This is a genomic window from Variovorax sp. J31P207, assembly GCF_030316965.1.
GTDB lineage: Bacteria > Pseudomonadota > Gammaproteobacteria > Burkholderiales > Burkholderiaceae_C > Variovorax > Variovorax ginsengisoli_B.
Map to the genome: position 1 here is coordinate 1 of NZ_JASZYN010000025.1, position 52,616 is coordinate 52,616.

The following is a 52,616-nucleotide window of genomic DNA, read 5'->3' on the forward strand; positions in this document are numbered from 1 at the left end:
GGAGATGAAGGGGCACAGCTCCCGCCGCCGCGCGGGGTGGCCGGCGCGCCGGCAACGCAGCGCAACGACAACTACTCAATGATCTTGCTCGACCGCACCGCACAAGATAATTGACGCCCGGCGCTCAGAATAGTTGACGCCGGGCAACAGCGCGCTGTTTCTGTGTTGTGGGTATTGTGCTGGAATCGTTTCGGTGCAGGTCACGCTTCTCTACGCAGTCGGATCCGGGCCTTTCGGCCCGGCGCTGCACGCATCGGTCAGACGGAGCGGAGAGCCACGCTTTTGGACGCGCTTAGATGCGCAGCAGACATTTGCGGCTTCATCCGGACCATCGTCTACACCTCAACGAATCACTTCACAACAACCACTAGCTATGGTCGGGGCTTGGTTTGGCTGGTCATGCGGCAGCCTCCTGCGCTCCCCAACGGAACGCCGTGCCATCGACCCACATGCGATGCAGGATGACCGCCAGCTTGCGTGCCACGGCAATCACCGCGCGTCGATGCAGCGACGACCACTGCTCGTTGCGGGTGAGCAGCGAGTGCACCGGCGCCACCGGGCCCCAAGCGGAAGCTCGAATTTATACATAGCAGCCGTTCACCCGCAGTTCTCTTACAGTGCTCCGGCCTTCCCAGTCGCCGAACCTGAAGAGGGCGTCATCGAGACCCTTCCTCGCCTTGAGCGACAGGGCCATCGGAGGCGTTGCATTCCCCAGCGCGCGCAGAGCGCATGATATGAACTGATGGCTGGACCTCGCCGACGTGCGGGGACGCCGGATTTTCCCAACTGAGGGCTTCGACTTCGTCGAAGCCGGGGTTACTCATGGAGGACCACATGCATAGATTCCTCTACAACCATCGCGAAGAGCTCATTGAACGGTGCAAGGCCAAGGTTGCTCAGCGGCCCAGGCGAGAAGCCACGGCTGCGCAACTCGCCAACGGCGTTCCGATTTTTCTGGACCAGTTGATGAGAACACTGGAAGCGCAAGAGAACGGTGAAGTCGACGAGAGCTTCAGGATTTCAGGTGCCGCTGGCGGTGGCGCCGCAAACTTGTCGGAAATGGGCCTGAGCGCTGCTGCGCACGGCAAGGAGCTCTTGAAGCTTGGCTTTTCTGTCGACCAGGTGGTGCACGACTACGGCGACCTCTGCCAGGCCATCACAGACTTGGCCGTTGAACTCGATGCCCCGTTCTCCGTCGATGAGTTTCGCACGTTGAACCGTTGCCTCGACAACGCTATTGCCGACGCGGTCACCGAGTTCGGCATCTGGCGGGACGCCAGCTTCGCGCGTCAGTACACCGCCGAGGAGAACGAGCGCCTGGGCGTGCTAGTACATGAGCTGCGGAACTACTTGCACACCGCGACGCTTGCATTCACGGCCCTGGAATCGGGACGGGTTCCAATCGGGGGTGCGACCGGCGCCGTGTTGAGAAGGAGTCTGACTTCGTTGGCGGCCCTGCTCAACCTGTCGCTGTCTCAGGTCAGGGGCACGGCCGAAGCGCCTCATGAGGCGACCTTTTCGGTCGAGTCGTTCGTTGCGGAGGCCAAGAATGCCGCCTCGCTCGACGCGAACGCCAAGGGCTGCACGTTCGCGGTCCACGACGTTGACGGCAGGTTGGGCATCTCCGGAAATCGGGAGCGGCTCCTGGCGGCATTGGTGAACTTGCTGCAGAACGCCTTGAAGTTCACCCACGCTCACACAGAGGTCACACTAAGCGCCCATGCCGAAGGCGACTATGTCCTGGTCGACGTCGAGGACCACTGCGGGGGACTTCCTCCAGGAGCTGCCTCACGCATCTTCCAGCCCTTCGTTCAAGTCGGTGAGGACAAGAGCGGGTTGGGACTCGGTCTTTCCATCGCGCGACGAAGCGTTGAGTGAAGGAGGCGTTTTGACCGTTCGGGACATACCTGGCACGGGGTGCATCTTCACCATCAAGCTTCCGCGAAGGACGCTTGACTAACAAGGAGGAGACGTTGCGCTGGCGAAGTCCTGCCTTTCGGTTGGGTGAACCACAGTCGAAAGTCCGTTCGTGGTCGACACCCGCTGTCGACGCTAGGAGAGCGTCGGACCCAAAGCGGCTGTTCGTCGCGCCCTACTGCCATGAAACCGGGGCCTGGCCGGCACGAAACTACCGTCTGCCAAGCCATGGGGCGCAGAGCAAACCTAGTCACGCATAGACTGTTAACCGAAGGGGCGAATCATGTCAAAGAAGATTCAGCTGAATGATGAACAGTGGACGAAGCTGGTCGCCCTGGCCGGTCTCGCGGGAACGGTGGCCAACGTCGAATCGAGGCACCTTTCCAGTCGCCTCAGCTCACATGGACTGGTGTCGCTAGACCACACAGGTCGCGAGTATCTGACCGAGCGAGGAAGGTATCGACTGAGTCAGGGTCGCTAGCCTGTCAACCCTCGATGGGCAGCGGCTTCCGGCTGCATTCTGCGCGACGGGCTCGAGGCTTCACGGCGCCTCGTGCTGCGGGTTTGGCGTTCTCACTAGGAACCGGTAACTAAGTCTGTGGCCCCTGTGATAGTCGGATGCGCTTGGGGACTACCCGATTGAATCGCATGGTCACCTGAGCGGCCGGTCCTGGCCGACTGTGGCCTGTTGCGGCCATCGCCTCTGGCGACAGGTCGAGCTCGGAATAGCTCCGCTCAATGGCGCGCATCAAGATTCGCGAACCCGCGAAGCCGCGCCCGATGGCACCATACACTCATGAAGCTACAAAAATTCATCGGCCTTGCAATCAGCGCCTCAGGCCTCGCCATCTTCGTGACCGGCATCCTCCAGTAGGCGAGCGTCAATGGCGTGGTGGCGTTCAAGCCGAGTAGCCCTGCGCGTGCCGCGAACGTCCGCTATCCCGCGAATTCTGAGGCGCCGGTGACCGTCCGGTATTGGCCGAACTGAGTCTTCGGCCGTCGCCGAGCGAAAGACGGCAACCGCTGCTGCGTACCAGCCGTTGCAGGAAGTAATTGCCGGGACCCCGATGAAACGATATCGGCCAGCGCGTCGACTACATGGTCGACTTCGTCGAAGGTGTTGTAGAAGTAGAAGCTCAGGCGGCAACTGGCGCGAACGCCGAGCGCCTGATGCGCGAGCGTCGCGCAATGGCAACCCGCGCGTGCTTCGATCCCGGCGTCGTTGAATGCACGCGCCAGATAGAACGGATCGTGCCCGTCCACGTTGAAGGCAACGAGCGCGCTGCGGCGTGCCGCCTCGCGAGGGCCATGGATCGTGATGCCCTCGATGGCGCCGAGCCGCTCGAGCGCTTTCGCAGTCAGTCGTCGGCACCATGTCGACACCCGCCGCATGGCGAACTCGACGTCCCGGCGCTCGATGGGCCTGTCGCTGTCGAAGTAGCAGGCTTGCCCCGACGGCAAAGCCAGATCGAGCAGCAGGCGCAGCGCTTGCGCCGAAACGATGGAGCCCAGGATGTTCGGCGTGCCCGCCGCGTACTTCCAGGGCAGCGTGTTGTAGCTCACGCTGCCTTCGAACACCTTCCCTTCGGCAACCATGTCGCCCCCGTAGAGGAATGGCAAGGACGCCTCCAGCAGGTGCTCCTTGGCGACCAGCACACCCACGCCGAAGGGCGCCAGCATCTTGTGAAAAGAGAACGACAGGTAGTCGACATCGAGCGCCTGCACGTCGACGAAGCTGCCCGGCACCAGTTGCGCTCCGTCGATCAACAGATATGAACGGCGCTCGCCGTTCGGCTGCACGTAGCCGCTCGAATCCGCGATGGCGCGCACCGCTGCAAGCGGATTGAGGGTTCCCAGAAAGTTTGACGCACCGGTGCAGCACACGAGTTTGGTACGCGCGTCGACCAGCGCCGCGAGATGGTCCAGGTCGAGCGTCCCGCTTGCCAGATCGAAGCGCGCCAACCGCAACGCCACGTGGCGCCCGAATTTCGGCAGGATGTCGTGGCACATCGCGTACCAGGGCACGAAGTTCGAGTTGTGCTCCATCTGCGTCGCGACGACGTTGTCACCATCGCGAAACTCGGTGAGCAGCGAGTACATGACGGTGTTGTGCGCCTCGGTTACGTTGCGCACTAGCACGATGTTGTCGCGGCCGCGCGCCCCGACGAAGCGCGCAATGTCGTCGTAGGCCGCTTCGAATTGCCTGGTTGTGTGTTGCGATGCGCTGGACTGTCCACGATGCACGTTCTCGTACTGCGGCGCCAGCGCGGTGTAGAGCGCGAGCAGTTCGCGCGGCGGCTGGGTGCTGGCGGCGTTGTTGGTTGCGATGCGACCCGCCTGGGGAAACAGGAAATGCTGTCGGATCGACTCGACGTCCCACGCGTCGAGCGACACGGCATCGATGCTGCGCAAGGCGGGGCTCATCGCGTGGCTCATGACATCCCCACGCTTTCCATGCGTTCGGCATCGCGCGCCCGCAGTACGCGGCGCAGCGGCTTGCCCGCAGGGTTCCTGGGGATCGCATCCACCGGCACCACATCGGCCAGCCGCTTGTGCGACGCCACGCGCTCGGCAAACCAGACAATGAGCGCCTCCGCGTCGAGCTCGCTGCGCGGCACGACCCAGGCCACGGGTAACTCGCCCGTGCGTTCGTCGGGTCGGCCGATGACGGCCGCATCGGCGATCGCGGGGTGCGTCATCAGCAACGCTTCCAGCTCGGCGGGCGCCACCGATTCGCCGTTTACCTTGATGAGTTCCTTGAGCCGGTCGGTGATGAAGACGAAGCCGTCCGCGTCGATCCGGCCGAGGTCGCCGGTGCGGATCCAGCCGTCGGCCGTGAGCGTTGCCGCCGTGGATTGCGGGTTGCCGAGGTAGCCCGCAAAAAGTTGCGGGCCTCGAAACCACAGTTCGCCGGCTTCTCCGCGCGGCAGGTCGCGACCCGTGGCCGGGTCGACCACGCGCGCCTGCGTGCCCGGCACCACCTGTCCGACCGAGCCGGGACGCAGTGCGCCGCGCGTATCCACCAGCGTCAGCACCGCCCCCACTTCGGTCATGCCGTAGCCCTGTACCGCCGGGCATTTCAGGCGTGCGCAGACGCGCTCTTCGAGCGCAGCGCCCATGGGGGCGCCGCCCGAACCGACGAGTTGCAGCGAGGACAGATCGAAGGTGCCGACCATGGGGTGTCCGGCCAGGAACTGCATGACGGGCGGTACGGCGATGAGGTGCGTGACGCGCTGGCTGGCAATGGCGGAAAGAAAGGCCTCGGGCTCGAAGCGCGGCAGCGTCACGAGCGTGCCGCCCGCGGCCAGGCCGGAAAGCGTGGTCAGCACGAAACCCATTGCATGGAACATCGGCAGGAAGGCTAGCGACACCATGCCCTGCGGCCACTCGCTGCCCTGCACGATCTGGCAGACGTTGGCCACGATGGCTCGGTGCGTGAGCATCACGCCCTTGGGAAGGCCGGTCGTGCCCGAGGAAAAGGGCAGGAGTGCCAGAGTGTCGGGATCGGCTGGCGCGAGCGGCTCGGGCCCGGAGCTTGCCAGCAGGCCCGACAGCGAGAGCGCGTCTCCCGCCTCGGCAATGCCCGCGACGATGAAGTGCTCGCAGCTTGTTTGCTCCGCGGCTCGGCGTACCGTGTCGAGCAGCGGCGGCACGGTAAAGGCGAAGCGCGCCTGCGAATCGCGCAGCTGTTGCGCCAGTTCGGCCACGGTGTAGCCTGGATTGGCACCGCTCACGCGCCCGCCCGCCGCCATGGCGCCGAGCGCGACGACGACCCATTCCGGGCTGTTTGGGCTGCAAATCAGCAGCGTGTCGCCGGGCCTGAATCCTTGCGCAGCCAGCCCCGCGGCCGCGCGACCGATCTGCTGGTCCAGCGCCGCGCAGGTGATGGTGCCCCCATGGGGGCCGTCGATCATGGCCAGGGCGTCCGGCCGGTGCCGGATGGCCTCGCGAATGAACTGGGGAACGGTCGTGGAGGGCAAGGCGCGGGCCAATGCGGGGCCCTCGACTATGGGGGAGGCGGTGTTCAACATACTTTCACTCCTGCAGGTGGACGGACGCTACGCAGACTTGCGGGCTTAGCATCGAACCCTGGCGTGTTTGCCGCGTGTTTGCAGCGTGTCTTCTGCGTGGCAAGGGGCAGATCGAGAGGCGAAAAGTGCAGGGATTGCGCGTACTGCTGTTGGGTCAGGGGCGGCTCGAACTGGACGGCCAGGCGCTGACGCGCCTGCTCGCGCCCAAGCAACAGGCGCTGCTCTTTTACCTTGCGGCGGTGGGCGGCTCGGTCGCCCGCAAGAAGCTCGCCTCGATGCTCTGGAGCGAACTGGACGAAGCATCGGCCCGGTCGAACCTTCGTGGTGCGCTCTCGCGCTTGCGCCGCTGGCTGCCCGAGCTGTTGCTGGTCGATGCTCAACATATCGGCCTTGCGCCCGGCGCGGCATTGGAAGTGGACCTGCACGCCTTGACCCGGGCCATGTCCTCGCCCGAAATGTCAGCTGCCGGGCGCTGCGCCGCGGCGGACGCCTGGCGTGGCCCGCTGCTCGATGGCTTCGAAGTCGGGAGCGCGGAGGGCTTCGAGGAATGGCTCGCACAAGCGCGTCCTCGCGCCCAGCGCGAGCTTCAGTTGCTACGCCACGACCTGCTTCGACGCAGCGAAGCCGCAGGCGCACTCGACGACGCGGCCTCGCAAGCTCGCAGCCTGCTCGACGTTGACGACGCCGACGAGGCGGCGCACATGGCTCTGATGCGCCTGCTGGCGGCAACCGGCCGTCGCACGGCCGCCATCGCCCAATACGAAGCCTGCCGCGCCGCGCTCCTCCAACGACTGGGCGCCAGGCCGTCGGCCGAGTGTTACGCGCTCTACACACACATTCATTCGGACGCCGGTGGGCCGAAGCCTGCGCGCGTGTCGCCAGAGGCGATGATGGCGCCATTGCTTGACCCGTCCGCCGAAAATGTCGCAAACACGCCGCCATCGATAGTTTCCGCCACGCCCGATCTGATCGGCCGCGAAGCCGAATTCGACCTCGCGTGCGAGCGATTGGGCGACCCGGCCTGCCGCTGGCTCACGATCACGGGCCCGGGCGGAGTTGGCAAGACACGGCTGGCCCAGTCCGCCGCCGAAGCGTGGGGGCCGCATTGCCGTCATGGCGTGCTCTGGCTGAGCGGCCGTGTTGACGGCGGTGGCGCGCTGCAGGACGCCGAAAGCCTGATCCAGCAGACCGTCGCGCGCACCGGGGCCGACCGTCACGCCGCCGGGGCGCTGTTGCTGGTGCTGGACAACCTTGAGAAAGTCCCCGCGGCGCGCGCCTTCGAACCGATGTTGCGCGAGCGCGCGCCGGGCGTGAAGGTGCTGGCCACCTCGCGCGTGCGGGTGGGCGGAGGCCAGGAATGGTTGTTGGAACTGGGTGGGCTGGGCATGGTGCCGGCGGTGCGGCTGTTCAGCGCGGCCGCGCGGCGGCTCGCACCGGGCTTCGATGCCGACGCGCAGGCCGAGTCCGTGCATCGCATTTGTCGTCTCGTCGGCGGCCTGCCTCTTGCACTGCAAATGGCGGCCCGAAGCGTCCACACCGCTGGCGTGGCACCCGTGCTCGAGCACCTCGACAAGGGCGATCCGCTGGTCGACGACGACCGCGACGAGACCGATCAGCACCGCAGCCTCGACACCGTGCTCGACGACTCATGGGCGCTGCTCGATGGGGACGCGCGCGACACGGCGCTGCGCCTGTCGCAGCTGCCGGGCGACTTCGATGCCGAACTGGCGCGCGTCATTGGCGCCAGCGACACCGCGCTGGCGACCTTGCGCGCGCATTCCTGGCTGATGCGCAGCGGCGATGCGAAGGGCGATGGGCGCCTCGGTTTTCATCCCTTGCTGCTGGCCTGGTTGCGGCGGCAGGTCGGCGCGTCCACGGCGCAGCCGATGGTGATCGAGCGGGTCGTGCAATGGCTGGACGAGCGCATGCCATCGGTTTTGCCTTTTTCCGACCTGCCCACGGACGATGAAGAGGCGGCCGCCCGAGCGATGACCCTGGCCGACAGCGCTTGCGGCTCGGCGCCGACGTTGATGGCTGCAGCGCGCCTCGTTGCCGGCCGCATGCAGCCCTCGCGTGCGGCGGATTGGACCGACCGCGCCGTAGCCATGCTGCTGCACGCCGATCGGCAAGCCGAATCCGCGACCTTGCTGGCGCAGGCGCTGGTACATGAAGAGCTGCCGCGATGGCAGAGGGTCGGCTGGGGGCTGCGGCGCGCCGAATTGCTCAACGGTTGTGGCGCATCGAGGGCCGCATTGCGCGGCTATATCCATGCGCTGGCCGAACTCGGGCTGTGCAGTGCCGATCTCGAACAGACGCCCTGGGCCGAGCTGATGCCGGCGACCCGCCGCTTGCTCGCCTTGGCGGAATGGCCGACGCACGAACCATCCCGTTCCGCCTTCTCGGCCCTGGTCTTGCGCAGCCTCTACTGCACCATGGGCTTGTTGGTGTTCTCGCCCGACCAGCGCCCCTTGATGCGCATCTCGGTGGAGGCCGACGTTCTGTTTCGGCGCTTGCGCCTGCATGGAGGCCTTCGCGTGGGATCGAGCGCGCTTGCTTTCTCGACCGCGGGGCACCCGGTCATCGCGCGACGGCTGGTCGCGCGGGCTCAGAAACTGCAGGCGAGCCTGCCCGCCAATGACCCGCGCGTGAGCGCCCTGTTTAGCGAAAGCCGCTGTGTCGTGCTTGCCGGCCTGGGCGACTGGGACGGCCTGGCGCAGGAACTGGAGGCGTCGGCGCAGCAATTTGCCCGCCTGCGCTGTGGCCGGCAGGAAATGAACATGCGCGCGCTTTCCGCGAAGCTGGCTTTCTTTCAGGGGCGGCTCGACGAGTCCTTGCGGCGCTTCCACGAACTCGATGAACTGGCCCTGCGCCGCCCCGGCGAATCGTGGCGCGCGTGGGGCCCGATCGGGCTGGTCGAAGTGGGGCTCTGCCTGGAACCGATCGATGACGACATGCTGCGCAGCCACTACGAACGCGCCGTGCTCGCCATGACGGAAATGGAAAACATCGACGCCGCCTACACCTTGCGTCGCCTCGGCCTGGCCGCGCGACTTGCTTGGCGCAGCGGAGACGTCCCGGGAGCACGGGCGGCGGTGTACGCCGGCGTGGCAGCTGCCCGCCGCATGCAAAGTGCGTGGTGGGCGCATGAGGGGTACGCGGGACTGGGCGACACTTTGCTGGCGCTGTACGCGCATGAACCGTCCAGCAGCACCGTGCAACGGCCCCTGGAAGAGGCGTGGCGGGCGTTTGAGCCTGCGCTGGCGATGCATGTGCGGCGCTTTCCGCCGGCAGCGATCCTGCAGTGGCGGCTTCAAGGCGCCCGAGCCCAGGCACAGGGCCGCACTGACGAGGGCCAGGCGCTATTGAAGCGTGCGATAGCGTATGCCGAACGGCAGCGTATGCACGTTGAACTGGCACGCGCTTGCCACGCCTTGGGTGCCCAAGGCTTGCAGTGCACAGTGTCGGAGCGAAAGCCCAATTTGTCCGACATTTAGATTTCGCCCCCGCATTGCCCTCGCAGCCGCAGCGTTGCAGGGGCAGGTTTCACGCTGCCAGCGCTCGATTGCTTGATCTTCCGCATCAGACTGACTGGTTGCGGCTGTACGTGTTTTCGAACTGAATGGCAGCGACTTCTGAAAGCTGACGTTGACGCTCTTGCCGGTGCATGACCGGTGTACCTCGGAACCTGACCCCCGATAGGAGGTGGCGGCCGACGAGATCGAGTTGAATGGCCGCTTCGACATCCAGCGAACTGGCGTTGGGGGCCCTGAGCGGACCTAGGCGGGCCGCGAAAGCGGACGTTGAAAACGCATGACGGCCTCGTGCCCGAAGCAGAAGCAGCGTCCTTGCGAAAACAGACGTTCAGGCACTTGGAGTCTCGCGCCCATTCCAGATGTGGCGTCCCAACGAGAGTCGACGTTCGAGAGTCCCCTAAACATTTGACCTAGCGAGGGTCGTCGTTGCCCTCGGCCGGGGAGTGCCGTCTAGCAACCGTCGCAATCGAACTGCGCCGCCAATCGGCGGTGGCGCATCAGCTACTTCGAGAACCGAATGCCCCCCACACGGCTGTCGTCATCGTTCGCCGCCTGAAATCTCGGAAAGAGCGGGCCTTGGCCGCATGGCGAGTTCAAGTGCAGAGTCGGCGTCGATACCGGTCATCCCGAGCAGTCGAACAATCACCTGGTCAGTCGAATCTGCGGGTACCGCGCCCGAAGTGATGGCCAGCGCGACACCAACTATCGCGTGACTCGTCAAGCGCCACACAAGTTCGGCATTGGGAATTTTGAATCGCCCGGCATCGGCAGCCCTTCGCAGGTCGCGAATCGCGAACGGACCCATTCGACGAAAGAGCGCATCCGCAATCACTTCTGAGCGGTTGAGCAACTGCTTCCAACGCACATCGTTGGTAGCCGTTTCCAAGACGGTGCGAATGCCGAAAGCGTAGACCTGCGCGGGGTCCGTAAAACCCTTGGTCGTCGCCTCAATGCGCAGCGCGAGGCTGTGCATCATGTCCTCGAGTACCGCTATCGCGAGTTCGTCTTTTGACTTGAAGTAGTTGTAAACGGTGCCCGCGCCGACATCAGCCAACTCGGCGATTTCCAGCATGGTCGCGCCGTCCAGTCCCTTCCTACTCATCACGGTGCTGGCTGCACGGAGCAGGGCCTGTCGATTCTTCTGCTGGCGACGGGCCACCCGACCCTGTACCTCTTGATGCGCCTTCACGGTGGCGTTCGGATTGGCTTCATTCATGAACGTCAGTCTATTCCGAATCCCTGCTTTTCTATGAAGGGGCGTCGGCTGCGCTGTGCAACACCCGGACACAGATGAACGTCCCGATATGAGGGTAAACCATATCTGAACGTCATTCACTTTCGACGTACATTCATTTCCACGTTGGGAGGAGATGTAGCCAGGTTGCTCCCAGCAGCCGCGTAACCGCCTAGCTCTTTTACTGCTTGCTGTCAGCGAAGCAAGCGAACGCTCACTTTTCAAGGAATTTTCATGACCAATTCCAAAGCCACTTCTGCCGCCGAATCCTTCGACGCGGACGTCGCCATCGTCGGCGGCGGTCCCGTCGGCACCTTGCTTGCCATCCTCCTTGGTAAGCGTGGCAAGCGTGTCACGCTTGTTGAGCGATGGAGCAAGTCCTATGGCCGGCCGCGGGCCGTCACCTACGACCACGAGATTGCCCGCATCCTCGCGACTCTTGGCATCGATTCCGAGAACGACCCTGCCATCAGCTTCCACGACGAGCTGTACTACTGGAAGGATGCCGAGGGCGAGAACCTGCAAATCGTCGACTGGAAAAGCACATCTGCATCCGGCTGGCGGGTGCGCTACTGGTTCAACCAGCCGGACCTCGAAGAGCGCCTCACCGGTATCGCGAGCGAATTGACGACGGTGACCCAGGTCCGCGGCTGGCAGGGTGTCGCACTTGCTCAAGATGCGGAGGGCGTCACCCTCACGCTCAAGCGCAATCCTGAAGAAGTCGGCGTGGATGGACCGACGCAAACGCTGCGCGCGAAGTTCGTCATCGGCGCGGACGGTGCAAACAGCTTCGTCCGTGAAAGCCTGGCGATTGAAAACGAGGACAAGGGCTACTTCTTCGACTGGCTCATCCTCGACATGATTCCCAATGGGCCTTACCAGGTACAGCCTGCCCAATGGCAGCTCTGCGACCCGAAGCGCCCTACGACCATCGTGCCAGGCGGCCCGGGCCGTCGTCGCTGGGAATACATGGTGCTTCCCGGCGAATCTGTCGAAGAAATGCAGAAGCCCGAACGCGCCTGGGAGCTGCTCAAGCCTTGGGGCCTGACGCCAGAAAACGCCGCCCTCGAGCGCAGTGCTGTCTACCGATTCCAGGCGCGCTGGGCCAAACAGTGGACCAAAGGCCGCTGCGCTATAGCCGGCGATGCCGCCCATCTGATGCCTCCGTTTGCCGGCGAGGGCATGTGCGCCGGAGTGCGAGATGCAGTCGCCCTGGGCTGGCGGCTCAATGCAATCCTTGAAGGAAAGCTGGGTCTCGAAGTACTCGAGAGCTACACGACCGAACGCCTGGAGCACGCAAAGCACTACATCGATTTCAGCCAGGAGCTGGGAAAAATCATCTGCATCCACGACGAGAAGGAAGCGGCCGAGCGCGATACGCGCATGAAGGCCGAGCTCGCCGAGCGCAACAACAAGCCCGTTCCGACGGACATCTGCCGCTTGGGCGAAGGCGCGTGGTGCAAGGACGCAGCGCATGCCGGGGAGCTTTCCGTCCAGGGCTTCGTCGAAGCCCATGGCAAGCACGACCGCTTCGACCAAGCGGTAAGTCAAGGCTGGATGCTGATTGCCCTGGACAACGACCCTGCCGAGGCGCTGACACCCCTCCAACACATGCAACTCGCACACCTTGGCGGCGTCACCGTCAAGGTCGGCAGGCCAGGTACACCCTGCGACGCCGTGGACATCAACGGAACGTACGCCACGTGGCTCCGCGACATCGAGGCGCGCTACGTGCTGCTTCGCCCCGACTTCTACGTAGCAGCCACAGCAAGCACTCCCGAGCAGATGCGCCAGCGATTCCAGGAAGTGATGTCGCGCCTGCATCTGACGCTTCTCGATGAAGCGGCAAACGAAGACCGCAACCCACGCCAGGCCGCCCTCGCTTGACCCGCACGCTTCCCTTTCACATAGGAGACAAGTCATGAGCCTCAATCGCCGACAGTTCACTCAAGGACTCGCCGCCATCGCCACGACGGGGACAGCCTCACTCGCAAGCGCTGCTGATGTCATCAAGGTCGGCTACGTGTCGCCCCAGACCGGCGCCTTGGCAAGTTTCGGGGAGACCGACAAGTGGGTCATCGAACAGATGAAGAACGCCTTCAAGGATGGCCTGTCGGTTGGGGGCAAGAAGTACGAGGTTCAGGTCCTGCTCAAGGACAGTCAATCGAATCCCAACCGCGCCGGCGAAGTGGCCAACGACTTGATTCTCAAAGACAAGGTGGCGCTGCTTCTGACCGCGGGCACGCCTGAAACGGCGAATCCGGTAAGTGATGCTGCCGAGCTCAACGAGGTGCCATGCATCAGCTCGGTCGTGCCATGGCAGCCCTGGTTCTTCGGCCGCAAAGGTAACCCGGAAACTGGCTTCGACTGGACTTACCACTTCTTCTGGGGTTTGGAGGACGTCATCTCGACATTCACCAACGGCTGGAAGAGCGTCGAGACCAACAAGAAGGTTGGCGCGCTCTTCCCGAACGATGGGGATGGCAACGCATGGGGCGACAAGAACCTTGGGTTTCCGAAGCCTCTGGCTCAAATGGGCTTTGGCCTCACCGACCCCGGTCGCTTCCAGAGTGGCACACAGGATTTCTCGGCCCAAATCGCAGCGTTCAAGCGCGACGGAGTCGAAATCGTCACAGGCGTCATCATTCCGCCAGACGCCAAGACCTTCCTGACACAGGCTCGGCAGCAAGGCTTCAGGCCCAAGGTTGTCTCGTTGGGCAAAGCGCTCATGCACCCCTTGGCCATCGAGGCACTGGGTGACCTCGGAGAAGGCTTGACCACCGAGGTCTGGTGGAGCCCTTCCCATCCCTTCAGCTCCAGCCTGACCGGCCAAAGCTCCAGAGCACTGGCAGACGCCTATGAGGCGAGCACGAAGAAGCAGTGGACGCAACCGCTGGCGTTCTCCCACGCTCTCTTCGAGGTCATGGCCGATGTCCTCAAGCGAAGCAAGTCCCTCAAGCCGCGCGATGTTCGCGACGCGGTCGCCGCAACCCAACTGAAGACCGTTGTTGGCGTCATCAGCTGGAACGGCAAGGGACCGTTCCGCAACGTGAGCAAGACGCCGCTCGTTCTGGGTCAGTGGACAAAGGGCAAGCGATTCAAGTACGAGCTGGCCATCGTGAACAACGAATCGGCCAAAGCAATTCCCACCAGCGGCGCCCTGCAGCTGATGTGACGGCGAGCGAACAATGCCGATACTTGAACTGAGAGCGGTCAGCAAGTCCTTCGGGGCGGTCAAGGTCACCGATGGGATTTCTCTTGCCGTGGAGAAGGGCGAGACCCTCGGCATCCTCGGGCCCAATGGCGCCGGGAAGACGACCTTGTTCAACCTGATTTCCGGTGACGTCAAGGTTGACGCCGGTGAAGTGCGCTATCGCGAGGACGACATCACCGTCCTTCCATCCCACCTTAGATGTCGCCGGGGAATCGGCCGCAGCTACCAAGTGCCGCAGCCTTTCGGAAACATGACGGTGTTCGAGAACCTGGTCACTGCAGCAAGCTTTGGCGCCGAGCTTTCAGAGCGCCAGGCATGGGACGCTGCCATCAGCGTCCTGGAGCAAACCGGACTGATGCCCTATGCGAACAAGCCTGCCGGCTCGTTGACGCTGCTCAACCGCAAGCGTCTGGAGTTGGCAAGAGCGCTCGCGACAGCTCCAGACCTGCTTCTCCTCGATGAAATTGCAGGCGGGTTAACGGAGCACGAAGCGCAAGAGCTGGTCGAAGAACTCAAGCGAATCAAGGCTGCCGGCGTCACTATGATTTGGATTGAGCACGTGGTGCACGCGTTGCTCTCCGTTGCCGACCGTCTCTTTGTCATCAATTTCGGGCAACGCCTGGCGGAGGGCCTGCCAGTCGACGTCATGCAGGACCCCGAGGTCCGGCGCGTCTACATGGGTATGGAGGCATAGATGCATACGTCCTTGCTCGAGACTCATGGCCTGACAGCGTTCTATGGAGATGCCCAGGCGCTCTTCGGCATCGACTTTCGCCTCGAAGCGGGAGAGCTCGTAGCCATCATCGGTGCGAACGGTGCCGGCAAATCCACGTTCCTCAAATGCCTGACAGGCCTGCTCAAGACGGCTCGCGAATCCATCGCCTTGAAGGGCACGCCGATTGGCGGCACCTCACCCGCGTCAATCGTGCGCCAAGGACTGGCAATGGTGCCGGAAGGCCGCCGTCTGTTTGCTTCTCTTTCGGTTGAAGAGAACCTGCTCATGGGCGCCAACGCAGCTCGCAAGGGTCCCTGGGACCTGGCACGCATCTACAGGCTATTTCCCATCTTGCTGGAGAGGCGCCGGCAGCCAGGAACGGCGCTATCAGGAGGCCAACAGCAAATGGTCGCCATCGGCCGTGCGTTGATGAGCAACCCCGAAGTTCTGCTGTGCGACGAGCTCTCGTTGGGCTTGGCACCCGTGGTCATCCGCGAAATCTACGAGGCCATGCCCACAATTACTGGAGAAGGCATGACTGTGGTCATCGTTGAACAGGACGTGTCAGTAGCTCAGCGCGTGTCCAAACGTCTCTATTGCTTCCAGGAAGGCAAAGTGTCCCTGCAGGGCGAGTCTTCCAGGCTGACGCGCGAGCAAGTCAGCCTCGCCTACTTCGGAGTCTGAACATGGACACCCTCGTTCAAGGTCTGCTTCTGGGTGGCCTCTATGCGCTGTTTGCACAGGGCCAGTCGCTCATTTTCGGCGTAATGCGCCTGACCAACACTGCCCACGGCGACTTCGTCATATTGGGCGCATTCTCGACGGTCGTCTTGGTCATGTTCGGCATGCCGCCATGGCTTGCGCTGTTGGTGACCTTGCCCGTGGCTGCGCTCGCCGGCTTTGCGCTGCAGTTCGTAGTTCTCAATCGAACCCTTGGCAGGGACCCGCTGCCATCGCTGGTGGTGACGTTCGGACTATCCATCGTCATCCAGAATCTGCTCCTGGAAACGTTCTCCGCCGACCCTCGCTCCATCGACACCGATGGCTTCAACACGCAGAGCTGGGCCCTCACGAGCGACCTGTCAGTAGGCACGCTCCCGCTGCTGATTCTTCTACTGGCAGTCCTCGTCACGGTTGCTCTCCAGTGGCTGTTCGGACGTACCGCGCTTGGCCGCGCCTTCCGGGCCGTCTCCGATGACCGGGAAATCGCAGAACTCATGGGCCTGAACGCCAGCAAGGTCTGCGCGTTCGCGACCGCCATCGCCTTTGTATTGATAGGTCTGGCAGGCACTCTTCAGGCGATGCGCACGACGGTGTCACCGTCCGATGGACCGATGCTGCTGCTGTTCGCTTTCGAAGCCGTAATCATCGGCGGAATGGGTAGCTTCTGGGGAACGTTTGCAGGCGCGATGTTGCTTGGCATCACCCAACAAGTCGGCTTTCGGCTGGACCCTGGCTGGGGCATTTGGGCCGGTCACCTGGTTTTTCTGGTCCTGCTCGTCTTCAGACCGCAAGGCCTCATGCCGAAGACGCGCGGTTAAGGAGATTCAAACGTGCAAGCAAATCACCCAATTCACGGCTACAGAATTGCTCGCGGAACGCGCGCAAGTACTTCGCTTCTCTGGCTGGGCCTGACCATCGTCATGGTCCTCGCGAGCCTTCCATGGTGGGGCGAATCCAGTTGGATGCGTGAGTTCGTCGAGATTTCGTGCTACTTCATCTTCGCGATGATGTGGAATCTGCTCGCCGGGTACGGCGGCATGGTGTCAATTGGCCAACAGGCATTCTTCGGACTCGGTGGCTATGCCATGCTCGCCCTGGGTAACTTCTGGGGCGTCAATCCGTTCGTCGGCGTCTTGCTCGGTGCCGTTCTGGCCGGCCTGATTTCGATTCCGGTGTCCCGTATCGCCTTTCGCTTGCAAGGGGGCTACTTCGCCATCGCGACTTGGGTCATCTCTGAGGTTTTTCGCCTGACGGTCGCTAACATCTCTGCCGTCGGTGGTGGCTCGGGAACCACGCTCACTGCGCTACGAGGCATCGACAAGGCAACCCGAGAATCCGTGACCTACTGGATGGCGCTGGCTTGCGTGGTGGCATCGGTTGCCCTGGTGTACCTGTTCCTGCGTAGCAAGCGAGGACTGGCGCTTCTAGCCATCCGTGACAACGAAGTTGCTGCGCGCTCCCAAGGCATCGCCGTGGACCGCATGAAGCTGGCTGTCTACGCGGTAAGCGCCTTCGGCGCTGGACTGGCCGGAGCTTTGTACTTCGTCGGAAATCTGCGCATCAGCCCCGATGCAGCGTTCAGCGTGAATTGGACCGCGTTCGCCATCTTCATGGTAGTGATTGGTGGCATCGGGCGCATCGAAGGCCCGCTCGTCGGAGCCCTGGTCTTCTGGGCACTGAACAAGGTATTCAGCGACTACGGCAGCTGGTACCTCATCGGACTCGGCCTCATCGCTATCGTCACAACCATCTTCTTCAAACAAGGACTCTGGGGCTTCGTACAACAACGCTGGGGTTGGTGCTTGTTTCCCACCTCGAGACGCCTCGTGCCTTCTGAACGCCCAGCATTCAATGCCGCACCCGCGGCAAGTGCAGCGCTTGCGTTCAACGCACACCCTGAGTGAAGAACGCCGCGTCGGAAGGGCCGACAAGGCAAGTGACAAGCATCATCAAAATCTGGAGAGCCTATGCGCAACTTGAACCAAAACACTATCACGGAAGCCGTGCTGGCACGGCATGCCGAATGCACAAGCCCGCGGCTGAAGCAAGTCATGACAAGCCTCGTGAAACACCTGCACGCGTTCGCACGCGAGGTTGAACTGACTGAAGAGGAGTGGTTCAAGGGCATTGAGTTCTTGACGCGATGCGGCCACATCACCGACGACAAGCGACAGGAATTCATTCTCCTGTCGGACGTGCTCGGTCTCTCGATGCTCACCGTTGCTCAGAACAACGACAAGCCAACGGGTTGTACTGAAGCGACCGTCTTTGGCCCATTCCACGTCGAAGGAGCTCCCGAGTACGAGCTCGGCGTGGACATCTCCAACGGCGCTCGCGGCATCCCCTGTCTTGTTCGCGGTACCGTGCGCGGCCTTGACGGTCACCCCGTCGCCAATGCTCTCATCGACGTCTGGCAGTCCGACGAGGATGGGCTCTACGACGTGCAACATGCCGAGATTGACGGCGCCCAGGCCCGGGGCATCCTGCACTCCGACTACAAGGGGCGCTACCACTTCCTCTCCATCCTCGCAGTGCCCTACGCAATCCCGCACGATGGTCCGGTTGGCGACTTGCTGGAATCGCTCGGCCGCCATCCCTGGCGCCCCGCACACCTTCATTTCCTTATCAAGGCCGAGGGCTACGAGACGTTGATTACGCACGTATTCCGCAGTGACGATGCCTACCTCGACTCAGATGCCGTATTCGGCGTTCGGCAGTCGTTGATTGCGGACTGGAAGAAGCAGTCCGATGGAACCTACCTCGTCGAGTACGACTTCGTGCTCAACCCAAACTCAAAGTAGTCGCGCAATGGTCAAGCACATTGTTATGTGGAGTGTCGTTGGCACCATCGCGGTGGAGAAGCAGCGCAACATCCAGTTGGTTCGGGACTGCTTCCTGGGACTGAAGAACAGTATCCCCGGGCTGATATCCCTGGAGATTGGCGTTGATTTGAGCAAGGTCGACTATGCATGCGACGTAGTGTTGAACAGCGAGTTCGAGTCGTGGGAAGCACTGGAAGGCTACTCGACCCATCCTGCACACCTGCGTGTGCGCGACGAACTATCTGGAATCAGGATTGCCAGGCACCAGGTTGACTACGAGGTGCTAGACGCGCGTGACGCTATGGCCGGAGCGGCGACGACATGAAGGAATTTGTCTACAACGGTCAACCGTCGCGAGTCGTGTTTGGACCCGGCTCAATCGCACACCTTGAACGGGAGATTGACCTTCTAGGGGCGCATCGAGCGCTCGTGCTGTCGACGCCGGAGCAGAAGCACCAGGCGCAGATGGTGGCCAACCGCCTGGGAAGCCGCGTTGCGGGCATCTTTCCGCGCGCAGTGATGCACGTGCCGATTGAATCAGCACGAGAAGCACGCGAGGAGGCTCGCAGAATCGGCGCCGATTGCGCCATCGCAATCGGTGGTGGTTCGACGACGGGACTCGGCAAGGCCATCGCCATGGAATCCGGGATGCCCATCCTTGCGATTCCTACGACCTACGCGGGCAGTGAGATGACGCCCATCTATGGCATAACCGAGGGCGGTCTCAAGAAGACCGGCCGCGATTCTCGCGTGCTGCCGCGGACGGTCATCTACGACCCTGAACTGACCCTGACGCTTCCCGTCTCGTTGTCGGTCACGAGCGGCATGAACGCAATCGCGCATGCAGCCGAGGGCCTCTACGCTCGCGACAGCAATCCAGTCATGGGCCTGATGGCAGAGGAAGGTATCCGCGCCATTGCCCGCGCGCTCCCGGCCCTGCGTGAGCGCGCTGACGATGTCGATGCACGCGGTGATGCGCTATATGGCGCGTGGCTGTGTGGAAGCGTCCTGGGGAACGTTGGCATGGCGCTGCATCACAAGCTGTGCCACACGTTGGGAGGAAGCTTCAATCTTTCACATGCGGAGGTGCACACGGTTATTCTGCCGCACGCCATTCGCTTCAACGCACAGGCCGCACCGGATGCGATGGCGCGCATTGAACGGGCGCTCGGTAGGGACGGCGTAGCCGCCGCGAGCGGCCTCTATGACCTCGCCCGCGCCAACGGAGCCCCGTTCTCATTGCGCGACATTGGCATGAAGGAGGCAGACCTGGACCGAGCTGCGGACGTAGTCGTGGCTGCCCCCTATTGGAATCCACGTCCCTTCGGACCTGCTGAACGGCCAGCGATTCGGCAGTTGCTCCAGGACGCCTATGACGGAGCTCGGCCGGCGCAATGACGAATCCCTTCTGAGCTCACTACTAGGTGGCGACGCATGGGCCACCCGCAGAGAACAACAAATGAGGAGACAGAACCTTGAATCAGAGCACTGTGACCATTGCGCGCGATACCAGGGTGATTGGCGCTCCACCGTCGGGACAACGAACGACTGCTATCGCACGAACTCTGCAGCGCGCGTGACTGGCTGCTTTTGGCCGCATCCTGCCCGTCCCAGCACGCTTCACAAGGGGGCTCCTCGCTCCGCGGGCGGAGCCTAGAAGTTCGCCGATGTTGTGGTGTGATATCCGGTGAGATTGCCGCCTTGAGTCGCCTCAGCGCCTTGAGCTTTCCTGGTCGATAGCAACAGCGTCGCGACTCCTGCTCCGAACAGCACGAGCAAGCTCCACGCGCCGAACGCGTAGACCAAGCCAATCGGCATGAAGACAGCAAGAATGAGAAAGAGAACCCTGAGCATGGGGCTCAGTTTGCGCCCGTAGGACCATCTTGCGTCGTGAAGAAGTGGACGCGTGGCAGAGAAAGTGGCCGAACTGATGAGGGAGTGGGCCGGACGCTGGGTCTTGGATGACTGTTGCCCGTCACCGCCCCGGAGGTCGGGCCCTGAGCGGGTCAGTCTGGACCTACCGCTCGCGGGCTCAAGCGGCCTGACGTTCCGCTCCAATGGGTCTCGTGCTGGACTTTCCTACGGTGTCTTCCGGTCGTTGACGTTCTCAGAGGAGGTGCCAGAATAGGTCTTGTCGATGTTCCGTACGGAGGCGCATGTGCCGACTCTGCAGTGCCCCAAGTGCGACTTCAAATTCCCAGATGGGGGTAGCGGCGACAACTGGGCCAAGGTCGCTGTTTCAACACTCATGGCTGCCCCTGCAATCCCCGACATGGCGACGCAGGTGAGGTGCCCGAACTGCCAGCACCTGTTTACTGAAAACGAGGTCCGGTATCTTCGCTCGGCGTGGCCTCGGCGCGTCAGTCCTTGGCTCGCAATCATTGGCCTAGCGCTCATCGCCTGGCTCGTCACGGCATGACCGCACGGCGAACGTCAGCTATCTGACGAATTCTGAGGTACGGCCGACCGTCCGGTCTTGGCCGCGAGCACCAGTTCGCGGCGGTGCTTGGCAGCGGACCTTCGGCGTGCCCGCTCGTTTGCCAGGGACCGCTATCAGCGAGCTTGGCGAACGGGCAGTCCCGGCCATAGCCAGACATTGACGACTGTCGGCTTTACGGCAGGCCAGTGCGGCTCGGATCTGGCGTCAATCCGGCCCCATCGAATCCATCGGGCTGCGCACCGCGCCGCCGCCGACCTTCATCACATGGGTGTAAATCATGGTCGTGACCACATCCGCATGCCCGAGAAGGTCCTGCACAGTCCGGATGTCGTAGCCGGGGAGGCCGCTCGGCAGGATCATCGACGAGCCTGCGCCGTACTTCATCAACGAGGAAGCAGTGCCACGCGCCGGCGCGGTCGTCGTGCGTACGTTCCAACGAACGCGCTGGGTCGACGGGCGTGTCGTGCTGTGGTTGGAACGCCGGGTGATGACCGCGCGAGGAGAGGGGTCGAGTGGGTCGGTGTTCGATGGGCTGGAAGAGATGGTGTCCAAGGAGTGACGGGACGACTGCGCCTTCAGCCAACTCCAGGCCATGAAGGGCTGCGCCAGTTGGTCATCGGCGCGGAGGCGTCTTGTCGGGCACCAGCTTTTGCTCGATGGCGCCGAGCACGTACCAAGTGGCGAGAAACGCGGCACATTCGAGCGTGAAGCTGTGGAACTTGTAGAACAACTCGGCAATGACGAACGCCACCAGGAATACGGGCAACTGGCGTTTGAAGAGCTGGCTGGCGGTCAGGTTGTGGATGAGCGTGTACATGTCATCTTCCTCCGGGGAATTCGGGATGAGTCGAAGTGCGAACAAGGGCGGTCAAGCCCGAAAGGTTCTGGCGGGTCTGTGGCGATTCTGTTCCTCGAGTACCGCCGGCCGCTTCACTGCCCGTGCCGGCTTCGTGCCCGGTTTCGGCTGAAGCTCGACCCGGACATCCAACCCACCCTGCACGTTTCGACCCTCGGCGTCTTGCTGCGCGATGGTGAGTTCGAAAGCCTCGCCGATGCGTCCGTTAGCGGGCCGGTCGAGCATCAGAAACAGCGTTTGATGAGTGCCGGGCTTGAGTTGGATGCGTCGCAGCGCGACATTCTTGAGGCCGCCCGCGACGAACATCACGCCATGCTCCACGGCCTTGGTGATGTCGGCCAGACGCTGCTTCGACCAGACCTTGTGGTAGCCCTTCTTGCTTTTCATGCTCTTCGCAATGGCCACCTTCTGCGCGGAGGCCCATCGCTTGAAATCGCCGAAGTCACGGCCGAGGATGAGGCCCTCGGACAGGTTCTCGAGGTCGCCCTCGGTACTGAGCTTGGGCAGGAACAACCGGACCCGCCCCCGGTAGCCGTGAAGGTCGATCACGAGATCGGAACGGACCTTGTCCTTGCTCGTCGTCGCATGAATCCGGAATGGAACGACGACCGGCGGTGCCGCAGGCGGCGTGCCCGTGAACTGGACCACGGTGAGATTCTTGTGCGCGGCCTTGCGCTCCTGCAGGGAGTTTTGGTCGGTATTCGTGTTGATCGACGTGTAGGGATCGAGAGCGTGGTGAACCAACGCCAGCACACAATGATGGTTGTTTCCGGCCAGATTCGCGGGCGGCGGCAGCTTGTTCGAGTTGAGATCGAAGGCTGCGATTTTCGGGAAGCCGACCCGCACGTCGTTCACGTCGACGATGCCGATGGTCTGCCAGTTGGCATTGTTGATCGGCATGCCGCCCTGTACTTTCGTTTGGTAGTTCGCGGGCAGGGCCGGCAATGCCGCCGAGGCGTTCGCCAACAGGCACATCACGCGCACGTTGTCGGCCGGGACCACGCCGCGGTTGTGAACCTGCACGTACACGCGCGTCGTGATGGTCGAAGTCGCATGGGTCGCGACGTTGTGCGCGTCATCGTTGAGCGTATCGACAAAATCGAAGAAATTGATCGTCGCGCCCAACGGGAACTGATATTGGCCGTTGACGTCTGGCGTGTCGACCTTGATGTCCGGGCCCCGCCAATGGGCCACCTGATCGCCCTGATTCACCGGATCGGGAAGGAAATTGATCGTCGCAAAGCGACCCTGATCGAGTTGCGTGTCGCGCACGTAGAGTTCGACGCCTTGTTTTGGCAGCGCATCGAGCGTGCGTTCGTAGGCGCCACGGCCGTGCGTGCTGGCACGCAACAGACGGCGCGGGTTGTGCAGTCTCAGATCCAGCACCGCCGCGTCGGGCAGGCCGTCGGAAAACACCTGCCACGTCGCGCCGCTGTCGATCGAGCGCCAGATGCCGATGTCGGCACCCGCGTACAACTGGGCTGGCGCCGCGGGATCAACCACGATGGCGTTGTGCTGGATGTCCAGCAGCGCATCCGCTGCGCCAGCGGCCGGCCCGCTGCGCTGTTGCCATGACATTCCGTTGAAATGCCAGACGTGCCGGTAGTCGCCGCTGCCTCCGAACGTGATGTAGATCGAGCTCCCCGTGCCGTCGGCGGCATCCACGGCGATGGCGCTGACCACGCCCGCGAGCGGCAGGCTGTTGGCGCCGCCCACCGTGTCGAGTTGTGTCCGTGTCCACGCCGCGCCGGACTTGTCGAAGCGATAGACACCACCTGCCACGGTCCCCACATAGAGCTTGATCGCGGACGCGAAGATCATCGATTTGATGTTGCCGTCGAGCTGGTCACCGACCAGCGTGTTGTTCGGGATCGACTCCCATGCCCCGCCGAAGGTCGTGCTGATCCACGGGCGAATCGAGCCGAACGCGAGGATGTCCGCCTCGCCGGGCGCGCCTGGGTTGGCTGGAGTGCCGACGAGCGGGGCATAGAACAGAACGTCTTCGCCCATCGCGAGCGGCACGGGCACATTCCCGTAGCTGTAACGCGTGCCGCCGGTGGTGCTGCGCCGGACCGCGCCGCGGACATAGGTGTCTGCGACACGATAGGGATCGTTCCAGTTGACGACGAAGTAGCCGCTGTCTCCGCCCGATGTGTAGAGCCAGGCTTCCTCGCCGGTGAAGCGGTCGCCGCCGTTGTCCTGCGTTCCGCAGAAGAGCACCGCGTCCTCCGTCGGATGCTGGCCGAGGTAGTTCATGGTCAGCGTTTGCAGGCCCTTGTTCACCGAGGTGAAGATGTCGCCGCTGGCCGTCGCATCGTCGGTGCGATAGACGCCGCCGTCGCAGCCGACCCACATTTGCGATGAGCTGCCCGGTGTGAATACGATGGTGTGAATATCGGCATGGACCGAGTTGCCGATCAAGGTGTTGGCAGCCGTCACGCTGGCGGCCGTGACGGTGATGTCGCTGCGATACAAGGCACCTGACCAATCCACCCCGGAGAAGACGGTGGCACCTCCGAGGTAGATGCGATTGACGTTGTCGGGTGCCACGGCAATGGCCAGGTCGTACGTGCCCTGGTTGCGAACCAGATCGACAGGCGCCGGAAGCCCCGTCACCTGGCGCCAGGTGCCTACGGCGGTATCGAGCCGATACACGTTCCCTTCGGAGGAGAACGCGTACACGACGGCGGGGTTGTCAGATTGCACCGCGAGGCTGATGCGGCCCACTCCGGCGGCGGCCGGAAAGCCTGTTCCCACGGCGGCCCAGGTGTGGCCATCCGCCGATGAATACACCGGGCCGAACCAGAAGGCGGCATAGAACGTGGTGGTAACACCCGTGCGCGCGGCGACCACGCTGGTGGCCCAAGCGGAACCGGGCGTGGGGGGTGCCTTCCGTGCCCAATGAAAGGCACCAGCCGCGTTTGGCTCGCGCCGGAACAGTCCCTGGCGCGTGGCGGCCACGACGCGATTCGTGTCGCCCGGGTCGACCGCCAGCGCATAGAACGCGCTTCCGGCAAGGCTGGGGCTGCCGGGGGCCACCGCTTCTGTGACCCAGTTCTGTCCGCCGTCGATAGAGACGATGGGGCCGACGCCGAAGTAGGCGCCGCCCGGCCCTTCACCGGAGCCGACATAGATTCGATCGAGGTCGGCGGTGGCACCGGCAACCACCGCAAGCGCGCCGACGGACAAGCTGTCGGCCTGGCTCTGAGTGGGATTGAGATCGAACGCATCCATCAGCGAGCGCCACGAGGCACCGCCATCATGGGTGCTCCACACGCCGCCATTGGCGGCGCCGACGTAGGCGCGATTGCCGGCCGCGATGGGCGCAATGGCAGGCGTGCGACCGCTTGTTGCCGGTTTGACGTGACCTTGTCCCTGACGCAGACCCGAGGGGCCGATCGGAACCCAGTTGTTGGCCGGCGGCGGTGCCGGCGGTTCGGGTGGCAGCAGACTTCCCGCACCCACCGCAGCGTGCGGCCGTGGCTTGGGTTTTTGCTTCTGCCGTTTCCGATACGCGTCGATCATCCGCTGCCGGTTTCCAAGCGGCGCGCTGCGATCGTCCGTCCGGGGCTGCGCTCGCGGCGCGTCGTCTGCGTCGTCCGCCTCGTCCTTGCGGTGCGGCGGCGCGCTTCTTCCCGAGGGAGGGAGTTCTCCCGGGGTCGGCGGCGCCGGGTCGGTCTTCTTGCGCAGCGGAGTTCGCCGCTCGTCGAGGAAGGCGCGCGTACGCTCCAGCGGTCCGCCATCGGGTTCCGGCTGCTTGGGCTGAGGAGGCGGTTGCTGCTCCTTGCGGTTCTTCACCATGGCGATCTCCTTCGGTGTGCGATGGCTGGACCGGACTCGCATGTGCGAACCGCCAATCTCTCCAGCGCGGCAATGGTGCAGTCTGAACCGTTTGTGGTGTCACGTGCTCTTCGGAATCCTCAAACCTAGGGAGGCGTCGTGGCTTGACGCCGTCGTCGGCCTACGCCCCGCGCCGGACGACAGCGAGTCCTCGCGTGACCTCGAAGACGGGCGCGTCCCGTCCATCGACGTATACCTGCGCGCCACCGCTCGGGAAGTGATAGCGGCGTCCCGTTCTCCGCCCGAAGAGCGTGAGCGAGCCCGGGCCGCTGTACTCGAAGAGCACCGGAACACTCGCGTTTGATGCCCGATCAGACGCGCTCGGTGCGCGTCGAACTGATTGCCCGCAGCCCCATGTCCAAGCCTGACCAGACCAAAGAGAACATCGCCACGCGCGTCCTCCTGTAGAACTGGAATCAACAGCGGCCCACCATGCCGGTGGCGGGTTCGTGGGACTTCGTGGTCATGACGCTGCAGGTGCTGCTGCGCGAGAAGTGTGATCCGCGGCGCGGGGCGGTTCATCCACTATCGAGAGGACGCGCTGCGCTCGATGGCCCGCGCGAGCGACTGCTTCGCGGCGACCCATCTCGGCAGTCGGATGCCCGCTCTGGGCCCGGACTACCACTTCGGCGACGTGAATAGCGGTCGTTCGATCGGGCTTCGAAATTGGCTTGGTGCACCCGTGAGGGGAGGAGCATGGGCGATGTCTGAAATACCTTGGAACCGGTCGTTGGTCCCGGGATCCTCTTGGCACCTGGGTGACCGGAATCGGCGTCACAGCGCGAGTTCGCCCTGCGGAAGGGGAGGACAGCAATCGCTGCGCAGCAGCCATACGACGGGCGCTGGTGGAGGGCAGGGGAGGGCCCGTAGCAGTCATGCGCGTTGTCCGATAGCGGTCGCTCGAAGCGACCCATGGAATGCGCCCGAATACCTTCCAGCTGGCACCTGTGTAGCTTGCTACTTCTTCGCCAGAAACGCTGCGACCAAGGCGTTCGCGTGGCCGTGCCCGATCTGATGCTGGGTCTTGAGCCAGTTCACAAGTTCCATGTGCTTCTGGGAATCCGCATTCTGAAGAACATCCATCCAATGCGCGACCGGCTTGGCGTAAGTCTTCTCGATTGAAGGAAAGTATGAGGCAGGTCCCTTTACCTTGTTTGTATCCGTCATAGAGGTCTCCTTGTGAGGTGAGAGTGCTGGTAGTTCAGACCGCGAGGGCCATTTTCCGTTGCGGCATCAAGCGAGATTCAGAGCCCCAACCGGATCCGATCCTGGCCGACTGTAGCCGGCAAAGACCGAGGCGCTTCGAACCCAAAGCGGTCCGCCCGGCTCAGTTGCAGCAGACATCTAACGGACCAGTCAGCTTGCAAACAGGGTAATGAAGAAGAGCGCAAACCGATAGCCTAGAACGATCGCCGCGGCTGCCAACGCCAGCACAATCGCCTTGACGGTCCGGCGCGCTCCCATCGCTCCGTACACCGGACCGATTGCCAGGTAGATGTACAGCGCGCACATCATGAGAATTGCCATGCTGAGCACGTTGTCGACCATTGGTGCATCCAGGCCACCGAGACCTAGCAAGGCGCTGAGCTTGGCCAACAGCAGCGCCGCGCAGAACAGCAGCAACAGGAACGTGTAGAGATGCAGCGAGAAGACCACGTGTGTCATGAAAGGTCGATGCTCGCGCAGGAAAGCGAGAGGCAATAGCAAGGCGAACGGCAACGTCATCAGCAGGATGAGCGACTTGGCGTTCATCACCACGGCACTGTTGAACAGCGGCTCGTACTGCTCAACGGTCATGTTGGTTGCAACCAGTCGTTGCGACAGGAACGACTGAGCCAGTTCGCTCCAATCCTGATGGTGAAGATGAGAGTCGAGTGAAGAGCTGAAGACGTTTTCGCCGGTGGCCGACTGCAGGGCAAAGAACAGGACGTTGGCGATCAGAAACAGCTGAAAAGGCGCCACGTATGGCTTGCGGACACCACTTGTCCACGCCAGCGTGAGTTCACCGGGGTGCCGTAACAGGGTTCGGGCTGATCGAGCTGCACGGGCATCTATGCTGGTCAGGGCGTGGATTACCTTTTCTACCAGTCCGCGCAGAGTGAGTGTACGTGGCGCGATCGGTTCTTCGCCACATCGCGCACAGAACGGCGTTGTCACGATCACCTTGCAGGTCGGACATGTCCAGTGCGCGATGTCGACCATGGCGATTGCCTCCACTGTGGTCCAGCGTCCGGTCTGGAGGCTGGGAGTTCTCGGTCCGCTGCTGCGCATTCTGCCTTCGGTCACTGCTTTCGCGGGTCGGGCAACTACCACGGCGAAGAGGGCTTTCGCGAGCTGTCGCATGCCAAGACCGTCTTCAAGCGGCATCGCTTCTTCCCGATCGGCCTGTTCTATCCGCCTTAGCGCCTGGTGATGAAGGTGTTTGTCGGCGAAGCAGACCCCTCGCTGCAGGCCGAGTGACAAGATCGCAATCCAATTCAAGAGACTCAAGAGACATCCCGACCCCATGACTTCCAGCAAACCCTGGCTCGCCAGCTACGACACCCGCATTCCCGCAGAGATCGACCCGAACCGCTACGCCTCCGTCGTCCATCTCTTCGAAGACGCGATGCAACGCTCGCCGACAAGACCGCCTTCCACGGCTTCGGCCAAGCGCTCAGCTTTGCCGACTGCAACCGCCACTCGCGCGCCTTTGCCGCCTACCTTCAGAAACGCCTGAGCACAAAGCGCCGCGACCGCATTGGCGTGATGATGCCGAACCTGCTGGCCTTTCCGATCGCGATGATGGGCCCATCGGCGATCCGCTTGGCGCGAACACGGGTATCTTCGACGGAGCCTCGTCCCACGCGATTGGGGGCGATGTCCCCGGTCTGCATCCTAATGGGCTGCTGATGATGGTTTGGTAGCAACAACCTGAGCGCTCGCCGGCACTGGACAGGTCAATCCGGACTGCGCACATGACCCTCAATTTCGTCACGCGCGTCCCCAAGCGTCTGGTACGTGCGAATCAGCGCCACTCGAAGGACGTCCTGGTGAGTTTGCGCATCAAAGCTCCGATCGCTGCTCAGCGAATTGGCGGATACGGCTGCGACAACGAGCTGCACCGCTTGCGCAAAGCGTGCTTCGTCGATTGCGGTTCTTCTTTCGCTCATAGACACCCTCCGGGGAAGATGATTGGTGCATACCGCGATGGGCGGGGAACGCCGCCATCAGTAGCCGAGTGCGCACCGATTCGACATGCTGATGCGCGACTGTACGCCTGCGCAGAGCGTTTCCCGGCCATGACAACCGCGTCGCCAATCCTGGCATGGCCTTTCGATTGCCTTGGATGTCGACGGCCACTTCAATTCGGCGCATTGCGGCGGGCTTCAAGCGCGTGACCTACATTTTGGACAAGTGCGCCTCGGCCTGAAACCCCAGTCCACACTGACGGTGAAATGGCCCGGAACTTCCTGTGCAGGGGCCGATCATACGTTTGTGATGCAACGGTGGACACAGTGGCTCATCCCGCCACGGGAGCTTTGCTCCAAGGGGTTCGCCCCTTCCTCCCGCATTGCCCTGAAACCCGCCTCGCGGCGGGTTTCTTCGTAGGTCACCATTCGATCGTCGTCGTTCTTCGCGCGGCGATCGCAGGCCAATGCTTCGTCCAACCCGACGACCACCCGCCGGGCAATGCTTGCCCCGCGACCTCCGCGCTCGTTGCGTCACCCGCGGTCTGCACGACGCTTCAACCCGTCTTCCTCACGCTCACCATAGGGCGCCAGCGTGGTAAGTCGGCTGTCCACCACCGGGCCGCCGATCGTGAAGTGATAGAGCGACTGGAACTCCAGGTTGCTGAAACCGAACACCCGGTGCACCGGATCGTCGAAGAAACAGCCGATGCCCGTGGCGCCTACGCCTGCCGCTTCGGCCTCCAAATACAACACCTGCCCGACCACCCCGGTTTCCCAAAAGAGCTGGCGATAGAACCAGGGCCCGTGCGTGAACAAGGCGTCTCGATACTCGGCGATCATGCCGAGCGAAAAGACCCCATCGCCCGCGATGTCCTGAAAGCAGCTCACTTGCGTCGCAAGCTGCCTCGCATCGCCGCTTTCCAGCCTGCGAAGGGGAAGGTCCACCGGGCATCCGGGGGGCTCGGACCAGTCGAAGCGCTGATGCATAGCGCGCTTCAGCTTGTCCAGCTTGGCCGGGACGCGGACGAGTACGTACAGCCCCGAGTCGAGTCCGTCCACCCGATGAACGAACAAGGCGAGGTGGATGCGCGGCTCCCAGGCAATGGCATCCCAGGGTAATGGCCGCCTGTTCGCTTCCAGTTCCACGCGTGGCATCACGCGTGCGAGCATGGCGTAAAAGCGCTCGGCCGTGATCGAGGTCTGGCCATCGCAGGCCAGGAGGCTGCGCCGCTGGCGGATGATCCGCCCGGCCGACGGCCCGTCTGGGAACGCTGCGGTTCGATGCGTTGGGGCAGGCGCGTCGAACAGCTCCAGGGCATCTCGCTGCCCCAGCGGTTTGCGTGAGGCGAGCACCACCTCGTCGATGACGGTCCAGGCGACGGGGTCGTCGCGGCTGAGCCGGTTCGCAGTTCCGCACCAGACTTGCTTCGTGAGCTGGCCCACCACCAGCGGATCCAGGCTGAGCGGCACCGCGCGCTGCGCGCCTGCACACCACGGCCTTGCGGAGTCGTTCGGCCAGACGAGCATGACGAGTTCCGGTTGTTCGCGCTCGGCGCCTGCGAAGTCCTCGTCGCGGTTCAGCCCCAGCAAGGCTTCGATGGTTTCATCGGCTAGGCCGTGCAACACGACAGCGCTCCATCCCAGGGTCGCGGCGGCGATGCGAAGCGTGCCGATGGCATGGCCCGCGTCGTGCTGACAATAGCGGAACGCGCGCTCGCCGTACTTCCACGCTTCGCGCCAGTGGATGGACGAGAAACCGACCAGAAAGGCCTGTGGGGGAAACTCCCGCATCAACTGCGCGAACCACTCGGCGGAGCCATTCGCACGTCGTTCAAGGCCGTGTTCTCTCGGCGCGTAGTGGTACAGGCCGGGCGCGAGCGCCAGCCCGGGAAACACGCCGATCAGCAGGTAGCCCTCGGTGGGATGCAGGTTGCCGCTCGAAGGGTTACTGCGCAGTGCCCAGCGCGTGCCACCCGCCTGCTTCCAGGCCGACAGCGCCAGCGCGTACTCGAACAACCGCGATAGTGAGCGAATCGTGAGCGGCGCGCTCGGCACCGCGCCCCGCCGATACATAGCTTCGTAGCGAGGCGACATTGGCTCTTCGTCCGCGCCAAGGATGGGCAACTGTGTGAGCAGCGCCCCCTCGTAACGACGGAACGGGTTGGGTTGATTCGCCCAATCCAGGGCGCCAGCAGAGCGTGCATAGCGGTGGAACTGGTGCTTGGTGCGTTCGTGATAGCGCAGGACTACTTCGAGCTTGTCGGCAGCGTCCATCAGGGTCTCCGTTTGGTGTCAACCGAGCGGTTTGCTCAACTGCTGCGTGAACGAAGATAACATCAGGTTGAAGCTGACGCTGATTGGAAACATCAGAACGCTCCGTTGCGCCATCTCCCTGGGATTGCAGACATCGTCGAGCGTGCGTGGGATGGTGAGACCGAATGCTTTTTCCAACACGTTGCTCCTGGCCAAGCTGGCAGGCCACCGAGGGTCATCCATTGCATGCCGGCTACACGCTCTGGTCTCCCTTCGGCCACCTCGGCTCCGACTCTTGCACGTTTTCTGCGCACTTGCAGGAGTTCCAGGGACCGACCGCAAGGGCATCGGGGTCGAGAAGCCGCAGGACCTCGAAGGCGCGCTGCGCGAGGCGCTGGCGCATCCGGGGCCGGTGCTGGTCGACGTCGTCAGCGCGCGCCAGGATCTGGTGATGCCGCCCAACACGGCGCTGGACCACGCCCTGCACTTTGGCGTCTTCATGATGAAGGCCGTGCTGGACGGCCGCGGCGCCGAACTGCTCGACCTGGCGAAGGTCAACCTCTCGCGCTGAGCCCCGCATCTGGCAAGCCTTCGAATCCAACGTGAGGATCCTGAGGGGCCAAAGGGTCTGCGCGGCACGCAATGGCCGCTTTGCGGTGTCGAATGTGGAACGGCGTAGGGCGGGAATGGGCCCGAACTACCGGTTCGGCGGCAGCCTATGTCTGCCTACCTTGGAGCCTGTCGTCGGTTCTGATTTCTTCGTCCCATCGGCATGACCGCAACCGGCACCAGAGCGTGGAACCGACGAGCGTGAGGGATGGACAGCAAGCGCCGCACACCTACCGTGAGAGGTTGAATGGTTGAACGCGACCAGGACGCCGATGCTCAACGCAGCCTTGTTCGCCGTTCAGACTGCGACAGTGACACCGTGCCGATCGGATTCGTCCTAGTCGTGGTTGTGCGGAGACAGTCAGTTCCCTCGTCGCCTTGTTGAAAAGCCACAAGCGGTGCTGCGCAAAGGTATCTGCAGCGGCTCCAGCACTGCGGTGGGGTTATCCTTTTTTACGACGCCGTTAACTTGAAAACTCTCGCCATTCCGATCCAACGATGTCAATGTCGTGCCGGCACAAGCAGGGGGCGGTCGCATCAAGTGGAGGGAATGAACCATGATTCCTTTTCTTGTCTCCGTGTTGCTGGCAGGATTGCTTGCTTGCTGGCTGTGGAGGAGGGGGCGATGCGGGTGCGGGTACGGCCGCGCTCGTCACCGTCGGCCAGTCCGTCGAGACACCTGCTGTCGGCTCGTCGAAGGGGCAAGCCGTCTTTCCCGGCCTTCCGCGCAGCGGGCACTTTGTGATCATCGAAAACGGTGTAATCGATGCTTGGGAAGGTAAAAACATCAACACTGTGATCTACGACTACTACGCCCTCATCCAGCGGGTGCGGGATGAGGGTCGTATTCCGGTGCTGACTGGATTTTCCCACCAGGCCCTGGGTGGGGAACTCAATTACTTCAATCTCCGGTTCCGAGATTTTTACGACACGATCGTTCAGGCGGTGGCCATCAACACGAGCACAACCTTTGCCGACTGGGGAAGGGTGCCGTTCTATGGCGCCTTTGATCTGATCGACTTTGTACATCCCAACAGGAACTACAGCAATCGGCTGATCGGTCGACTCGCGATGACACTTGATCCGCTCACCACGAACTGCACAGATATTCTGGTTCCTCCGGGCTGATCATCTACGCCAAAAGGGTCGAGGGACGGGCGGCGATGGCCAAGGCAGGACGATCCAATAGCCCTGCCGATCTCTTCCATAGTGAAAGGAGCAGCGATGCTCAAACGACCAATCGTCGCAGTGCCGTCTCCGGCGGCCGATCTCGTCGACGCAGTTCGTCGGAGAACAAGGACCCAGGTCGTCGATCGAAGAATGGCTCTTGCTGTGGGTTGTGGCGGGTCGACGGTCCCCGTCAAGCCCACGGTCGATCTACCCCCGACAGACCAACGTGCTCAACCCCCACACCTGTGCTTGCGCTACGTCGCAACCGCACTCACCGCGCTACTGCTTGTCAGTTGTGGAGGTGGTGGTGGCGGCGGGAGTGCCGGTTTGCCGGCCTCGATCGGCACTAGCTCGACCGGCAGCAGCAGCGGCATGACAACATCGAAAGTTGCTGGTGCCGCTCTGAACAAGCCACCCCCCTCGACCAAGCTCACGCTGTCAATCTTGTCGAGCCGTGCGGACATGGTGAGCGGCGGCGACGCGCTGCTCGAAATTGCCCTGCCCGACGGCATCGATGCGGCCGAGGTGCAGGTGACGCGCAATGGCGAAGACGTGACACCCGCATTCACCGCGCAGGCGAGCGGCCGCGCGCTGCGCGGACTGGTCACGGGGCTCGACGTCGGCAACAACCATCTGGCCGCCGAAGCCGGCCACGGGAAGAACAAGGCGAACGGCCACCTCCATGTGACCAACTATCCGATCAGCGGCCCCGTGTTCTCGGGTCCTCATCTCAAGCCCTTCGAATGCCGCACGATCGAATCGAATCTAGGGGCGCCGCTCGATGCCGATTGCTCCGTCGAGACGCGCCATGACTGGTTCTATTTCACGCCCACCGGCGCGCGCAAGGTGCTTGCTGATCCGCTCGGCGCGCGGCCCACCACGGATGGAAGGGCGGACAACGGGAGGTCTTGCGCGAACTGGCCCGCGCACTGATGGACCAAAGAGGCGTACTCGCCGAAGCATGGTGGTAACAGCCTTTCGGCAGGCCTCATTGGTCTAGTCCAACGAGCTGTTCCGGTACTCACCCAATGTTGTACGGCGGAACTCACCCAGCGGGACGAGCTTGTCTTTCAATTTCGGAAATTGAGCGTGGATGTTCGGCCCTTCCCGAACCCAACATCCATTGGACGCTGCGCCATCGAACGTAGTGAGGTAGGAAACACGATAGGGTGCGATGCATACGCCTTGGGCATCGGTCAACTGCAGAGAGTGAAACGGATTTCCATCCGTCACGAACAGGACTTGAGGCTCCATGTCGCAGCCGAGAACCAGTGAGCAACCTGCGACAACAGCCGCGACTGAAGATGTCTTCATGTCGCCCCCCAGTCCGGCAAAGATTGATTGGGCGCTTTGGTATGACAGGCGTCAACCCTAAAGCTGATGGGACCACGTTGCCGCCGATAGGCGGGGGCTTTCGGTCAAGCCGGCCGCGCAATGAGAGGCAACGCTGGCGCGTCCCGGGGTGATCGTCCTTTCCATGTAGTTTGATACGGTTTAGTCTAGAAATTTCAATCCTGACAACGACTTACTAAACGCGGTTTCTGCGCAGGTTTGCCTTTCCATGCAGATTGACACGCTTTGGCTTGCACAGCGCGTTCGATGCCGGGTAGTGCGACGAGTGAGACCGGCTTCAAACCTCGACTGCCGCTCCTGAAGAGCCCCCCGGCCGCAGCAGCGCCGAGGCGTACGCGTCGATCCTGAAGCGGAAGGTCCCGCGGAAATTGATGTGCCCGAAGTGCACCGGCCCGATGCGGCGTAGCGATGCATCGTCGACGTCCATGCCAGCCGTGCGCATGCGCTCGACCGCATCGTTCATTCGACTGGTGTTCCAGGCCAGCACAATGTTCGTGAGCAATGCGTGGGAGCCGGGATCGCTTTCATCTCGTCGCGCCGCCGCCCGCGTTCGGGCGCCACCTTGCCGGTGTAGACGGCACGCTGCAATTGATGCACCCTCACCTCGGGGCTGCAGCTCACAACACGTAAAGCGCCCCCAAGTAAGCGGTGACGCTAACACACCGCTGCGCTCGTCTGTGGCAAGGGCTTGCCCCGTTGAACCGAAGGTCTCCGGAACCGTTGCCGGATCGTCACCGCGCTTGGGCCACGACCGGAATGCGCAGCACGCCGATGGCCGGAATTTCGATCTCGATCACATCGTCGACACTGATGGGCCCGACTCCGGCCGGTGTGCCAGTCATGATCAAGTCGCCCGGAAGCAGTGTCATGTATTTGGACAGGTAGGCGATCAAGAACGGTACGGAGAGGGGTCGATTTGATTTCAGTGCAAAAAGTGACGCATCGACCGACCAGGATTGGCGCGGGTTCCGAGGTGCTGGCGCTCGCAAGTGCTTGTCACGGCACAACTTTCTGCTACCCCTCGAATAGCCCCGCAAAGCGCATCGTTCAGCGGCCGAATTCAGCCACTGGCCCTTGTTTTGCCTGCACTTTGTGACGGTAGGAGCTGCGCGGCGTAGCGCTCGACGGGGAAGCGGAACACGCCTCGCAGATTGATGCCTTCCAGTCGCGTGGGCGCGATGCGCCCCATCAATTCCGGCGGCACGATTTGGCGCCGGTTGGCCCAGCGGTCGACCACCGCCTGCATCTGCGCCGTGTTCCACGCCATCACGATGTTGGCCAAAAGGCTCAGTGCGTCGGCCACGGCTTGCATCTCGTCGGTGCGCCGGGCCTGCGCCGGCGTGACGCGGCCGACATAGATCGCGCGCTTGAGCGCGTTGACCGACTCGCCTCGATTGAGCACCCGTCGCAGCTCGCGCCGGAAAGCGACGTTGACAAAGTAGTCGGCCAGGAAAACCGTCCTGAGCAGCTTGCCCAGTTGCACGCCGGCGTCATAGATCGGGTCTCCTCGGGCTGCCGAGCCGAATCTCGCCAACGCAGTCACTGCGCTGGCATGGCCCAGCATCACCGAGGCGGCCAAGTGAACCAGACTGTCCCAATGGGCTTCAATGAGCGTGGTGTCCACGCTGGCCTGACACACGGCAGCTATCTCGCGCGGAACCTTCGTGCCCCGCGGGACGAAGAGATACCGTTGCTTGAGTTCCCTGAGCCTTGGACACAGGTCGAAGCCCAGAAGTCGGGACAGAGCCATCGCGAAGTCGGTGAACCCGTGCGTGTCGACAGCGAGCTGAGACGTCTCGATCCGTTCCTGTCGAATGACCCCCTCGATGGCAGCGCCCGCCTGCCGCTCATTGAGCACGATCGGCTGCGCGTGGAAGATTCCCCATCGGTCCTGCACGTGGCTGTACACGCCGATGGAAGCCACCTGGCGCCGCGGGTCCTGGCGTGCTTGCCACACGCGCCGACTGGTCTCCAGGCTCATCATGTCCGAGGAGGCCAGGTCAGTTCGGCCCCAGGTCGCCGCGATGGGGTGGCCCTGCATGAACTCCAGCACCGCCTGGCAGGCCCGTGCCAGTCGACGCTCGTCGCCGGCCCAGCGCATGGCTTGGCGAATGCTGGTGGCCGACAACTGCGGGATCATGCGCGCGCACTCGGCCGCCGTGAGGCTGGTGCCGTGCGCGAGGATGCCGGCATAGGTCATCAGCAGTTCCTGCCCCGTTCTCGGCTCGCGCCCGAGCATGATCCAGCTGAATCGCACCTGGGCGTCCACGGCCAGGATGACCTCGGGCAACTGCGCTTCACCGATGCGCTGATCGATCTGGCTGCGCAGCCTTACGACTTGGGGGTCATCTTCGTCCGCCGGCAACGACGCCAGATGCAGTTCGTCATCGACGCGCAGATCACCTGAACGCGCGGCGGCCGCGACCGCGTCGATGCCAATGAGCATGCGAGCAAGTAGCGGTACGAGGAACTCGCTAGCCTTAGCCGGCAGCTGCAACCTGGCGTAGTGCCTCGGCGCTTCGGCTTGCCAACGCTCCTCGGGCAGGAACAGACGCTCGCGACCGCGGAAGCTCAGTGAATGAGCTATCCAGACCGAGCCGTTGCGCACCGCCCGGCGCAGAGCAAGCAGGGTGGCGACCTCCAGCGCCCTGAAGGCGCGCTCGCGGTCGGCGTCGGCGATGGCTGCACGCCAGGCGGCTCCCAGTCGTGGGGTCGTGACTTCACTGGGAAGTCGCTTGATGCCAGCGGCATACCCGGCTCGGAGCTTGTTCAGCGCATCGAGTGCCGGGTGCTCGCCGGTGGCCTGCCAAGGCAAGCGACTGACCCCCACCAGCAGAGAACGCACCGGCGCGATCGCATCGATCAGGCGTTGCCGGATGACTGACGCCCGACTCGGCGGGCGCTGAGCGTGCTTGGCCGCGACGATCTCGCGAAGGCGTGAACGCAGTTCGGCATCTGGCAGCGCATCATGACCTGCGAGCTCGGAGAGCTCCAGCAGCAGCTCCTGGTACTGCCGTGCCCAATCCACGGACGCGACACCGTCCGCACAGTGGCGCCCCAGGTCGGCCACTCGACGCTGGAACATGAGGATGATCTGGTCGGTGGCCGTGAGCAGGCAGTAGCGCAGGAAGCAGCTGAGCTCCAGCGTGCGGGCCGGCTCCTTGATCCTGGCACTGACCGATGGGGGCCGCCCGGCCATGCGCCTGGCGTAGCGGCGCACCAGTACATCGTTGAGATCCTCCAGATGTCGATCGATGCCGAGGTCCGTCAGGAACGCGATCCTTTCCAGGACCTCGGTGATCTGGCGCGTGGAATGCCTTGCTGGCGCGCTCCACAGCCAGCTCTGACAGTGTTCGCCGTCTGGACGCGGCGTGTCCAATGCCGATATCCAACGCTTGCGAGTCTCGGCAGGCACCGATGTCATGATGGCGTGGCCGGTTGATGCTTCGAGTTCCACCAGGGCGGCGGCCACCATGGCGCGGATCACGCGGTCGTGCACGATGAGCAGGCGATGGTCGTAAAGCCACTGCCTCGCAAGGACCAGGAGCCGCTCGCGGTCCGAGCAATGCGCAACCTCGTCGCGCAGGACCCGTACCAACGCTCGGCGCTGATGCTCGGTCATCCACTTGAATCCCAGGCATTCGCAGGCTTGGTGCTGGTGATCGAACAGGGTGCGTCCGCGGGCGTACAGCGCGCGCAGAGATACCAGATCCGGCGCGGCGATATCCAGTTCGCGGCCAAGGTGATGAAGCAGGGCAGGGGGCACGATCCGCATGCTGTTCAGAGGCCGTCCGGTCATGCGGGCGAAGCCGATATGTAGCGCCAAGCCAAGCTTGAGGCTGTCGCTGCGCCGACGAGCAATCAAGTCGAGCTCAGTGCGGCTGAAGCTGAAGAACGTCTCCAACTCAAGATCGCTGAGCTCGCCGGGCATGTCGCGCAGGCCCAGATAGGACGACTGCCATCCTTGCATCGCCGCGCTCCTTCGTCGTTCATGGGGCGCAGACGATACGCCGCAAAGAAGTGAACAGCAATGCTCGCGAAATCAACAACTTAACGAACCGACCCCGCGCCGTTGCTGGAGTTGCGAACCGTCACTTTTGACACCGAAATCAAATCGCCCCCGCCAAGGGGCGAAATCTACGCTTGCGGCCCGAATGACTGCACTTGGCCGAACTGAGTCGTCGGTCGTCGCCGCTGCTGGCCCTGTAACTTTGTCTTGTTCGCCATCGCTGCTTCGATCCGCTCCTTAAAGCGCCCGTTTGGTGCAGGCTTCAACACCTTTCTGTTGGCGCTGGCCGTCAGATTGGGGAAGGCGCAAAGCAGGCTGGAAAGCCCCGCAAAGTCTTGCGCTTCTGACCTTTTCCAAATTAATGGAAGATGCTTCGAATTGCGCAGTCATCCAAAACGTCCGCGGGAAGGTCGTCCAATGTGAGACGGAGTCTTCCCGCCTCGACAGCTCGAGCTACAGCTTCCTGTACCGTCTGATAGATCTCCCGCGCTGTCAGGTGGGCGACCTTATTGCAAACGGCCGGTTCGGGCGCGATGAACCCAGGAATTTCGAGCTGTTGCACCGCTGCAGTTGCAACCATCCTAGCAGCCTGCAGAGCCTGGGCGCCGGTTGGCGGCAGGATATGAAATTCGCGAAACCGCGAGCGCAGCGAATCAGGCACTTTCGCCGGGTCGTTTGACGTCGCGATGTACGTTGCCAAGCTTGCATCGAACTCGATGTCGAGCGACGCATCTCGTACCCTGCTTGCCGTGATGGGCTCAAGGAGCGAATGAAGCGGCGCCAACGGGTCGTACTGGGATCCACTTGGCGCTTTGTCAAGCTCATCGATCAGAAACACCGGGTTGGCCACCGTTCCGAGGCAGACCTGTTGGAAGATGAGTCCTTGCGTGGCATTGCTCCAATGCCGTTCCATCCCGAGGAGCAATGACGTGGTTTGAGCGTTCTCCATGGAGTGGCGACGGATCGGCGCTCCGAGGGCCTGTGCCAGATCGCCGGCGTAGTGAGTCTTGCCGAGCCCGGGCTCGCCCCATAGGTGGAGTGGGGGGATCTTCAGCGGTTGGCGCCCCTGCGTCGAAAGCGTCACACGGCGAGCTACGAACTCCGTGACTTCGGCAAAGTGTGGATGGGCCTCGCGAAGGTACTCGAGGGATTTCGCCCACTTTTCCGGGCGGAACGCCGGGTTGGCGACTTCGCGCAGAGCGCCAGCGAGCTCCAGTTTCTTTGTGAGCTCCAGTTCGCGCTTTTGGTAGTCTTTGTCACGCAGCGTGGCGATTCGCCCGATTACGCGCAATAGTTCCTCGCCACGAAGGACTGGGTGGCGCCGATCTCGCCGGCGACGTGCCACGCCGCGCTCGAAGGACTTCACGAACGCGAGCTGGTTCGGCATAGGTGCGGCAGGCGCTTGCGCCGGAGGGTTCGTCCGCGTGCACAACTCCTCCCGCCTGAGGTCCTCGGTCGCCTCATGGGCGGCCTGCGCGATCCTGACGTACTCTTCCCGCTTCTCCTGCAGTGCATGCGCGAGGGGCAACGGTAGCAGCAACTCGAACGCCTTCTCCGGATAGGCGCGAGCGATTGAAAAGAGACGGAAGCCTGCCGGTAGGTCGTCTTGTATCGAGAACACGATGGGCTCCTGGGGAGGAGCCCGGGGAGTCAGGCTCCTGGAATTGAACGCTTGGGAGAGGCGAGGGAGTCCGAGGTTTCCGAAACTCGCGATCGATTCGTCTCATGCCGCGCGCGCATGCACACGCAAATGCGTATCTGCGGGGTGACGGTGGTCGCCTTGAAAGAGTGCGGCATGGCGTTCATTTCGTGTATGCGCCAAATCCTAGCGCCCGACGGGCACGGAGTCAAAGCCTGGAGGAGCCGGCTTAAATTTGGAAAAACGGGGGGTGTAAATTTGAAAAGCGACTTCCTAAGTTGTTGATTTTCCTGGGTAACCAGGCGAGACAACATTGGAGGAACTCACGAAGGTGAGTTCGTTCAAAGTTAGACCGGAATTCCATCGAATTAAGGGCCTAACTTTGACGACGGCGCGTGCAAGTTGTTGATTCGATGAGGAATCGGCTCCGCTAGCTGCTTGAGAGCCGATCTGGAGCCACCGGCAAGAACAGGAGAAAGGGCAGGGCGCTCGATCACCCCATCGAAGCGCGTGCGCACTCACGAGACACTAGACCAGAATGGGCAGACAGCCGGTTCTGGCTGGAGCCGACCTTCGCGACAGTCGGCTGCAGGCGAAGAGGCCGGCGGTCAAAGCGCCCCGCAGCCTCTCAACGTACGACCTCGTTGGCGCGCAACAAGAGGCTTCCGGGAACCGCGACGCCGAGCGCCTGGGCGGCCTTCAAGTTGATCAGCAGTTCGAACCTATTCGGCTGCTGGACTGGGAGGTCGCCGGGCTTGGCGCCCTTGAAGATCCGGTCGACGTAGCCGGCGGCGCGGCGCGCCAGCGCGGCGATGTCCGCCCCGTACGTCAGCAAGGCGCCACCGGCGTGGTGGTAGCGCTCCGTGCCAATGCACGGCAGGCGCGCCTGCGTCGCTGCGGCCACCAGCTCGCCGCTCGAGTAGACATGCCAGCCCGCCGGGAGGATGAACAACGCGTCGGTGCCCGTGCGGGCTAGTGGCGGGATGACAGCCACGATGTCCTCGACACGGTTCAGCTCGACCCGCTGGACGCGGATGCCGAGCCGAGGCGCCACCGCCTCGATCTGCGTCAGCTCCGTCCGGTGCGTGGCCACCAAGGGCATCCAGAGCACCGCGACCTCGCGGGCCTGCGGCAGCAAATCGCGCAGCAACTCGAGCCGCTTGCCGTGCAACTCGTCGTCGACGGCCGACAGGCCGGTGAGGTTGCCCTCGGGGCGCGCCAACGACGAGACCAGGCCGCTCGTGACCGGATCGCTCACCCCCGAGAACACGATCGGAATCGTGCTCGTCGCGCGCTTCGCCGCCATCGCCGCGGCGGTGGTAACACACCAGAACAGGTCAACGCCGTCCGACGCCAGCGCGACGGCATGCGCGTCGAAGCCCTCCGTCTCCGGCTTGCCCCCGGTGTGCCGCCAGTCCATCACATAGTCGCGGCCCTCCTCGTAACCCTGGTCGCGCATGCCGGCGAAAAAGGCATCGAAGATCGGCACGACGCCGGGGCTTGGCCGCGGAAAAAACGAGATGTAGCCAATGCGCCGCGGGCGGTCGGCTGGCCAGACGCCAAGCGCGATGCCGGCTGCCGCACCGAGGACGATGAGCCGGCGTGCAAAGCCGTCCGGACGCGGATTCATGCGCCGAGACTACCTCCGAACCGCCCTCAACGCAAAGCGGGTGCGGGGCGACGGAGCGCTCAGCTGGTCGGGGTGGTCTTCGCAGATCCAGCCGCGGCCTTAGCACAAGGGGCAGCTCGAACGCTAGGCCGTCGTCTCGGAGATGGGTGCTGGCTATGTGTCGGCTTGCGGGCTGCCGGCAGTTAGCCCATTCGCCGGGCCCTTCCGGCAGGTTGCGCATCTCAAGCGAGCTGACTGTCAGGCTCCGCGCCAGAGAAGCGCTGCGCCTTCTCGCGTGACAGGCGCCTTATGGAATGGGAGCATAGGGCGCATGAAGGTCAAGGAATGCCCGCTACCTTCGCCAATGACGCGGCCATGAGCTGCTAACTAATGCTTCGTTGGCCTGCGTCCGCTTTGCGGAGTCGAACTAAGGTCGGCGTACGTCTGCTCCGGGGCCCCAACCTGACCTACAGCGGACGCAGGAACTGCTCGAAAGCAGCTGTTGGATGCCGCAGCAGCCCAGACAACGAAAGAGCGCTCCGCGACGACCTACCCGCCTTGTAGTGCGCGCTTCATCGAAGCGCTTGCAGTCACATCACGCGCTCCTTTCCCGACGCGCTCAAGGCAAACCGGCCTCGCGCGCACTGGCGATCAATCGATCACGGCCCTCGACGAAGGCCGGGCTCCCGTCTCGCATGAGCGCGATGATGCCGGATCCATCAAACTTCGGATTGCGCGCCAGTTGGCCTTGCACTAGGCGTTCGGCGTCTGACAATTGTCCGTTCCGCACAAGTGACGCCGCCAGCAGCGTCTCGTATAGGGGTAGCTTGGCGTTCGCACTCACCGAGCGCTGGGCGCTTTCGGCGCATCACCGCCAAGGCACAGCGGCCCAACTGAAAGCGAAACGTCAACGCAGAAGATCTGAAACCCGCTCTTCACAAGCAATCTAGGCGCTTGTTGGAGATCCGGCGTGATAGCCCCTTCAATGGCGTCTATCCGCCTGGTCCACGCGACGGCGCGCTGTGCTGAAGCAAGCTCTTTCGCTTCCCGCAATAGCCTCATGCACGCGCCTGAAGTCGCGGGATCCATGCTCAGCAGGGAGGCCTTCTGGGCCAAGAGGAGACTTTGGAACACGCTCTCCCCGCCAAGGTTGATGCGCTCGATCTGATGCTCGATGTCGCGCAATGCTTCCTCGCCGCGACCAAGCTCCGTCAGCACTTCGGCTCTGACGAGCGAAAACCAGGATTGCCAGTTCTCGAAACCGGTCGCTTGCCACAGTCGAATGCCCGCCTCCATGTCGTCCAGGCCGGCGGAAAGTTGGCCTCGGCGGGCTGTGGCCCATCCACGCGCGATGCGCGCCATCCCGATAAATTCGGAGAAACCCAACTGGGACGAGAAGTCTATGCACTGCTCAGCAAACTGAAGAGCGAGCGCCGGCTGATCGCGCAAGACTGCGATCGTGCAATTGGCCACCATCGAAAAGCCCAATGTATGCGGCTGGTTCAAACCGCTCGCCAACTCGTAAGCATCGCGCGCATGCACGCTGGCCCGCTCCTCGTCGCCGTTGATAAAGGTGGCCACGGCCAGATAGAAGCGACCGAAGACGCCGAAATCCATCAGATAGATCGGATAGAGCGCAGCGTCGCGCTGCGGGTCGTAGCGCGCCACCGAACGCTCCAGATGTGCGCGCGCCGCCTGAACGTCGCCCAAGCTCAACGTGATCATGCCCATCATCGTGTTGGCCGCCATCGCCGCCTCGGCGTCCTCGTCCTTCGATTGGGCGACTTTTAGAAGGTCCGAGGCCAGCACGCGCGCGGTCTCGAGCTCGGCTCGGCCCCAGTGGTAGAGGCACAGACCGTAGGTGATCGGAAACTGACGCGGAGCACCGGGCAGCTCATGGCAAAGCGCAAATGCGCGCCTTTGAACATCGTGAAACTGCTGGCTGCCAGGCCCCCTAAGCACCATCGTGGTCGGGCCCAGCACAGAAAGAAGTGCAAGTTCAGATTGGCTACGCTCCAGGCCGGATGGTTCGGCTGAAAGCGTCGCCACACCATCGGACAGGTGCGCGGCCGCCTCGCGCGGGGCGCCACGCGCAAGGGCTTGTTTGCCCGCCTCAAGAAAATACCGGCTTGCTTCGAGGTATCTGCTGGCCCTTGACAGGTGACGTGCAGCAATTTCGGGCTGGCGCGTCATGTCATCTGCGAATTGGTCCATCAGCACGTCGGCGACGCGCCCGTGCAACGCGGTCCGGGTCCTCGCCACAATCGACCCGTACGCGGCATCTTCAATCAATGCATGCCTGAAGACGAACCGCTCCCCGGCGCCGTCGCCCGGAAGGACGAGACTCGCGTCCAGCATCGCATTCAATGCCTCGTCGAACGCGACGCGACCCATATCCGCGGCGGCGAACAACAAGCGCCGGCTGAACTCGTGACCGATCACCGCACCCACCTGAGCCAGCCACTTTGCCGCACCCAGGCGGTCCAGCCGCTCCATCAGAAGGTCAAGCAGCGTGTCCGGGATGTCGGTCAGACGCAGGTCGGCGGCGCCGCCAAGGCTCCCGTGCGACTCAATCACCATCCTGGTCATTTCCTCGATATACAACGGCACGCCATCGCTGCGCTGAATGATCGTGTCGATCGCTGAATCCGCAAGTCCGATCTCGGCGGCCACTCGCATTGCGATCGCGCGCGATGCCTGCTCATCAAGGCGCCCCAGCGAAATCAACCTCGGCTCGATCTTAAGTTCCGGTCTCGACTCGGGTCGCGTCGTCATCAAGAGCAGGATCGGTGCGACCTGAGGTCCGGCCAGGATCTGATCGATAAGCTCTAGCGACGTCGGATCGATCCAGTGCAGATCCTCGACGATCAATAGCACAGGCGTGAGCCCCTTGTCGCCGCCCAGTAAAGATATGGAGCTTGTGCGCGCCATCGCGGATGGCGCGCCGGCGAGCCCCACCACATAGCGCTGCAATGCGTCCTTGGTCATTTGCAGCTGCGCCGGAGGCGGCAGACTGACCGGCGGATAGCGGTCCGCGCTTGGAATCCCCATCAACGAGGCCACGAGGCTCAGATCCAGGTCGGCCTCGATGCCGGCGATTGCCAACTGCGCCTCCAGCTTCTCCAGCTGTGTGAGCGACGCATCTTCGCGGGCAAAACCCGCCGCCATCGCGAGATGCTGAACCCATGGGTTCAGCACACTGTTGGCGTGGAACGGCGAGCATTGAAGCCGCAAGGTCGTGTGCTCGATCGAGTCCAGCCGCCGATCTAGCTCAGTGGCGAGCCGCGACTTTCCTAGTCCCGCCTCGGCAACGATCAAAGCACCTGTGATTTGCGGTGAGGTCGCGACCTTCCAGCAATCCAGAAGCTCAGCCAACTCGGTTTCGCGCCCGACCAACGGGGATCTTGCGTCGTGGCCCCTCCAGGCCGAACGACTGTTCATCGCGCCGGACCCGGTGACTGCAGTCAGCCGGACAGGCTCATCAAATCCCTTCAACTCGAAGATGCCCAGATCCTGGTACTCAAACTGGCTGCCGGCGATACGGCGCGTGCTGGGCGAGATCGCAACCTGCCCCGGCTGCGCCTGGGCCTGAATGCGAGCTGCCAAATTGGGAGTTCCTCCAGCAATTGCAATCGCCTCATTGACGCCCACGGCGACTAGCCCCGTGGCAATCCCAACCCGCACCTGAACCGCGGACGCGAGGCGGGCTGTTTCCTTTAGACGCGACACCTCTTCGACGATCGCAAGGCCTGCATGCACAGCGCGCACCGCGTCATCCTCGCCGGCCATGGGGTAGCCGAAGTAGACATCGGCCCCATCGCCAACGATTCTCGCGACAAACCCTCCAAACCGAGCTGCCACCCGCTTGACCAGATCGCCATAGGCCGACAGGACATCAAGCAGATCTTCAGGATCAACGCGCTCGGCAAGCTGGGTCGAGCCGACCAAGTCGCAGAACAGCACCGTCATTTGGCGTCGCGTCATGCGCGGATTGCCGGCTGAACTGACGTCCACGGGTGCACGCGGCAGCACGGCACCGCATTCTCCGCAAAACTTCCGGCCGAGTTCATATTCCGCCTTGCACGCAGCGCAGACAGCTTTCATCAATGCCCTCCTCATGGCGCTCGACCGACAGCGTTCATTATTCAGCGCGGCGCGTGCCTGGAGCGCGAAAAGTTGCCGATCAATTGCCGATAAATCGCCGAGGAGCCCGCAACCGTTCAGTTACGAAGGAACGGACCCGCCAAAAGGACGACCAGAGACTTTTTTGCTCACCCTTTTGGGGCCTATCGCTCCGGCAATCCCGCCTTGCGCAAACCCTCGATCAGGCGCGCACGCTGCGACAGGAAGACGGGGCTGGCTGAAGAATTGAGCAACACGACGTAGGCGATCGAGTCATTTGGCAATAGTTCGCGATGCTTGGCCATGTGCGCGGCAGCCACGGCGTCACGTCCGCGCAGCGCATCGATTGCGGCCAGCATCGCATGGGGTTGCCCTGTCGGCGCCGGTTCCATCTTGACCCACCTCAGATTCGGATCGGCGCGGACAGGGGTTACTTATGAATGCAACGGATGGGATGAAGACGCCGTCGTCATGACGGGCGACGAATGTCCAAGCAGGGTCCGAATCTTCAGCAGCCTGGGCAAGCCCTGGCCCGGAGGGTATGCGGGGTCATTTTGCTCACCCTGCGGCCGCCTCGTGAATTTGCTGCGGAGCTTGCCGGCGGTTCGGCTCGGAACGGTGCGAGGGTCGCGATCAACCGCATCGCGACGGCGATCTTGGGCGTCTGCTTTGCGGCGATGTGGGCAGCACGGCGTACTTCCGCAGTGGGCCCGAACCGGGCCTACAGCGGACGGCAACGGAGCCCGGAAACGGCCGTTGGATGCTCGTGCACGTGTGGGCCCGTAGAACTTTGAAAACACGAGCGGTGCAACTTTGAAAACGGCGCTCGTAAGCTGTTTACATGAACGTCCCCCGTTTGTGCATGCTTGGACCGCGGAGGCGCGTGGGACCACGAGCAAGCAAGCGCGTTGCCTCGTGGCGGCGCCGCCCATGTGCAGAAATGTGTTCGTCGTTTTTGCATCAATGTGTTTGCGCCTTGAAGTTGATTCTCATCGTGCTTAAAGTACGCTTCGTAAGTTATGCTGGCGGCATGTGGGAACCCCATCCGCCGATCGTTCGCCACGGCATCACGCTGACGCCGCGCGCGGCGTGGGTCCACCTGTTCCGCCAGGAATGGGTGCGCCTGGCCGAGGGACTTGCCGATGACGAGAGTGTCCTGGAGGTCGCGGCCGAGCTTTACGAAAAAGAAGGCGAGCGCGACCCCGTCGAGGTTGCCCTCGAGTTGTTCGGGCCCGGCCGCTAAATGGATCCGGCTAGGGTCCCGGCCAAGAACGGACTCTCGTCCCGGTCCCGCGCGAATAATCGATCATGATCAAGCTGTTTGTAGGCCTCGGCAATCCAGGCCCTGACTGCGAGTCCACTCGACACAACGCCGGCTTCTGGTTCATTGATGCCCTGGCCCGCGATCTCGAGCTCACCCTGACGCCGGAACGCGCCTACCATGGCCTGGTCGCGCGCACCCAGGTCGGCGGCAAGCCGGTGTGGCTACTCGAGCCTCAGATCTTCATGAACCTGTCGGGCAAATCGGTCGCCGCGCTGGCCCTCTTCTTCAAGATCGAGCCGAACGAGATCCTGGTCGCGCACGACGAGCTTGACGTCGTGCCGGGGAAGGCCAAGTTCAAGCTCGGCGGCAGCCACGCCGGCCACAATGGGTTGCGCGACATCCATGCGCAGCTCGGCAGTGCCGACTACTGGCGACTGCGGCTCGGCGTCGGCCATCCGGGCGTAAAGTCCGAGGTGATCAACTGGGTGTTGAAGAAGCCGCTGAAGGAGGAACGCGAAGCGATCGACGACGCGATCGTGGGCGCCCTGCACGCCTTTTCGGCCCTAGTGGCTGGCGAGATGGACAAGGCGGCTTCGCTCATCCACACGAGCGAGCCGAGGCGCGAATGACGGTCGGCTTTGGAGCAAACGGAAAGTCGGCCGGAAGCGGCCGGTGGATGCTACCTGCGCCTCCGCCGGCGGATCTTTGAAAACCCGACGGGTGCAACTTTGAAAACGGCGCTCGCAAGCTGTTGATTTGCTTGGGTAACCAAGCGAGACAACCTTGGAGGAACTCATCGGGTGAGGTCGTTCAAAGTTAGACCGGAATTCCATCGAATTTACGGCCTAACTTTGACGACGACGCGCCCAAGTTGTTGATTCGATGAGAAATCGGCCCGTCGAGTTGCTTGAACGCCTCCGCGCCCTCGAGAGATCGAAGCAGGGCAGGGCGGGCGGGAGGGAGCACGCCAAGATCACATCAAACGCGGGCGCACTTACGGCGTGGCGGTCAACAATCTGGCCAGCCGCTTCCGGGCCCGAAGCCGACGTCTGCTAGGGGTCGTCTCCCGGTGTACCTGTGGTTCCCCAACTGACGGTCCGCGCGGCCACCCGCCTTGCACCTTGGTGCTGTTGACAGGAACGCTGGCGACTGAGAGCCTACGGAACCAGAGCACGCGCTCCGGACCTTCTAACAGCGAGCTCTATGAATCGGACCTTTCGCGCCTCTCTTGCCGTCTTGGCAGGCACCTTCTTCGCAGTGGACCCGGCCGCAGGGCAGGCTTCGAAGCCGTTCAACGCGCAGGAACTGACGTCACGCACGCTGCACCGCCGTGCCGTCGAATCAGCTATCTGGGGCATGCCATTGGTGAGCGTCGATGCCATGCGGGAGGCGTTCTTCCGCGATGCCGGCGCCAAGTACAACGACATCGTCTACTGGTCCCAACCGGCGGATTGGAGGCTCCAGTTCACAACGCCGAATGCATCGACTAGGTATGTCTACTTCAACTTCAACCTGAAAGACGGCCCGGTAGTGCTGGACATCCCCGCCGCAGTGGGGGCGGGACTCTTCGGTTCAGTGCTCGATGCGTGGCAGGTGCCGCTCGCTGACGTGGGTCCCGCGGGGGAAGATGCCGGCAAAGGCGGCAAGTACGTCTTCCTGCCGCCAGGCTACGACCAGGTCGTGCCTGCCGGGCACGTCGCTGTCCGTTCCGAGACTGTGAATGGCTACGCGTTGTTTCGGGTCATCCCCGAGAGCAGCACTGAGGCCGACGTCGCCAAGGCCATCGACCTGGTGAAGAAGATGAGCCTGTATCCCCTGGCACAAGCGTCGAATCCCCCGGCGCAACGGCATATCGACATGGCCGGCAAGCTGATGGATGGCGTGGTCGCGTTCGATGAGACCTTCTACGACAGGCTCGCACGCATGGTGAACGAGGAGCCTGTGATGGCACGAGACTTGGTTGCGCTCAGTCAACTGCGCTCTCTGGGCCTCGAAAAGGGCCGGCCTTTCAGTCCCCCGACGACCCTTGTGCCAATCCTGCGCCAGGGCGCTTCCGAGGCGCACGAGGGCTTCATGCTCGGCGTGCGCGGGGGCGAGGCTTGGTGGCCGGGCACGCAGTGGAAGCTGCCAGAAAACAAAGGGCCCAAGACCGGCTTCACGTACCTCAAGGACACGTCGTTCTTCCTGGATGAGCGAGGCTTGATCTATTTCCTCGCGTTCGCGACGCCGAAGAAACTTGGCGCTGCAACTTTTTATACCGTGGGCGCGAATGACCGGGATGGCAAGGCGCTGCAAGGTGAGAAGACCTATCGGCTGCACGTGCCCCCCAATGTCCCGGCCAAGCAATACTGGGCTGTGACGGTCTACGACCTGGATACCGCCTGCCTCATTCGGGACCTGGCGCGTCCAGGCCTCGACTCGTACGACAAGGCCATGCGGCGCAACGCCGACGGCTCCGTCGACATCTACTTCGGCCCGCAGGCGCCGGCCGGGCAGGAAGCGAACTGGGTGCCGACGAAGGCCGGCCGCCCCTGGTTCACATTGTTCCGTTTCTACGGGCCCGACAAGGCGCTTTTCGAAAAGACCTGGAGCCTCCCCGACTTTGAACCAGTTGTTCGATAGGTCAAGCCGCGCAAGCGGGACACGAAGGACGAGAGGTCTGCTCCTCGAGTCCCTGCGCCACGCTGCGCCTGTTGGGCCGCCCACCTCTTGAAAACTCAGGCGGCTAGGAGGTGGAATGCCCGGTCTTGAGGAAGGTGGACGTCTGGAGTGGGCCCGAAACGCCTGGTAGCCGACAGGCTACAGTCGGCCAGAACCTGCCGGTCGTGCATCTGCCTGCGATGCCCGGTTAAGACGTGAGCAGACCTTCGATAGCCTGGGGAATTTCCGGCCGGAGGTTCGGTAGGACGGGCTGCTGGCCTGACATGAACGGTCGCCTATTCGCGTTCTACGACCGTTGAACTCGACCTGAAGGTCGGAGCACACTGTCGTTCGGGCGCCCGCAGGGTTACCGGGTGAAGGCCGTTGCCACCGAGGCGCTGGCGGAAGCGCGCCCTAGCGAACTGAAACATGTCGATCCACTTGACGACCGAAAGGACACGACCATGACTGCGCAATCGCAACAGGTTCCAATTCCAACCTCCGCCGCTGAGGTCCTCGGCCCGCCACCTGGGACGGCCATGACCAAGGCCTATGTGCAGACGATGGCGCGAATGGCCTATATCTGGGGCTGGCCGCTCGTCAATGTGGCCAACCGCGCCGACGCTTTCTCCAAGGCGCCGGAACCTGGTTTGCTGGGCGGCGTTGTGCCGGTGGCATTCAACCGGAACGCCATGCTGACCGGCTACATCAGCCCGGATGAGCATTTCGTCACCTGCCCGAACCAGGACGTCGTGTATGGCGCCGGCTACTTCACGTTGGACAAGGAACCGATCGTCTTTCAAGTGCCAGAGTTCGGCGATCGCTTCTGGGTCTATGCACTTTATGACGTGCGCACCGACGAGTTTTCCGAGATCGGCAAGGCCTACGGCACAAAGCCGGGCTTTTACATGATCGTCGGCCCGGACTGGAAGGGCGAGATGCCCGCCGGGATCACTGCGGTGGTGAGGTCTTCCACGTCGTCGGCCTTCGCCGCGCCCCGCGTTTTCATGGATGACACGGCGGCGGATCACGAGGCCATCCAGTCGGTGCTCAATCAGGTCGTCTTCTACCCGCTGTCGGAGTTCGACGGGAAGATCAAGACCAAGGACTGGAGCAAGCTGCCGCATTTCCCGGCGGCTGCAAGCAAAGGCGAGACCAAATGGGTGAACCCGGAGACCTTTTTCGACCAGTTGCCGGCGGTGATGAAGAGCGTGCCGCCGTTGCCGGGCGAGGAGGCTCTCTACAAATGGATCGGCAGCGTGCTGGAAGCGGCCGCCAAGGACCCGGAGATCAAGCAGACGCTTAAGGAAAGCGCCGTCGCCGCCGAGGTTGAAATGATCTCACCGTTCTTCCAGTGGCGCTACAACGGTCGTCCCGCCGGCAACGATTGGAATTCGCCGGTGAACAATGCGAAGTGGGGCACTGACTACCTCAATCGCACGGCCACCGCCAAGTCGAACATGTATGAAAACCGCCCGGAGGAAACCAAATACATCTACCGCGACGACGACAGCCAAGGCGAGCAACTCAACGGACAGAACGCTTACGCTCTCACCTTTGCCAAAGGGCAGACGCCGCCGGTCAAGGGCTTCTGGTCGCTCACCCTCTACAACGATCTACATCTCTTCCACCCCAATCCGCTGAAGCGCCAGTCGCTGGGCACGAAGAACAAGGATCTCCAATACAACGCGGACGGGTCGCTAACGCTCTATGCCGGCGCCAAGGCGCCCGGCAAGGACAAGGAAAGCAACTGGCTGCCTGCGCCGAGCGGTACGTTTTCGCTATACATCCGCGCCTATTGGGCTGACAAGGCGATCCTCGACGGCACATGGCAGCCGCCGCAGGTCGAGAAGGTGAATTGAGTAGTTGAGCGGAATGGGGAATAGCCATGGCAACCAAATACGCGCAGACATCTCGCATCGACGAACTCGCCAACCTGCCATTTGCGGAAGGCCGGCCCACGGAGGAGACCGCGCAGGCACTTCGTGAAGAACTGCTCTTCCAACGGGCGACGCAGACCTACCTCTGGGCGATGCCGTTGATCAACACGCTCGGCATGCAGGTCGGGTCGGAAAAGACGTTCGGCGCCGGCTACAACGTTTTGCCGATCTGGAAGCAGCGACTTGACGCCAAGACTCTGGTGACGACCCCCAACTCCGATGTTCTCTACGCGATGAGCTACGTCGATTTGGGCAAGGATGGTCCGCTGGTGATGGAAGCGCCGCCCGCACTGCAAGGCATCCTGCTCGATTACTGGCAGCGCCCCATCCCGGTGGAAGGTGGCAAGTTCTTCGGTGATGTCGGCCTCGCTGGACCGGATGGCGGCAAGGGCGGCAAGTTCCTTCTATTGCCACCCGGCTACAAGGGACCGGTGCCAGAAGGTTATTACGTCTACCGTTCAGGAACCCACAACGTCTTCATCTTCCTGCGCGGGTTCTTTGAGGACCCGATGAATCTAGCGCCGGCTGTCGCGCACCTTGAGCGAGCAAGAATCTATCCACTGAACGGCGAGGTCGCCGCCCAGCCGATGAAATTCCCCGATGCCTCCGGCGTCTCGGCCGACCTGCTGCCGATCAGCGACGGCAGCGCATTCGATCAGCTCAAGCTGCTCGTGGACCGGGAGGGCGACAACCTCGCAGGTCCCGACTGGCTCGGCATGCTGGCAGCGATCGGAATCGTCAAGGGCCAGCCGTTCACACCTGATGCGCACACACGGGAGGTCCTGGATTGTGCAGCGAAGACCGCCTACAAGATGAGCCGCGTCATCGGCTTCCAAGACACCCTCAACGGCGGCTCGCTGCTCATGTATTCAGACCGCCGCTGGATCAATCCCATGGACAACGTGACGCCGCCCAGCCCGCGCACGACGATGGATCTGTCTTGGATGAATGTTGCCGGGGGCTATCGCGCCCTCGACGCCCGGATCTGGTTCTTCACCGATTACTACTCTGTCAGTCCGGGGATGCTCTCGAAAATACCGGGCAAGGGTGCTGCTTACATGATGGGCTTTACCGATGGCGAGGGAGTGCCATTGGTGGGAGGCAACAACTATCGCCTGCATCTGCCGCCCGACGTCCCTGCTGCCATCTTCTGGTCCCTGACGCTCTACGATGCGGCGAATGCTTCGGGTCTCGCCAATGGCCAGCGTTTCCCGTCGCTGGGTTCGCGCGACAGATCCTGCCTGTGCCTGGGCCGGCGGAACTTTGAAAACCCGACCGGTGCAACTTTGAAAACTGTGCTCGCAAGCTGTTGATTTTCTTGGGTAACCAAGCGAGACAACCTTGGAGGAACTCATGAGTTCGTTCAAAGTTAGGCCGGAATTCCATCAAATTTACGTCCTGGATCACAACAAGCGGATCGACTCTGCAGCATCGCGGCGGGAGTTCCTGGGTGGTGCTGCTGGACTGGGAGTCATGGCGCTGGGCCTTGGCGCACACGAGAAAGCAGGCG

The 52,616-nt window shown here is 62.8% G+C and carries 38 protein-coding genes and 3 pseudogenes; 20 read left to right on the plus strand and 21 right to left on the minus strand.

Annotated features, from left to right (window positions below):
• Positions 1-397 precede the first annotated feature (397 nt).
• Positions 398-544 (minus strand): annotated as a pseudogene (locus QTI68_RS38740) (IS110 family transposase); the annotation flags it as partial.
• A 290-nt stretch (positions 545-834) separates the two neighbouring features.
• Here QTI68_RS38740 and QTI68_RS38745 point away from each other — a divergent pair.
• Positions 835-1,878, plus strand: coding sequence for a sensor histidine kinase (locus tag QTI68_RS38745; protein ID WP_353506473.1), 1,044 nt, complete (start codon positions 835-837; stop codon positions 1,876-1,878).
• 975 nt (positions 1,879-2,853) lie between these two features.
• Here the strand turns inward: QTI68_RS38745 and QTI68_RS38750 are convergent.
• Positions 2,854-4,353 carry an aminotransferase class V-fold PLP-dependent enzyme gene (locus QTI68_RS38750; protein ID WP_286529630.1) on the minus strand — a complete coding sequence of 500 codons (1,500 nt, stop codon included), beginning with the start codon at positions 4,351-4,353 and terminating at the stop codon, positions 2,854-2,856.
• Positions 4,350-5,948 carry an AMP-binding protein gene (locus QTI68_RS38755; RefSeq protein ID WP_286529631.1) on the minus strand — a complete coding sequence of 533 codons (1,599 nt, stop codon included), beginning with the start codon at positions 5,946-5,948 and terminating at the stop codon, positions 4,350-4,352. Before QTI68_RS38755 ends, QTI68_RS38750 begins: the two co-directional genes overlap by 4 nt.
• A gap of 134 nt (positions 5,949-6,082) precedes the next feature.
• Here QTI68_RS38755 and QTI68_RS38760 point away from each other — a divergent pair, with 134 nt between their 5' ends.
• On the plus strand, positions 6,083-9,442 hold the full coding sequence (locus QTI68_RS38760) for an AfsR/SARP family transcriptional regulator (protein ID WP_286529632.1): 3,360 nt from the start codon (positions 6,083-6,085) through the stop codon (positions 9,440-9,442).
• A 577-nt stretch (positions 9,443-10,019) separates the two neighbouring features.
• Here the strand turns inward: QTI68_RS38760 and QTI68_RS38765 are convergent.
• Positions 10,020-10,697 (minus strand): TetR/AcrR family transcriptional regulator, encoded by a 678-nt coding sequence (locus QTI68_RS38765; RefSeq protein WP_286529633.1) that lies wholly within the window; start codon positions 10,695-10,697, stop codon positions 10,020-10,022.
• Positions 10,698-10,949: 252 nt separating this feature from the next.
• Between QTI68_RS38765 and mhpA the strand changes: the two genes are divergently transcribed.
• The 9 genes from mhpA (at position 10,950) to QTI68_RS38810 (ending at position 19,587) form a co-directional block, all read left to right on the plus strand.
• Positions 10,950-12,602, plus strand: coding sequence for a bifunctional 3-(3-hydroxy-phenyl)propionate/3-hydroxycinnamic acid hydroxylase MhpA (mhpA, locus tag QTI68_RS38770; protein WP_286529634.1), 1,653 nt, complete (start codon positions 10,950-10,952; stop codon positions 12,600-12,602).
• A gap of 34 nt (positions 12,603-12,636) precedes the next feature.
• Positions 12,637-13,890, plus strand: a complete 1,254-nt coding sequence (locus tag QTI68_RS38775) for an ABC transporter substrate-binding protein (RefSeq protein WP_286529635.1) — start codon at positions 12,637-12,639, stop codon at positions 13,888-13,890.
• 13 nt (positions 13,891-13,903) lie between these two features.
• On the plus strand, positions 13,904-14,623 hold the full coding sequence (locus QTI68_RS38780; protein ID WP_286529636.1) for an ABC transporter ATP-binding protein: 720 nt from the start codon (positions 13,904-13,906) through the stop codon (positions 14,621-14,623).
• Entirely contained in the window at positions 14,624-15,328 is a 705-nt protein-coding gene (locus QTI68_RS38785; protein ID WP_286529637.1) for an ABC transporter ATP-binding protein, read from the plus strand.
• Positions 15,329-15,330: 2 nt separating this feature from the next.
• On the plus strand, positions 15,331-16,185 hold the full coding sequence (locus QTI68_RS38790; RefSeq protein WP_286529638.1) for a branched-chain amino acid ABC transporter permease: 855 nt from the start codon (positions 15,331-15,333) through the stop codon (positions 16,183-16,185).
• Between the two features lie 12 nt (positions 16,186-16,197).
• Complete coding sequence (locus QTI68_RS38795; protein ID WP_286529639.1) at positions 16,198-17,271, plus strand: branched-chain amino acid ABC transporter permease; 1,074 nt, start codon at positions 16,198-16,200, stop codon at positions 17,269-17,271.
• Between the two features lie 63 nt (positions 17,272-17,334).
• Positions 17,335-18,168, plus strand: coding sequence for an intradiol ring-cleavage dioxygenase (locus QTI68_RS38800; RefSeq protein WP_286529640.1), 834 nt, complete (start codon positions 17,335-17,337; stop codon positions 18,166-18,168).
• Between the two features lie 7 nt (positions 18,169-18,175).
• Positions 18,176-18,514, plus strand: coding sequence for a Dabb family protein (locus QTI68_RS38805; protein ID WP_286529641.1), 339 nt, complete (start codon positions 18,176-18,178; stop codon positions 18,512-18,514).
• Positions 18,511-19,587, plus strand: a complete 1,077-nt coding sequence (locus QTI68_RS38810) for a maleylacetate reductase (RefSeq protein ID WP_286529642.1) — start codon at positions 18,511-18,513, stop codon at positions 19,585-19,587. Before QTI68_RS38805 ends, QTI68_RS38810 begins: the two co-directional genes overlap by 4 nt.
• A gap of 255 nt (positions 19,588-19,842) precedes the next feature.
• Here QTI68_RS38810 and QTI68_RS38815 read toward each other — a convergent pair whose 3' ends face one another.
• The 6 genes and pseudogenes from QTI68_RS38815 to QTI68_RS38840 all read right to left on the minus strand — a co-directional run bounded on the left by QTI68_RS38815 (position 19,843) and on the right by QTI68_RS38840 (position 27,788).
• Positions 19,843-20,043, minus strand: a complete 201-nt coding sequence (locus QTI68_RS38815; RefSeq protein WP_286529643.1) for a hypothetical protein — start codon at positions 20,041-20,043, stop codon at positions 19,843-19,845.
• 790 nt (positions 20,044-20,833) lie between these two features.
• Positions 20,834-20,965, minus strand: a pseudogene (locus tag QTI68_RS38820) (tyrosine-type recombinase/integrase); the annotation flags it as partial.
• 277 nt (positions 20,966-21,242) lie between these two features.
• On the minus strand, positions 21,243-21,446 hold the full coding sequence (locus QTI68_RS38825; protein WP_286529644.1) for a hypothetical protein: 204 nt from the start codon (positions 21,444-21,446) through the stop codon (positions 21,243-21,245).
• A gap of 51 nt (positions 21,447-21,497) precedes the next feature.
• The gene (locus QTI68_RS38830; RefSeq protein ID WP_286529645.1) at positions 21,498-25,286 is read right to left on the minus strand and encodes a pilus assembly protein; all 3,789 of its coding nucleotides are present in this window, start codon (positions 25,284-25,286) and stop codon (positions 21,498-21,500) included.
• A 996-nt stretch (positions 25,287-26,282) separates the two neighbouring features.
• Entirely contained in the window at positions 26,283-26,492 is a 210-nt protein-coding gene (locus QTI68_RS38835) for a DUF4287 domain-containing protein (protein ID WP_286529646.1), read from the minus strand.
• Between the two features lie 189 nt (positions 26,493-26,681).
• Positions 26,682-27,788 (minus strand): DUF3667 domain-containing protein, encoded by a 1,107-nt coding sequence (locus QTI68_RS38840; protein WP_286529647.1) that lies wholly within the window; start codon positions 27,786-27,788, stop codon positions 26,682-26,684.
• Positions 27,789-27,848: 60 nt separating this feature from the next.
• Between QTI68_RS38840 and QTI68_RS40290 the strand changes: the two genes are divergently transcribed.
• Positions 27,849-28,217, plus strand: coding sequence for an AMP-binding protein (locus QTI68_RS40290; protein ID WP_353506475.1), 369 nt, complete (start codon positions 27,849-27,851; stop codon positions 28,215-28,217).
• A 47-nt stretch (positions 28,218-28,264) separates the two neighbouring features.
• Here QTI68_RS40290 and QTI68_RS38850 read toward each other — a convergent pair whose 3' ends face one another.
• The 3 genes from QTI68_RS38850 to QTI68_RS38860 all read right to left on the minus strand — a co-directional run bounded on the left by QTI68_RS38850 (position 28,265) and on the right by QTI68_RS38860 (position 30,949).
• Positions 28,265-28,477: a hypothetical protein gene (locus tag QTI68_RS38850; RefSeq protein ID WP_286529649.1), complete on the minus strand. Its 213-nt coding sequence runs from the start codon at positions 28,475-28,477 to the stop codon at positions 28,265-28,267.
• Between the two features lie 552 nt (positions 28,478-29,029).
• The gene (locus QTI68_RS38855) at positions 29,030-30,772 is read right to left on the minus strand and encodes a SagB/ThcOx family dehydrogenase (RefSeq protein WP_286529650.1); all 1,743 of its coding nucleotides are present in this window, start codon (positions 30,770-30,772) and stop codon (positions 29,030-29,032) included.
• Between the two features lie 18 nt (positions 30,773-30,790).
• Entirely contained in the window at positions 30,791-30,949 is a 159-nt protein-coding gene (locus QTI68_RS38860; RefSeq protein WP_286529651.1) for a hypothetical protein, read from the minus strand.
• 97 nt (positions 30,950-31,046) lie between these two features.
• On the opposite strand from QTI68_RS38860, the gene QTI68_RS38865 reads away from it, so the two are divergent.
• From QTI68_RS38865 to QTI68_RS38875, 3 genes are all read left to right on the plus strand, one after another.
• Entirely contained in the window at positions 31,047-31,322 is a 276-nt protein-coding gene (locus QTI68_RS38865) for a hypothetical protein (RefSeq protein ID WP_286529652.1), read from the plus strand.
• Positions 31,323-31,957: 635 nt separating this feature from the next.
• Positions 31,958-32,488 carry a hypothetical protein gene (locus QTI68_RS38870; protein ID WP_286529653.1) on the plus strand — a complete coding sequence of 177 codons (531 nt, stop codon included), beginning with the start codon at positions 31,958-31,960 and terminating at the stop codon, positions 32,486-32,488.
• A gap of 369 nt (positions 32,489-32,857) precedes the next feature.
• Positions 32,858-33,463 (plus strand): DUF6351 family protein, encoded by a 606-nt coding sequence (locus QTI68_RS38875; RefSeq protein WP_286529654.1) that lies wholly within the window; start codon positions 32,858-32,860, stop codon positions 33,461-33,463.
• A gap of 63 nt (positions 33,464-33,526) precedes the next feature.
• Here QTI68_RS38875 and QTI68_RS38880 read toward each other — a convergent pair whose 3' ends face one another.
• The 8 genes and pseudogenes from QTI68_RS38880 to QTI68_RS38915 all read right to left on the minus strand — a co-directional run bounded on the left by QTI68_RS38880 (position 33,527) and on the right by QTI68_RS38915 (position 45,654).
• Positions 33,527-33,844: a hypothetical protein gene (locus tag QTI68_RS38880; protein WP_286529655.1), complete on the minus strand. Its 318-nt coding sequence runs from the start codon at positions 33,842-33,844 to the stop codon at positions 33,527-33,529.
• 316 nt (positions 33,845-34,160) lie between these two features.
• Positions 34,161-34,480, minus strand: a pseudogene (locus QTI68_RS38885) (Tn3 family transposase); the annotation flags it as partial.
• A gap of 134 nt (positions 34,481-34,614) precedes the next feature.
• Positions 34,615-34,776 carry a fumarylacetoacetate hydrolase family protein gene (locus QTI68_RS38890; protein ID WP_353506474.1) on the minus strand — a complete coding sequence of 54 codons (162 nt, stop codon included), beginning with the start codon at positions 34,774-34,776 and terminating at the stop codon, positions 34,615-34,617.
• Positions 34,777-34,943: 167 nt separating this feature from the next.
• A complete protein-coding gene (locus tag QTI68_RS38895) occupies positions 34,944-37,853 on the minus strand; it encodes a Tn3 family transposase (protein WP_286529656.1) in 2,910 nt (969 codons plus the stop codon).
• Between the two features lie 397 nt (positions 37,854-38,250).
• Positions 38,251-39,513, minus strand: a complete 1,263-nt coding sequence (locus QTI68_RS38900; RefSeq protein ID WP_286529657.1) for an AAA family ATPase — start codon at positions 39,511-39,513, stop codon at positions 38,251-38,253.
• Positions 39,514-40,159: 646 nt separating this feature from the next.
• A complete protein-coding gene (locus QTI68_RS38905; RefSeq protein WP_286529658.1) occupies positions 40,160-41,161 on the minus strand; it encodes an ABC transporter substrate-binding protein in 1,002 nt (333 codons plus the stop codon).
• Between the two features lie 819 nt (positions 41,162-41,980).
• Positions 41,981-45,244, minus strand: a complete 3,264-nt coding sequence (locus tag QTI68_RS38910) for an adenylate/guanylate cyclase domain-containing protein (protein ID WP_286529659.1) — start codon at positions 45,242-45,244, stop codon at positions 41,981-41,983.
• A gap of 182 nt (positions 45,245-45,426) precedes the next feature.
• The gene (locus QTI68_RS38915) at positions 45,427-45,654 is read right to left on the minus strand and encodes a hypothetical protein (RefSeq protein ID WP_286529660.1); all 228 of its coding nucleotides are present in this window, start codon (positions 45,652-45,654) and stop codon (positions 45,427-45,429) included.
• A 584-nt stretch (positions 45,655-46,238) separates the two neighbouring features.
• Between QTI68_RS38915 and QTI68_RS38920 the strand changes: the two genes are divergently transcribed.
• From QTI68_RS38920 to QTI68_RS38940, 5 genes are all read left to right on the plus strand, one after another.
• A complete protein-coding gene (locus QTI68_RS38920; RefSeq protein WP_286529661.1) occupies positions 46,239-46,505 on the plus strand; it encodes a hypothetical protein in 267 nt (88 codons plus the stop codon).
• A gap of 65 nt (positions 46,506-46,570) precedes the next feature.
• Complete coding sequence (gene pth / locus QTI68_RS38925) at positions 46,571-47,155, plus strand: aminoacyl-tRNA hydrolase (RefSeq protein ID WP_286529662.1); 585 nt, start codon at positions 46,571-46,573, stop codon at positions 47,153-47,155.
• A gap of 574 nt (positions 47,156-47,729) precedes the next feature.
• Complete coding sequence (locus tag QTI68_RS38930) at positions 47,730-49,148, plus strand: DUF1254 domain-containing protein (protein ID WP_286529663.1); 1,419 nt, start codon at positions 47,730-47,732, stop codon at positions 49,146-49,148.
• A gap of 392 nt (positions 49,149-49,540) precedes the next feature.
• Positions 49,541-51,028 (plus strand): DUF1254 domain-containing protein, encoded by a 1,488-nt coding sequence (locus QTI68_RS38935; protein ID WP_286529664.1) that lies wholly within the window; start codon positions 49,541-49,543, stop codon positions 51,026-51,028.
• Between the two features lie 26 nt (positions 51,029-51,054).
• Positions 51,055-52,419: a DUF1254 domain-containing protein gene (locus QTI68_RS38940; protein WP_286529665.1), complete on the plus strand. Its 1,365-nt coding sequence runs from the start codon at positions 51,055-51,057 to the stop codon at positions 52,417-52,419.
• The last annotated feature ends 197 nt before the right edge of the window (positions 52,420-52,616 follow it).

Bases quoted from the DNA above. Each gene is read 5' to 3' on its own strand.
- QTI68_RS38905 (WP_286529658.1), bottom strand. From the start codon at position 41,161: ATGAATCCGCGTCCGGACGGCTTTGCACGCCGGCTCATCGTCCTCGGT.
- QTI68_RS38830 (WP_286529645.1), bottom strand. From the start codon at position 25,286: ATGGTGAAGAACCGCAAGGAGCAGCAACCGCCTCCTCAGCCCAAGCAG.
- QTI68_RS38850 (WP_286529649.1), bottom strand. From the start codon at position 28,477: ATGAGCGAAAGAAGAACCGCAATCGACGAAGCACGCTTTGCGCAAGCG.
- mhpA (WP_286529634.1), top strand. From the start codon at position 10,950: ATGACCAATTCCAAAGCCACTTCTGCCGCCGAATCCTTCGACGCGGAC.
- QTI68_RS38895 (WP_286529656.1), bottom strand. From the start codon at position 37,853: ATGCAAGGATGGCAGTCGTCCTATCTGGGCCTGCGCGACATGCCCGGC.
- QTI68_RS38880 (WP_286529655.1), bottom strand. From the start codon at position 33,844: ATGAAGACATCTTCAGTCGCGGCTGTTGTCGCAGGTTGCTCACTGGTT.
- pth (WP_286529662.1), top strand. From the start codon at position 46,571: ATGATCAAGCTGTTTGTAGGCCTCGGCAATCCAGGCCCTGACTGCGAG.
- QTI68_RS38835 (WP_286529646.1), bottom strand. From the start codon at position 26,492: ATGACGGATACAAACAAGGTAAAGGGACCTGCCTCATACTTTCCTTCA.
- QTI68_RS38815 (WP_286529643.1), bottom strand. From the start codon at position 20,043: ATGCTCAGGGTTCTCTTTCTCATTCTTGCTGTCTTCATGCCGATTGGC.
- QTI68_RS38915 (WP_286529660.1), bottom strand. From the start codon at position 45,654: ATGGAACCGGCGCCGACAGGGCAACCCCATGCGATGCTGGCCGCAATC.
- QTI68_RS38790 (WP_286529638.1), top strand. From the start codon at position 15,331: ATGGACACCCTCGTTCAAGGTCTGCTTCTGGGTGGCCTCTATGCGCTG.
- QTI68_RS38780 (WP_286529636.1), top strand. From the start codon at position 13,904: ATGCCGATACTTGAACTGAGAGCGGTCAGCAAGTCCTTCGGGGCGGTC.
- QTI68_RS38750 (WP_286529630.1), bottom strand. From the start codon at position 4,353: ATGAGCCACGCGATGAGCCCCGCCTTGCGCAGCATCGATGCCGTGTCG.
- QTI68_RS38785 (WP_286529637.1), top strand. From the start codon at position 14,624: ATGCATACGTCCTTGCTCGAGACTCATGGCCTGACAGCGTTCTATGGA.
- QTI68_RS38930 (WP_286529663.1), top strand. From the start codon at position 47,730: ATGAATCGGACCTTTCGCGCCTCTCTTGCCGTCTTGGCAGGCACCTTC.
- QTI68_RS38910 (WP_286529659.1), bottom strand. From the start codon at position 45,244: ATGAAAGCTGTCTGCGCTGCGTGCAAGGCGGAATATGAACTCGGCCGG.
- QTI68_RS38810 (WP_286529642.1), top strand. From the start codon at position 18,511: ATGAAGGAATTTGTCTACAACGGTCAACCGTCGCGAGTCGTGTTTGGA.
- QTI68_RS38745 (WP_353506473.1), top strand. From the start codon at position 835: ATGCATAGATTCCTCTACAACCATCGCGAAGAGCTCATTGAACGGTGC.
- QTI68_RS38805 (WP_286529641.1), top strand. From the start codon at position 18,176: ATGGTCAAGCACATTGTTATGTGGAGTGTCGTTGGCACCATCGCGGTG.
- QTI68_RS38775 (WP_286529635.1), top strand. From the start codon at position 12,637: ATGAGCCTCAATCGCCGACAGTTCACTCAAGGACTCGCCGCCATCGCC.
- QTI68_RS38765 (WP_286529633.1), bottom strand. From the start codon at position 10,697: ATGAATGAAGCCAATCCGAACGCCACCGTGAAGGCGCATCAAGAGGTA.
- QTI68_RS38755 (WP_286529631.1), bottom strand. From the start codon at position 5,948: ATGTTGAACACCGCCTCCCCCATAGTCGAGGGCCCCGCATTGGCCCGC.
- QTI68_RS38800 (WP_286529640.1), top strand. From the start codon at position 17,335: ATGCGCAACTTGAACCAAAACACTATCACGGAAGCCGTGCTGGCACGG.
- QTI68_RS38940 (WP_286529665.1), top strand. From the start codon at position 51,055: ATGGCAACCAAATACGCGCAGACATCTCGCATCGACGAACTCGCCAAC.
- QTI68_RS38825 (WP_286529644.1), bottom strand. From the start codon at position 21,446: ATGTACACGCTCATCCACAACCTGACCGCCAGCCAGCTCTTCAAACGC.
- QTI68_RS38855 (WP_286529650.1), bottom strand. From the start codon at position 30,772: ATGGACGCTGCCGACAAGCTCGAAGTAGTCCTGCGCTATCACGAACGC.